38 protein-coding genes (1 of these 38 running past the window's edge) are annotated in these 42,832 nt (G+C 71.7%); 21 read left to right on the forward strand and 17 right to left on the reverse strand.

Annotation, left to right across the window (positions count from 1 at the left end; translation table 11 throughout):
• Nucleotides 1–630, forward strand: partial view of an HAD-IC family P-type ATPase gene (locus MB828_RS04530; RefSeq protein ID WP_301647014.1) — the 3' end only. The gene continues 2,145 nt to the left of window position 1, outside the view; the window shows 630 of its 2,775 coding nt (coding positions 2,146–2,775); its start codon lies off the left edge, out of view; it ends in the stop codon at nucleotides 628–630.
• A 139-nt stretch (nucleotides 631–769) separates the two neighbouring features.
• Complete coding sequence (gene tatA / locus MB828_RS04535; RefSeq protein ID WP_301647015.1) at nucleotides 770–1,036, forward strand: Sec-independent protein translocase subunit TatA; 267 nt, start codon at nucleotides 770–772, stop codon at nucleotides 1,034–1,036.
• 4 nt (nucleotides 1,037–1,040) lie between these two features.
• Here tatA and MB828_RS04540 read toward each other — a convergent pair whose 3' ends face one another.
• From MB828_RS04540 to MB828_RS04550, 3 genes are all read right to left on the reverse strand, one after another.
• Nucleotides 1,041–2,027 (reverse strand): sporulation protein, encoded by a 987-nt coding sequence (locus tag MB828_RS04540; RefSeq protein WP_301647016.1) that lies wholly within the window; start codon nucleotides 2,025–2,027, stop codon nucleotides 1,041–1,043.
• A gap of 183 nt (nucleotides 2,028–2,210) precedes the next feature.
• Nucleotides 2,211–2,666 carry a DUF6114 domain-containing protein gene (locus tag MB828_RS04545; protein WP_301647017.1) on the reverse strand — a complete coding sequence of 152 codons (456 nt, stop codon included), beginning with the start codon at nucleotides 2,664–2,666 and terminating at the stop codon, nucleotides 2,211–2,213.
• Nucleotides 2,666–3,364 (reverse strand): DUF6230 family protein, encoded by a 699-nt coding sequence (locus MB828_RS04550; RefSeq protein WP_301647018.1) that lies wholly within the window; start codon nucleotides 3,362–3,364, stop codon nucleotides 2,666–2,668. Before MB828_RS04550 ends, MB828_RS04545 begins: the two co-directional genes overlap by 1 nt.
• Nucleotides 3,365–3,967: 603 nt before the next feature.
• Between MB828_RS04550 and MB828_RS04555 the strand changes: the two genes are divergently transcribed.
• Nucleotides 3,968–4,612: a Tat pathway signal sequence domain protein gene (locus tag MB828_RS04555; RefSeq protein WP_133027662.1), complete on the forward strand. Its 645-nt coding sequence runs from the start codon at nucleotides 3,968–3,970 to the stop codon at nucleotides 4,610–4,612.
• Nucleotides 4,613–4,629: 17 nt separating this feature from the next.
• Here the strand turns inward: MB828_RS04555 and MB828_RS04560 are convergent, their stop codons facing one another.
• Entirely contained in the window at nucleotides 4,630–5,577 is a 948-nt protein-coding gene (locus tag MB828_RS04560) for a lytic polysaccharide monooxygenase (protein WP_301647019.1), read from the reverse strand.
• Nucleotides 5,578–6,044: 467 nt separating this feature from the next.
• Here MB828_RS04560 and MB828_RS04565 point away from each other — a divergent pair, with 467 nt between their 5' ends.
• The 4 genes from MB828_RS04565 to cyc2 all read left to right on the forward strand — a co-directional run bounded on the left by MB828_RS04565 (nucleotide 6,045) and on the right by cyc2 (nucleotide 10,586).
• The gene (locus tag MB828_RS04565) at nucleotides 6,045–6,692 is read left to right on the forward strand and encodes a ScbR family autoregulator-binding transcription factor (protein ID WP_046732623.1); all 648 of its coding nucleotides are present in this window, start codon (nucleotides 6,045–6,047) and stop codon (nucleotides 6,690–6,692) included.
• Nucleotides 6,693–6,745: 53 nt separating this feature from the next.
• Complete coding sequence (locus tag MB828_RS04570; protein ID WP_301647020.1) at nucleotides 6,746–7,900, forward strand: damage-control phosphatase ARMT1 family protein; 1,155 nt, start codon at nucleotides 6,746–6,748, stop codon at nucleotides 7,898–7,900.
• Nucleotides 7,900–8,064 carry a hypothetical protein gene (locus MB828_RS04575; protein WP_301647049.1) on the forward strand — a complete coding sequence of 55 codons (165 nt, stop codon included), beginning with the start codon at nucleotides 7,900–7,902 and terminating at the stop codon, nucleotides 8,062–8,064. The genes MB828_RS04570 and MB828_RS04575 overlap by 1 nt, the downstream gene beginning before the upstream one ends.
• Before the next feature lie 356 nt (nucleotides 8,065–8,420).
• Nucleotides 8,421–10,586 (forward strand): germacradienol/geosmin synthase Cyc2, encoded by a 2,166-nt coding sequence (cyc2, locus tag MB828_RS04580; RefSeq protein ID WP_301647021.1) that lies wholly within the window; start codon nucleotides 8,421–8,423, stop codon nucleotides 10,584–10,586.
• Between the two features lie 99 nt (nucleotides 10,587–10,685).
• On the opposite strand, the gene MB828_RS04585 is transcribed toward cyc2, so the two are convergent.
• Nucleotides 10,686–11,027, reverse strand: coding sequence for a hypothetical protein (locus tag MB828_RS04585; RefSeq protein ID WP_301647022.1), 342 nt, complete (start codon nucleotides 11,025–11,027; stop codon nucleotides 10,686–10,688).
• A gap of 294 nt (nucleotides 11,028–11,321) precedes the next feature.
• On the opposite strand from MB828_RS04585, the gene MB828_RS04590 reads away from it, so the two are divergent.
• The 3 genes from MB828_RS04590 (at nucleotide 11,322) to MB828_RS04600 (ending at nucleotide 14,145) form a co-directional block, all read left to right on the forward strand.
• On the forward strand, nucleotides 11,322–11,876 hold the full coding sequence (locus MB828_RS04590) for a PDZ domain-containing protein (protein ID WP_133027657.1): 555 nt from the start codon (nucleotides 11,322–11,324) through the stop codon (nucleotides 11,874–11,876).
• Nucleotides 11,877–12,010: 134 nt separating this feature from the next.
• A complete protein-coding gene (locus MB828_RS04595; protein ID WP_301647023.1) occupies nucleotides 12,011–13,138 on the forward strand; it encodes an aminopeptidase P family protein in 1,128 nt (375 codons plus the stop codon).
• 62 nt (nucleotides 13,139–13,200) lie between these two features.
• Entirely contained in the window at nucleotides 13,201–14,145 is a 945-nt protein-coding gene (locus MB828_RS04600; protein ID WP_301647024.1) for a phosphotransferase family protein, read from the forward strand.
• A 79-nt stretch (nucleotides 14,146–14,224) separates the two neighbouring features.
• Here the strand turns inward: MB828_RS04600 and treZ are convergent, their stop codons facing one another.
• Nucleotides 14,225–15,970 carry a malto-oligosyltrehalose trehalohydrolase gene (gene treZ, locus MB828_RS04605; protein ID WP_301647025.1) on the reverse strand — a complete coding sequence of 582 codons (1,746 nt, stop codon included), beginning with the start codon at nucleotides 15,968–15,970 and terminating at the stop codon, nucleotides 14,225–14,227.
• A 175-nt stretch (nucleotides 15,971–16,145) separates the two neighbouring features.
• Here treZ and MB828_RS04610 point away from each other — a divergent pair, with 175 nt between their 5' ends.
• From MB828_RS04610 to MB828_RS04620, 3 genes are all read left to right on the forward strand, one after another.
• Complete coding sequence (locus MB828_RS04610; protein WP_133027653.1) at nucleotides 16,146–16,697, forward strand: DUF1707 and FHA domain-containing protein; 552 nt, start codon at nucleotides 16,146–16,148, stop codon at nucleotides 16,695–16,697.
• A gap of 162 nt (nucleotides 16,698–16,859) precedes the next feature.
• Nucleotides 16,860–18,227: a M14 family zinc carboxypeptidase gene (locus MB828_RS04615; protein WP_301647026.1), complete on the forward strand. Its 1,368-nt coding sequence runs from the start codon at nucleotides 16,860–16,862 to the stop codon at nucleotides 18,225–18,227.
• Nucleotides 18,224–18,655, forward strand: a complete 432-nt coding sequence (locus tag MB828_RS04620) for an SSI family serine proteinase inhibitor (protein WP_301647027.1) — start codon at nucleotides 18,224–18,226, stop codon at nucleotides 18,653–18,655. Before MB828_RS04615 ends, MB828_RS04620 begins: the two co-directional genes overlap by 4 nt.
• A gap of 54 nt (nucleotides 18,656–18,709) precedes the next feature.
• Here the strand turns inward: MB828_RS04620 and MB828_RS04625 are convergent, their stop codons facing one another.
• From MB828_RS04625 to glgX, 3 genes are all read right to left on the reverse strand, one after another.
• Nucleotides 18,710–19,960: a M14 family zinc carboxypeptidase gene (locus tag MB828_RS04625; RefSeq protein WP_301647028.1), complete on the reverse strand. Its 1,251-nt coding sequence runs from the start codon at nucleotides 19,958–19,960 to the stop codon at nucleotides 18,710–18,712.
• Nucleotides 19,961–20,223: 263 nt separating this feature from the next.
• Nucleotides 20,224–22,590 (reverse strand): malto-oligosyltrehalose synthase, encoded by a 2,367-nt coding sequence (gene treY / locus MB828_RS04630; protein WP_301647029.1) that lies wholly within the window; start codon nucleotides 22,588–22,590, stop codon nucleotides 20,224–20,226.
• Nucleotides 22,591–22,683: 93 nt separating this feature from the next.
• The gene (gene glgX, locus MB828_RS04635) at nucleotides 22,684–24,792 is read right to left on the reverse strand and encodes a glycogen debranching protein GlgX (RefSeq protein ID WP_133027648.1); all 2,109 of its coding nucleotides are present in this window, start codon (nucleotides 24,790–24,792) and stop codon (nucleotides 22,684–22,686) included.
• A 195-nt stretch (nucleotides 24,793–24,987) separates the two neighbouring features.
• On the opposite strand from glgX, the gene MB828_RS04640 reads away from it, so the two are divergent.
• The 4 genes from MB828_RS04640 to MB828_RS04655 all read left to right on the forward strand — a co-directional run bounded on the left by MB828_RS04640 (nucleotide 24,988) and on the right by MB828_RS04655 (nucleotide 29,381).
• The gene (locus tag MB828_RS04640) at nucleotides 24,988–25,803 is read left to right on the forward strand and encodes a Tat pathway signal sequence domain protein (RefSeq protein ID WP_301647030.1); all 816 of its coding nucleotides are present in this window, start codon (nucleotides 24,988–24,990) and stop codon (nucleotides 25,801–25,803) included.
• Nucleotides 25,804–25,861: 58 nt separating this feature from the next.
• A complete protein-coding gene (locus tag MB828_RS04645; protein ID WP_301647031.1) occupies nucleotides 25,862–27,202 on the forward strand; it encodes a copper amine oxidase in 1,341 nt (446 codons plus the stop codon).
• Between the two features lie 102 nt (nucleotides 27,203–27,304).
• Nucleotides 27,305–28,546: an SAV2148 family HEPN domain-containing protein gene (locus tag MB828_RS04650; protein WP_301647032.1), complete on the forward strand. Its 1,242-nt coding sequence runs from the start codon at nucleotides 27,305–27,307 to the stop codon at nucleotides 28,544–28,546.
• A gap of 115 nt (nucleotides 28,547–28,661) precedes the next feature.
• Nucleotides 28,662–29,381 (forward strand): 3'-5' exonuclease, encoded by a 720-nt coding sequence (locus MB828_RS04655; protein ID WP_301647033.1) that lies wholly within the window; start codon nucleotides 28,662–28,664, stop codon nucleotides 29,379–29,381.
• 132 nt (nucleotides 29,382–29,513) lie between these two features.
• Here MB828_RS04655 and MB828_RS04660 read toward each other — a convergent pair whose 3' ends face one another.
• The gene (locus tag MB828_RS04660) at nucleotides 29,514–30,377 is read right to left on the reverse strand and encodes an aminoglycoside phosphotransferase family protein (RefSeq protein ID WP_301647034.1); all 864 of its coding nucleotides are present in this window, start codon (nucleotides 30,375–30,377) and stop codon (nucleotides 29,514–29,516) included.
• Between the two features lie 197 nt (nucleotides 30,378–30,574).
• Between MB828_RS04660 and MB828_RS04665 the strand changes: the two genes are divergently transcribed.
• The 3 genes from MB828_RS04665 to MB828_RS04675 are packed head-to-tail and all read left to right on the forward strand — an operon-like array spanning nucleotide 30,575 to nucleotide 33,599.
• Nucleotides 30,575–31,492 carry a carbohydrate ABC transporter permease gene (locus MB828_RS04665; RefSeq protein ID WP_430381327.1) on the forward strand — a complete coding sequence of 306 codons (918 nt, stop codon included), beginning with the start codon at nucleotides 30,575–30,577 and terminating at the stop codon, nucleotides 31,490–31,492.
• On the forward strand, nucleotides 31,489–32,322 hold the full coding sequence (locus tag MB828_RS04670) for a carbohydrate ABC transporter permease (RefSeq protein ID WP_133027642.1): 834 nt from the start codon (nucleotides 31,489–31,491) through the stop codon (nucleotides 32,320–32,322). The genes MB828_RS04665 and MB828_RS04670 overlap by 4 nt, the downstream gene beginning before the upstream one ends.
• Nucleotides 32,322–33,599: an ABC transporter substrate-binding protein gene (locus MB828_RS04675; RefSeq protein ID WP_301647035.1), complete on the forward strand. Its 1,278-nt coding sequence runs from the start codon at nucleotides 32,322–32,324 to the stop codon at nucleotides 33,597–33,599. The genes MB828_RS04670 and MB828_RS04675 overlap by 1 nt, the downstream gene beginning before the upstream one ends.
• Nucleotides 33,600–33,706: 107 nt before the next feature.
• On the opposite strand, the gene MB828_RS04680 is transcribed toward MB828_RS04675, so the two are convergent.
• A complete protein-coding gene (locus MB828_RS04680) occupies nucleotides 33,707–35,968 on the reverse strand; it encodes an MMPL family transporter (RefSeq protein ID WP_301647036.1) in 2,262 nt (753 codons plus the stop codon).
• Between the two features lie 383 nt (nucleotides 35,969–36,351).
• On the opposite strand from MB828_RS04680, the gene MB828_RS04685 reads away from it, so the two are divergent.
• On the forward strand, nucleotides 36,352–36,894 hold the full coding sequence (locus MB828_RS04685; RefSeq protein WP_301647037.1) for a DUF1697 domain-containing protein: 543 nt from the start codon (nucleotides 36,352–36,354) through the stop codon (nucleotides 36,892–36,894).
• A gap of 184 nt (nucleotides 36,895–37,078) precedes the next feature.
• Here MB828_RS04685 and MB828_RS04690 read toward each other — a convergent pair whose 3' ends face one another.
• The 6 genes from MB828_RS04690 to cysD all read right to left on the reverse strand — a co-directional run.
• Nucleotides 37,079–37,819, reverse strand: a complete 741-nt coding sequence (locus MB828_RS04690) for a sirohydrochlorin chelatase (RefSeq protein ID WP_301647038.1) — start codon at nucleotides 37,817–37,819, stop codon at nucleotides 37,079–37,081.
• 5 nt (nucleotides 37,820–37,824) lie between these two features.
• Nucleotides 37,825–38,724, reverse strand: coding sequence for an ABC transporter permease (locus tag MB828_RS04695; protein WP_301647039.1), 900 nt, complete (start codon nucleotides 38,722–38,724; stop codon nucleotides 37,825–37,827).
• Nucleotides 38,711–39,496 carry an ABC transporter ATP-binding protein gene (locus MB828_RS04700; RefSeq protein ID WP_133027636.1) on the reverse strand — a complete coding sequence of 262 codons (786 nt, stop codon included), beginning with the start codon at nucleotides 39,494–39,496 and terminating at the stop codon, nucleotides 38,711–38,713. Before MB828_RS04700 ends, MB828_RS04695 begins: the two co-directional genes overlap by 14 nt.
• 35 nt (nucleotides 39,497–39,531) lie before the next feature.
• Nucleotides 39,532–40,641, reverse strand: coding sequence for an aliphatic sulfonate ABC transporter substrate-binding protein (locus tag MB828_RS04705; protein ID WP_301647040.1), 1,110 nt, complete (start codon nucleotides 40,639–40,641; stop codon nucleotides 39,532–39,534).
• 231 nt (nucleotides 40,642–40,872) lie between these two features.
• Nucleotides 40,873–42,210 carry a sulfate adenylyltransferase subunit 1 gene (locus tag MB828_RS04710; RefSeq protein WP_301647041.1) on the reverse strand — a complete coding sequence of 446 codons (1,338 nt, stop codon included), beginning with the start codon at nucleotides 42,208–42,210 and terminating at the stop codon, nucleotides 40,873–40,875.
• A 2-nt stretch (nucleotides 42,211–42,212) separates the two neighbouring features.
• A partial coding sequence (cysD, locus tag MB828_RS04715) for a sulfate adenylyltransferase subunit CysD (protein WP_301647042.1) occupies nucleotides 42,213–42,832 on the reverse strand: 620 nt, incomplete at its 5' end.

The following is a 42,832-nucleotide window of genomic DNA, read 5'->3' on the forward strand; positions in this document are numbered from 1 at the left end:
GGACACGCCGTCACCGCCGGGCGGCACAGCAGCGCCAACATCGCCACCTATCTCCGGGTCACCCTCTCCTCCAACCTCGGCAACGTCATCGCGATGCTCTCCGCCGGCCTGCTGCTGCCCTTCCTGCCGATGCTCCCGGCCCAGGTGCTCGCCCAGAACCTGTGCTTCGACGCCGCCCAGCTCGCCTTCGCCCACGACCGCCCGGGTGCCACCGCACTGCGCCGCCCGACCGTGCTGCGGCCCCGTGCCTTCCTGCGGTTCATCACCGGCTTCGGGGTGCTGAACGCGATCGCCGACCTCGCCACCTTCGGCGTCCTCGCGATCGCCCTGCACGGTCCCGACGCCCTCGACGACGAGGCCGTCTTCCACTCGGCCTGGTTCACGGAGAACCTGCTCACCCAGGCGCTGGTGATGTTCCTGCTGCGCGGCGGCGGCCGTCGCGGGCCCATCGGCCGGGCCGCCGCCGCCCTCGCCGCCGTCGGTGTGCTGCTCCCGCCCAGCCCGCTCGGCGCGGTCCTGGGCATGACCGGGCTGCCGCCCGCCTGCCTCCTGCTGCTGGCCGTCGTCCTCGGCCTGTACGCCCTGGCGCTGCGGGCGGTGCGGACCCGCCACGACCGCCGCCGGCCCTGACACTCATGGGGCCGGCTTGGGGTTCCGTTTTCCACTCGGGTTGTACAGTTGCGCAATGTAGCAATCATCGCTGCCCGGCCGGGGCGCAGAAGGCACCCTCCGTCGGCACGGACCAACGTGAGAAAGGGAGGGGGCGGTCATGCTCCGCAACGGACTGGAACCCTGGCACCTGCTGATCGTCGCGATCGTCTTCATCGTGCTCTTCGGTTCCCGGAAGCTGCCCGACACCGCCCGGGCCCTGGGCAAGTCGATGCGCATCCTCAAGAGCGAGGCGAAGGCGATGAAGTCGGACGAGGCGTCGGCCCCGGTGGAGCCGACGTCGGTCCAGATGGCGGCGGAGCCGGCCAAGGCGCCCGCTCAGCCGGAGCCCAAGCCGGCCGGCGAGCCCACCGTCACCACGGGCTGACCTGCTAGTCCTCGTCTCCTTCGAAGAAGTCGCCGATCTCGTCGACCACCTCGGCCGCCACCATTCCGCCGACCACGCCCAGCGCGAGGCCCGCCGCACCCGCGGCGACCGCCGTGCCCAGGCCGGCTCCGGAACGGTGGTGGTCGTCTTCGTGTGCGTCGTACCCGCCGTGGCCGTCGTATCCGCTGTGGCCGTAGGCCGCATGGGCGCCGTAGGCCTCGCGGTGGGCGATCAGCCGGCTGATCCAGCTGTCGACCTCGCTGTTCCAGTCCAGGGTGTGGGCGTCCTCGTGGCGCACCGAGAACCGGGTCAGCGCATCGTGCCCGGCGGAGAACGCGCCACCGCGTTTGTCCGCCTCCAGCACCACCTCCAGGCCCGCGGGGGAGGCGAGGAAGGTCAGCTCGATCTCGTTCACCGCGTGCGCGTACCGCGGCGCCGGGGTCAGCTCGATCTCCTGGTAGAACGGCAGCCGCTGGCCGGTGCCGCCGATCCGGCCGTACTCCAGATCCGCCGAGCGGAAGCCGAAGCCGAGCTGCCCGAGGGCCTCCAGGACCGCCTCCTGGACGGCCAGCGGCCGCACGGCGAGCGGGTCCAGGTCGCCCTTGTCCCGGGCGCCGGCCAGACCGACCTCCGTGCGCACCCCGAGCACGATGCCCAGGGGCTGGCCGTACAGCTCGGTGACCGGTGTCTCCCACGGCAGCGATACGGCGAACGGCACCTCCCGCTCCTCCTCGGGCCCGAGCCGGAAGCCGCCGCCCACGGTGAACCGCTCGAAGACGACCTCGCCCTCGCTCTCCCCCTCCTCGTGCTCCGCCTCCACGCGGGCGAGCAGCTCCAGCCCGATGTGCTCGACCTCCGCCGCCGCTGAACCGCCCTTCAGCCACACCCGCCCCGTCAACATTCCGCCGGGCAGCACCGCGCCGCCGTCCAGCACCGTGTCCACCGAGGGCCCGCCGGCACCGATCGCCCCCAGCAGCCGTTTGAACACCATGAAGCCGCCGCTCCTTCGCCGCACTCGTCACTCACACCCGGACCGGCCGTACGCGGCCCGGCTGCCAGATGAACTGGCGGGAACGGCAAAGAAGTTCCCAAGTCACCTGTTCGGGGGAACGAAACGCCCCCGCACATGGAGAAGAGGCGGACCGGGAACATCGGTCCGCCTCTTCTCGTGGATTCAGGCCGGCTCTCCCGCACCGTCTCCGAACCCCTGCGCGGCCGCCCGCGCGGCCTTGCGTCGCTTGCGGCGGCTCACCCGGGGTTCCTGGTCCGGGAGCCAGCCGAACGCCAGGCAGCTGCCGACCACTCCGAGGAGCAGGCCGACCATGAAGCCGCCCAGGTTGGAGGTGACCCAGCTGCCGAGGGAGCACAGCACGCCGAGGATGGAGTAGAAGAGGCGCTGCGAAGGACTGAAGAGGGTCAGCAGGCCGCACAGCACCATGACCACCGGCAGCAGATAGCCCACCAGACCCTGCATACCGATATGGATGACGACCTTCAGTGAGGCCTTCTCCGTGAGCAGGATCCAGACGCCGCCCAGGGTCAGCAGCAGCCCGCCCACGAACGGCCGACGGGCCCGCCAACCGCGGAAGGCGGGCCGCCACCCCTCATGGGGAGTGTCTGTGCCGGACATCAGCAACCCGAGCTGCTGAAGCTGAGTTTCAGGCCGGGAAGCTTGAACACACCGGCGGTGGTGGCGTAGTTGGTCTGCCGCAGGTTGTCGATGTGTACCGTGTCGGCCTGCTGACTGAAGACGCCCAGAGGTCCCTTGACCCCGGCCTTGGTGAGGGTGCTCGCGTCGTTGCCGATCTCGATCTTGTTGAACGACGCGTCGCCCGTCAGCTCGGTCGAGTCGGTGGTCAGGTCGGTCGCCTGCACCTTCGTCGATCCGCTGCCCGCCTTGATGAGCAGGTTGGTGCCGCCGAGGTCGACGCTCTGGCACAGGCTGTCCAGGGTCGCGTTCTTGATCGCGGAGGTGACGACGAGCACCTGTCCGCCGGTGTCACCGGCGTTGGGGCTGTTGTCGGCCATGCTGTCGAGCGCGCCGAACTGCTCGAAGCCGGTGCCGTCGAGCGACTTGGCGGTGACCGTGAAGGGCATGCCGGAGATGGAGAACGACACCCCGAGCGCCCCCTGGGCGGTCAGGATCGCGAGGCCGGCAAGGCCCAGCGTGGCCGGTACGGCCATGACGGCGGCCCGGCGTGCCCGGACGCGTCCCCGTCTCTGCTGCCCCCCGGTGGTCCCGGTGGTCTCTGATGTCTCGGAAAGAGAACCGCTTCCCGGGTTCTCTGGCGTGTTGTCGGCGGACGGGATGTCCGGGGACGAGGCCATGTCTGCTCCCATGCATTAGTCACGCGGGTTGGGCTTCAGTGGCACGTTGTCCTGGCGCGGACAGCGGCTGCCGCGCACGCCTCCTCGCAACTCCCGGCGGGCGCAAGGGCTTTCTCGTTACGCAGCAGTAGCCAAGGCGCAAGTTACCGGCGGTTACTTTTCAGGGTCAAGACAGTTGTGAAAAAAGGGTGTTGAATATGCGTCAGTTGTGTTCCGGCCTCGGCATCCCTTGATCGGTTGCTCAACTCGCTTGATCGGCCTTGACGTTGACGACTGATCAGGTCTACAACTCTCCCTGGTTTCCTTCGGATCCGTGGCGCCGGATCCGCCGAGCGGCATCGACCGCTTCCCGGCCTCCTCGATCTCCGCTCCGCTCAGCGGCGTCGGCACGGTCGCTTCCCCCCAGGGGCCGTGCCCGAACGCCCTTTCACCGGCCCGGCCGGAGGCCTAACCCCCCCAGGTTTCCGGCCGGTCCGGCTCGGCTGCCGTTGTCGGTCCGTCACGTACGGAGAAGGCGTCACGGGCCGGCAACGGCTGGCGCACTCAGGCGCCCCCAAACCCCCACCCTCACGCAAGTCCCCCCAAAGAAAGAGGCAAACCCGCATGCGTACGCGATCCCTCCTGGCCCTCGCCGGTACCGTCGTCGCCCTCTCCGTCGCGGCCACCGTCCCGGCCTCCGCCGACGGCGCGGTGCTGACCACGGGCAGCGCCGGCGGCACCGCCGTCGCCGTCGGCGACACCCTCAGCGCCTCGCTGGCCAGCGGCACCACCGCCACCCTCTACTCCAGCGCCACCAGCACGAGCGGCATCACCTGCGCGGCCTCCACGTTCACCGCGACGGTCTCGGACAACCCGGCCGCCTCCGGTACCGCCACCGAGTCGGTGACCGGACAGACCTTCGGCAGCTGCACCAGCAACGTGACCGGCGTGACCGGCGTCTCCAGCATCACGGTCGACAACCTGCCGTACGCCAACGCGGTGGCCTCGGGCGGTGCGCTCACGGTCACCCCGGCGAGCGGCTCGACCATCCAGACCACGGTCAAGCTCACCACCCTGCTGGGCAGCATCACCTGTGTCTACCAGGCCGCCAGCCTGACCGGCACGACCGACAACAGCGACAACAGCGTGAACTTCAGCAACCAGGCGTTCACGAAGACCTCCGGCTCGATCCTCTGCCCCTCCGCCGGCTACTTCACCGCGAAGTACGCCCCGGTCACCGACAACGGCGCCGCCGTCTTCGTCAACTGACCCTCTTCTGAGAGGCGTCAGCGTCGACGCAGACGCAACGCCAGGGCGGCGCCCCCGGTGAGCACCAGCACCGCGGCGGCGCCGCCCGCCACCAGTGGCGCCGACGGACCCGCACCGGAGTCCGTGTCGGAGGCCACCGGAGTGCTGTCGGCGGCGGTGGTGTCTCCGGTCGTTGGGGCGGTCGGGGTCGCCGTCGCCGTCTGCACCGCGGAGGGCTCGGCGCTCTTCGAGGCGCGCGCGGTCGCGCCCGCACTCGACCGCGTCTTGGTGTCCGTGGCCGCCGTGGCGCCGGCTGCCGCGGTGCCGGATGCCGTGCCCGCGGCCTTCTTCGCCGTGAACACCACGTCGGAGCACGAGTAGTAGGTGTCCGGCGTGCTGCTGTTCTGCCAGACCGTATACAGCAACTGACGTCCCGTCCGGTCGGCCGGGAGCTTCGCGCTGAAGTGGTAGGCCCCGTTCGTCAGTGGCGGGTCCCGGAACTCGGCGAAGGGCTGCGCGGGCAGATCGGACCACTTCAGCGGCTTCCCCGGGTCGTAACCGGGCTTCGTCAGATACAGCTTGAACGTGCCGGCGTGTGCGATCGTCGAGGCGTACGTCATCGTCATCCGGGCGCCCGGGGTCAGCCGGGTCGCGGGCCAGTCCGCGCGCGCCAGGTCGAGCCCCCGGTACGCCGGCAGGTTGCCGCTGCACAGCTTCCCGTCCGGAATCACCTGCCGGTCCCGGCCGTTCACGCCCGCCACCCGCATGTCGTCCCAGGTGACGAAGTTCTGCCCGCTCGCCGCGATCGCGGCCTTGCAGGCGGCCGTCGTGGCGCTGCCGCCGCTCGGGGAGCAGGCGTAGACGCGACTGACGGGATCGGTGGGCGCGCCGTGCGCGCGGGCGGACCCGGCCGCCCACGACAGGAGCAGCAGCGGAGCCGCGACGGCGGCTCCCACGACTCTCAACTGGGTGGTCGTCCGAGTCATCCGGAACGTCTCCTCGGCGGGGGGCGGGTACAAGGTGTGCCGAGTGAGTACGGGAATCGGCGGCGCGCCGTTCAATGCGGCTGGTCACAGGTGCGGGTGATGTGGTGGCCGCCGACCGGCTCATCCCTTTTCGCGGGCTTCCCCGTGCTCCCGGGCGCCATTGAGAACCAACCGTCCGGCTCGTATCGTGGCGATCACCAGGGTGTGCCGAGCCGTCCGCACCACCGAGGGAGACCGGCGCCAGCGCGAGGGAGGGGCGTGTTCTGAACTCGTCCGTTCGTGCAGCATGGACGCCGGTCGGACGGCCGGGCGCGCGACGTGCGCGTGTCCGGCACCGGGTCCGCGCAGTTGCCTCCCACTGCCGCACGGTGAGCTATCGTGTGCACGGGGTAAAAACAAACCGCATGCCCCGTCGGTTTGGAAGCCGCAGAGTCACAAGCCGCAAGCCGTGAAGGAGCGTTGAGTCGATGGCGAGGCAGTTACGCGCGGAGCAGACCCGCGCCACGATCATCACGGCCGCCGCCGACCTGTTCGACCGGCACGGCTATGAATCCACCAGTCTCAGCGAGATCGTCGAACACGCGCGGGTCACCAAGGGCGCCCTCTACTTCCACTTCGCCGCCAAGGAGGACCTGGCGCACGCCATCATGGAGCTCCAGTCCCGTACCTCAAGCCAGTTGGTGCGGGAGATGGACAGCCGTGGCTACTCCTCGCTGGAAGCCCTGATGCGCACCACGTTCGCGATCGCCCGGCTCTCCGTGGACGGCCCGATCCCGCGCGCCGGGCTGCGGCTCGCCACCGCGGACGTCACGGTGAAGCCACCGCTCAGACACCCCTTCACGGAGTGGCTGGAGTTCGCGACGCGCAAACTCATGGGCGCCGTCAAGGAGTCCGACGTGCACCCGGACATAGACGTGGGCGCGGTCGCGCACTCGCTGGTCTGCTTCTTCGTCGGCACCCGGGTGGCCGGCCGCAACCTGGAACCGGTGGCCCGGCTGCCGCGCCGGGTCGCGGAGATGTGGTACCTGATGATCCGCGGCCTGGTCCCGGTGCACCGGCGGGCCCGCTACATGACCCTCGTCACCCACTTGGAGCGCGAGATCAGAACGGCGTGACAGCCACCTCCGGTTCGGCGGAGCCGGGCAGACCGCGCGATAGCGTGGCGCACATGCCCGACTCCGCCGCCGCACCCGTGATCCTCGGCACCACCGGCCCGTTCCCGCACAGCGTGCTGGCCGAACGGCACCCCGCGATCATCCGCCAGGTGCGGGACGCCTTCCCGTACGGCCCCGAGCAGACCCGCGCCCTCGACGAACTGCTGCTCAACTGCACCGAGGGCGCGATCGAACCGCCGCCGGGCGACCCGGACGGATGGCGTGCGTGGGGACTGGACACCTACGCCGGACAGTCCTGGTTCGACGTGCCCTGGCTGTGGTCCGAGAGCTGGTTCTACCGGCGGCTCCTCGACGCCGTCGGCTACTTCGGCCCCGGGCCCTGGCAGGGCATCGACCCGTTCCGCCCGTTCAAGCTCGCCGAACTCGACGCCAAGGAGACCGACGAGGAACTGGCCGCCCTCGACGACCTCGGTGACGATCCCGGTCTCGCCCTGCTGCACGGCTCGCTCTGGGGCAACCGCGCCGACCTCGGCTTCCGGCTCTCCGCCGAGTCGGCAGAGGCCGTCTCCGCCTTGGTCGCCGACGACAGCGCCGCCCTCCGGCCGTTGCTGAGCGGCGGCACCCTGTGCCTGGTCGCCGACAACGCGGGCCGTGAGCTCGTCCCCGACCTGCTGCTGATCGCCCACCTCCTGGACACCGGGGCCGTCGGCCACGCGGTCCTGCACGTCAAGCCGTACCCCTACTACGTCTCCGACGCCACCACCGCCGACGTGCTCGACGCCCTGCGCAGGCTCACCGCGGCACCGGGCGCCGCCGCCGGATACGGCCGTACCCTCTGGTCCGCGATGGCCGACGGCCGCCTCACCGTGCGAGCCCACCCCTTCTCCTGCGCCCCGCTGCCGTACGCCGAGATGCCCGGCGACCTGCGTGCCGAGTTCGCCTCCGCGGCGCTGACCGTCTTCAAGGGCGACCTCAACTACCGTCGACTGGTGGGTGATCGGCTGTGGCCGCCGACGACTCCCTTCACCGATGTGACCGACTGGTTCCCCGGGCCGGTGGCCGCGTTGCGCACCCTCAAGTCCGACGTGATCACCGGCCTGGCCGCGGACACGGTGGCGGCCCTGGACGCGGCCGAGGGGCAGCGCTGGCGCACGGCCGGCACCCATGCCCTGATCCAGGTCAACGCACGTACGCCGGAGGCGACTTGATGCCGTTGACGATGTTCGGGACGAGCCGCCCGGCGGGCCCGACGGGCTCGACGGCGAGCTGGGCGGGCCGGGTCGACCATGTCGTCGACGGCGGCGAGGAACTGGACGTCCCAGCGGTCCCGTCGCGGCCGGACGGCCATGTGGCCCGGGTGGGAGAGGACTAGGCCCTGTCTGACAATTGGCGTCTGCCGCGCGACGCCATGCACGTACTCTCGCCGCACCGGCCCCAGACCCGAGTACGCCCAGTACGAGGGCCTGGGGCCGGCACTCCCCCAGCCTCCGGCCGGGGGACCCCCAGAGCACGCACCTGACGCCGCGCGGCCGCCCTTCGGGCGACGACGCGAATTGTCAGACAGGCCCCAGCGGGAACCGCTCGGCGGACTGCCCGAGTGGTTCGGCGCCGCGCACGGCTGAGCACCGGACCCGGCGAAGTTCCCGGAATCCTCCCCGGTTCACGCGATGGTGTGATCATGTGCCCCGGAGCGGATGGCCGTCTGAGCAGGCGGGTAGTGCCCCGGCCATGACGCAGCCGTTCGAACTCCCGCACTTCTACATGCCGTATCCCGCGCGGCTCAACCCCCACCTGGAGGAGGCGCGGGCCCATTCCACCGGGTGGGCCCGCGAGATGGGCATGCTGGAGGGCTCCGGGATCTGGACCCAGGCGGACCTGGAGGCACACGACTACGGCCTGCTCTGCGGTTACACCCACCCCGACTGCGACGGCCCCGCCCTCTCGCTGATCACCGACTGGTACGTGTGGGTGTTCTTCTTCGACGACCACTTCCTCGACATGTACAAGCGCACCCAGGACCGCGCCGCCGGCAAGGCCCATCTCGACCGGCTCCCGCTGTTCATGCCGCTCGACCCGGCCACGCCCGTGCCGGAACCGCGGAACCCGGTGGAGGCGGGCCTCGCCGACCTGTGGGCGCGCACCGTGCCGTCGATGTCGCTGGACTGGCGCCGCCGGTTCTCGGTCGCCACCGAGCACCTGCTGAACGAGTCGATGTGGGAACTGGCCAACATCAACGAGGGGCGGATCGCCAACCCCGTCGAGTACATCGAGATGCGCCGCAAGGTCGGCGGCGCCCCCTGGTCGGCCGGTCTCGTCGAGTACGCGACGGCCGAGGTGCCCGCGGCCGTCTCCGGCTCGCGGCCGCTGCGGGTGCTGATGGAGACCTTCGCCGACGCCGTCCATCTCCGCAACGACCTGTTCTCCTACCAGCGCGAGGTGGAGGACGAGGGCGAGAACAGCAACGGCGTGCTGGTCCTTGAGACCTTCTTCGACTGCTCCACCCAGGAGGCCGCCGACACGGTCAACGACATCCTGACCTCCCGCCTCCACCAGTTCGAGCACACCGCGCTCACCGAAGTACCCGCCCTGGCCGCGGAGCAGGGACTCACCCCCGACCAGGCCGCCGCGATCGCCGCCTACACCAAGGGGCTGCAGGACTGGCAGTCCGGCGGCCACGAATGGCATCTGCGCTCCAGCCGCTACATGAACCAGGGCGCCACCTCGACCGGCCCCTCCTGGCAGAGCCTGACCGGGCCCGGCACCTCCGCCGCGGACGTCGGCGCCTTACTCGCGACGGCCGCCGCGGAGCGTCTGCGCGCCTACTCCCACGTGCCCTTCCAGCAGGTCGGCCCCTCCCTCCTGCCCGACTTCCACATGCCGTACGAGGTGGAGCTCAGCCCGCACCTTGACGCCGCCCGCCCCCGGCTCGCCGCCTGGATGCACACCACCGGCATGCTCGCCGAGGGCGTCTGGGACGAGGACAAGCTCGCTGCGTCCGACCTCGTGCTCTGTGCCGCCGGCCTCGATCCGGACGCCACCCCGGCCGAACTCGACCTCAGCGCCCAGTGGCTGGCCTGGGGCACCTACGCCGACGACTACTACCCCCTCGTCTTCGGCACCCGCGGGGACCTGGCCGGCGCCAGGCTCGCCACGGCCCGGCTCTCCGCCTGCATGCCCGTCGCCGGCGAGCCCGTCCCGCTGCCGGTCACCGGCATGGAACGCGGCCTGGCCGACCTGTGGGCCCGCACCACCGCCGCGATGGGCCCCGAGGACCGGCTCGCCCTCAAAGGGACCGTAGACGAGATGACCGAGAGCTGGCTCTGGGAGATGTCCAACCACCTCCAGCACCGCATCCCCGACCCCGTCGACTACCTGGAGATGCGCCGGGCCACCTTCGGATCCGAACTCACCCTGAGCCTGGCCCGCCGCGGCCACGCCCCCGCGATCCCCCCGGAGGTCTGCCGCAGCGGCCCGGTCCGCTCCCTGGAGAACGCCGCCATCGACTACGGCATGCTCGTCAACGACGTCTTCTCGTACCAGAAGGAGATCCAGTACGAGGGCGAGCTCCACAACGCGATCCTCGTCGTCCAGAACTTCTTCGGCGTGGACTACCCGACCGCGCTCCGGGTCGTGAGCGATCTGATGACCCAGCGGATGCAGCAGTTCGAGCACGTCGCCGCGAACGAACTCCCGGTCCTGTACGACGACTTCGAACTGCCGGGCGAGGCCCGCGAGGCCATGCGGGCGTATGTCCACGACCTGCAGAACTGGATGGCCGGAATCCTCAACTGGCACCGGCACGTCGACCGCTACAAGCCGGACCACCTCGCCCGGCGGGCGCACGGCTTCCTCCCGGACCGCCCGCCGCTCGCCCCGCGGCTGGGCGTCGGCTGACGGGCCGTCGCCGGCCCCCGGCCCGCCGGAGGAGGGCGGTGCGGGACGGCCTCGACGCGACCGTCCCGCACCCGCCGTCATATCAGCCGGAAAGAGCTGTCAGCATCCTTCGGTGATGCCCGTCACGCCGGCCTCGAAGACCGCACTTGACTTTCCGGTCGGGGTGAGCCAGCACGAGCTGTTCGCGCCGACGTGGACCCTTACGTATATACCGCTGGAACAGTGGTTGTTGTAGTAGATCCGGGTCGACGTGAGCCCGTCGCTGAACGAGTAATTGGCGTAGGAACCCTGTGGCAGGGTGCAGGCGAAGCTGTAGCTGGCCCTGGGGCTCACCACCTGCTCATGAGTAGCGGAACCGGTCTGCGTCGCCGCGCCGCTGACACCCGTTCCGAGTGCGAGCAGGAAACCCGTCGCCGCGACTGTCGCCACTGTTCTGCGCATTTTTTACCTCTCATGGAGAAACGATTTACCTTCGTTGATCCCTTGTGCAGGCGCTAACTATTCATGGCGTTTCCGCGGATTGCCAGGGGATATTTTCGGTCAGGGTGCCGGGGGAATGGCGGAAATTAATGCTCCCTGAATTCATGTAATTGTGGTGCAATCGCGGCGCCGGAATTCTTTCCGTCCGGCCCGGTCGCGTGGCATGTCCGCCGGCCGCCGGGGAACGGCAGTCTCACTCGTTCGTGTCTCGTGGCGCCCGCGTCTGCCGGGTAGGGCTGGGGCTGGAGGCGAACCATGGAACAGACCGTTTTGCGTCCCAAGCCGATTCCCGGTCAGGAACGCGGGGACGAACCCCCACCCGAGGCCGTCCGACGGCCGCACGCCGCGCGCCGCCGCGGCAACCGGATCGGGACCCTGCTGTTCGGCGCGTGCGTCGGCACGGTCCTGCTGCTGTCCGGGGTCGGACTGGGCACGGTCGGCGCGACCGTGATCGGCGCGAGCAGGCTCGCGGAGCTGCGGCACCAGACCCCGCCGCCCACCCCGGGCGCCGCCCCGTCCGCCACCCCGAGCCCGTCCTGGACGGTCGCCGCGACGCTGGGCGTGGAGGTCGTCGACGCCGAGAAGGTGGGAGCCGTGGTGGTGGGCGTCCACGTGCCCGGCCCGGGCTACACGGCGGGCCTGGTGCGGGGCGACGTACTGCTCCAGCTCGGCGGCACGCGGATCGACAGCGCCGCCGACCTGGCCCGCGCGGTGACCGGAGCGAGGCCGGGCAGGGAGGTCAAACTCACGGTGCGGCACGAGAGCGGGGGGTATCAGCAGCTGACCGTGGTGCCGGGGATCGTCACGTGACGGCCTGCGCTCGCCCCCGTGGCCGCGACTCGCCACGGTGTTTCCGCGCGAACCGGCTCGCGCGCCCCCTCCTCTGCGGGCAGGATGCATGCCGAGGCCCGTGAAGCCACCTCACCCGCGCAAGGAGGCCCAGGATGACCGGCAGCAAGCCCGCGCCCTTCACCGCCGACGACTACCGGGCCCGTATGACGCGCGCGGCGCACACCGCGGCGGACGCCGGGCTCGCCGGTCTGCTGATCGCTCCCGGACCCGACATGGTGTGGCTCACCGGCTACACGCCCACCGCCGTCACCGAACGGCTCACCCTCCTCGTCCTCACCCCCGGCCGGGACCCCGTCCTGGTCGTCCCGACCCTGGAGGCACCCGACGCCGCGAAGGCCGACGGCGCGGCCGTCCTCACGCTGCGGGACTGGACGGACGGCAAGGACCCCTACGCCGTCACCGCCGACCTGCTCGGCACCACAGGCCGCTTCGGTGTCAGCGACAACGCCTGGGCCATGCACCTGCTGGGCTTGCAGAGGACACTCCCCGACACCTCGTACGCCTCCCTCACCGACGCGCTGCCCATGCTCCGCGCCGTGAAGGACGCGGCCGAACTCGAACTGCTCGCGGCCGCCGGAGCGGCTGCCGACGCGACGTTCGAGGAGATCCGTAAGGTTCCCTTCGCCGGCCGTCGCGAGTCCGACGTCGGTCACGACCTCGCCGGCCTGCTCCGCCGCTTCGGCCACGAGCAGGTCGACTTCACCATCGTCGGCTCCGGACCCAACGGCGCCAACCCGCACCACGAGGTCGGCGACCGGGTCATCCAGGACGGCGACATGGTCGTGCTCGACTTCGGCGGCCTCAAGGACGGCTACGGCTCCGACACCACCCGCACCGTGCACGTGGGTCCGCCGACCGCCGAGGAGCGCGAGGTCCACGACATCGTGCGGGCCGCGCAGGAGGCCGGCTTCCGGGCCGTCCGTGCCGGGGCCGCCTGCCAGGAGGTCGACCGGGCCGCCCGCGCGGTCATCACCGACGCCGGGTACGGCGAGTTCTTCATCCACCGCACCGGCCACGGCATCGGCGTCACCACCCACGAGCCGCCGTACATGATCGAGGGCGAGGAGCAGCCCCTCGTGCCCGGCATGTGCTTCTCCGTGGAGCCCGGCATCTATCTGCCCGGCCGCTTCGGGGTGCGGATCGAGGACATCGTCACGGTGACCGAGGACGGCGGACGTCGTTTCAACAACACCACCCGCGAGATGGTCGTCGTGGGCTGACCGACCCGGCCCCGGCAGCACCAGCCCGCCCCAACCCACCCCCGACGGCAACGGCGCGATCCATGACCCAGGCACCGACTCCCACCGCGGACACCGTCCGCCGACTGGTCCGTTCGCTGCTCAAGGAGAGCGCGAACGGCACCGCGGGCCCCGAAGTCCGGCCCGTCGCGGAGGGCGGCGAGCACTCCACCTGGTGGGTCGGCGCCCGCCATGTGCTCCGCCTCGCCCCGGACCGCGAGGCCGCCGTGCGCCAGCGCCGCGAACTGCGCCTGCGCGACCTGGTCCGCCCGCACCTGCCCGTCGCCGTCCCGACCAGCGTCGCGCACGGCGAGTGGTCGCCGGGGCTCACCTACACCCTGGACACCGTGATCCCCGGGGGTACGGCCGAGGAGCACGACGTCTCCGCGGTCGGCGAGGCCGACCTGGCCGGGCTGCTCACCGGGCTGCGCGAGGTGCCCGTACGGCAGGCGGAGACGCTCGGCGTGCCGCGCACCGCGCCGCGCTCCCTGGAGGCGCTGCGCCGGATGGCCGTGGCCGCCGCCGAACGGCTCGCGGCCGCCGACGAGTTCGACCCCGCCCGGCTGCACCAGCTCACCCCGCCGGGCGCCGCCCAGCTCGCCGCACAGCCCGGTACAGCTGTGCTGGCCCACCACGACCTCAAGGGCGAGCACCTCGTGGTCAGTGCCGACGGCAGGGTGCGCGGCGTCCTCGACTGGACCGGCACCGCGGTCGGCGACCCCGCCGAGGACATCGCCGGGCTCGCCCTCGCGGTCGGCTCCGGGGCGGGCGTCCGCGCGGCCACCCTGGCCGGCTACGGCGCCCGTCCCTGCCTGCGCGGCCTGTGGCTGGCCCGCTGCGACACCGTCATCCGCCTCACCGACCGCCTCGAAGGCCGCGACGACAGCCCCCTCACGCTGCTGCGCGCCCGCCTCCGGCGCGCCTGGGAGACGATCCTGCTGGAACGCGTCTCGGACCTCCGCGAGGACGACACGGACGAGGCGCCGTAAGGGGCCACCGCGCTGCCGCAGCGGCCCAAGCCGGCACAGGAGTCGCGGGCCGTGCGGCTTTACGTGCGCGGGCGTGCGCCTACGGCTGGGTCAGGACCACGCACGACTCGGCCGGTACCCGGAGCACGCCGTCCGCGTCCGGGGCCGTCACGGTGTCCCACGCGGCCAGGACCTCCGCCCGTCCGGTGCCGAGCGGGATCGCGGCCGGCTCCTTGCCCAGGTTCACCGCCACCCGCACGTCCCCGCGGCGGAACGCCAGCCAGCGGGCCGCCGCGTCGTACGCCACCTTGGTGTCGGCGAGGTCGGGGTCGGTGAGGTCCGGCTGTTCCCGGCGCAGCGCGATCAGCCTGCGGTACCAGGCCAGCACGCGCGCGTGCGGCTCGCGTTCCGGTTCCGACCAGTCCAGGCAGGAGCGCCGCCGGGTCGCCGGGTCCTGCGGATCGGGTACGTCCTCCTCGGCCCAGCCGTGCGCCGCGAACTCCCGGCGCCTGCCCCGTCGTACCGCCTCCGCCAGGTCGGGGTCCGTGTGGTCGGTGAAGAACTGCCAGGGGGTGCCGGCCGCCCACTCCTCGCCCATGAACAGCATCGGCGTGAACGGCGCCGTGAGCGTCAGCGTGGCCGCGCAGGCCAGCAGGCCGGGGGAGAGGGTCGCCGAGAGCCGGTCGCCCTGGGCGCGGTTGCCGACCTGGTCGTGGGTCTGGGTGTAGCCGAGCAGCCGGTGCCCCGCCACCCGCGCACGGTCCAGCGGACGGCCGTGGTGGCGGCCCCGGAAACTGGAGTACGTGCCGTCGTGGAAGAAACCGCTGGTGAGCGTCTTGGCGAGGGCGGCGAACGGGTCGCGCGCGAAGTCTGCGTAGTAGCCCTGGGACTCGCCGGTCAGCGCGGTGTGCAGGGCGTGGTGGAAGTCGTCGTTCCACTGTGCGTCCAGGCCCAGCCCGTGTTCCGCGCGGGCGGTGATGACCCGTGGGTCGTTCAGGTCGGACTCGCCGACCAGGAACAGCGGGCGGCCCGACTCGGCCGCCAGGGCCGCCACCGCCGCCGACAGCTCCTCCAGGAAGTGGCACGCGCGCGTGTCGCACAACGCGTGCACCGCGTCCAGGCGCAGCCCGTCCACGCGGTAGTCGCGCAGCCACGCCAGCGCGCTGCCCAGCAGGTACGCGCGCACCTCGTCCGAGCCGGGCGCGTCCAGGTTGACCGCCGAGCCCCAGGGCGTGTGGTGCGTCTCCGTGAAGTACGGCCCGAACGCCGGCAGGTAGTTCCCGGACGGGCCGAGGTGGTTGTGGACGACGTCCAGGACGACGCCCAGTCCCAGTTCGTGCGCCCGGTCGACGAACCGTTTCAGCGACTCGGGGCCGCCGTACGGCTCGTGCACCGCCCAGAGCGAGACCCCCTCGTAGCCCCAGCCGTGCCGGCCGGGGAACGGGCAGAGCGGCATCAACTCCACGTGTGTGACACCCAGTTCCACCAGGTGGTCCAGGCGCTCGGCGGCCGCGTCCAGGGTGCCCTCCGCGGTGTAGGTGCCGACGTGCAGCTCGTAGAGCACCGCGCCCGGCAGCCCACGGCCCGGCCCTGCGGCCCGCCACGCGTACCTGCCGTGGTCGACGACCGCGCTGAGCCCGTCCGGGCCGTCCGGCTGGCGGCGCGAGCGCGGGTCGGGCAGCACGGGACCGTCGTCCACCGCGAACCCGTACCGGGTGCCGTCCTCGGCGGCCGCCTCCCCGGCCCACCAGCCCGCCCGCCGTGGATCGCGCTCCAGCGCGTGCGTGGCGCCGTCACAATGGAGCGTCACCCGGTCTGCCTGTGGTGCCCACACCTCGAACTGCACGGACGGTCCCCTTCGTCTGGCTCATCGTGAGGTAGTCCTTCCATCGTGCCGCGAAAGGGATCAGTCCGCTTTTGAATCAGCTCTTTCCCGGTGGGTGTCGTCGTACGTACGCGCGCGTGACGGCCGTTTCCCCGTTTTCTGGACACCCGGGGTTCACTGACCCAGAATCAGCAGCGTGACGTCGTCCTTCGAGTTCAACACGTATCCCGCGCGGCTGTCCGACGCGGAGCGCGACAAGGCGCTGAGCGTGCTGCGTGACGGCGTCGCGATGGGACGGCTGTCGCACGACACCTTCGTGCGCCGCATGGAGCTGGCGCTGGCCGCCCGCCGCGCCGACGAACTCGCCGCGCTCACCGCCGACCTGCCGCAGGAGAACCGCTTCGCGCGCGTGCTCTTCGGCGCCGTGGAGGCCGTCTCCGGTTTCACCGTGCGGCTGCGCCGGGCCTGGCAGGCCGAGCGGCTGCCCAAGCTGCTGCTGCCGCACCCGGACAGCAACTATCCACTGCGCATCGGCCGCGACCCCGCCAGCGGGCTGCGGCTCAACCACGAGACGGTCTCCCGGGTGCACGCCGAACTCCGGCGCCAGGGCGGCCTGTGGATCCTCAGGGACCTCGGCTCCACCAACGGCACGACCGTCAACGGCCGCCGGGTGACCGGCGCCGCCGTCGTCCGCGAGGGCGACCAGGTCGCCTTCGGACGGATGTGCTTCCGGCTCGCGAACTCCTGACCATCCGCCGCCCGGCGCCTGGCCCTCGCCCCCGTCCGGCGCTGGAGCTCCCGTGTCCTGGGTTGGCTGAAAAGTGTTTGTCGGCAGCGGTGTTGACGTACCTCCCAAGTCGTGACTGACTGTGCGTACGCCATGCACACCACGTGAACCGACGGCACCGCATTGTGGAGGTGTGTCCTGCCGCCACTGCTCCGCTACCCGTCCGTTGACGAGCTGGCCTCCCGAGCGGCCGCACTGGTCGCCGACCGTCCCCGGGACGCCCGGCTGCGCCGGGTCGGTACCTCCCGCGCGGGCATCCCGATGTGGCTGCTTTCCATCGGTCACGGCACCCGGCACGTCCTCGTCGTCGCCGGACCGCACGCCAACGAACCCGTCGGCGGTGCCACCGTGCTGCGCCTCGCCGACCGGGTCCTCGCGGACCCGCGTTTCACCGAGGACGCCGACGTCACCTGGAACCTGCTGCTGTGCCTCGACCCGGACGGCTCCCGCCGCAACGAGGGCTGGCTCGCCGGTCCGTACACCCTTGGCCACTACTTCCGGCACTTCTTCCGGCCCGGCTTCCTGGAACAACCCGAATGGCTGCCCGACGGCGCGGACACCGTGACACTGCCCGAGACCCGGGCGCTGCTCGACCTCCAGGACGAACTACGGCCCTTCCTCCAGTGCTCGCTGCACGGCGTCGACGTCGGCGGCGGCTTCGTCGAGCTGACCCGCGACCTGCCAGGCCTCGCCCGGCGCCTCGCGCACACCGCGACCCGGCTGGGCATCCCCAGGGAACTCGGCGCCTACGACACCCTGTACTGGCCCACCCTCGGCCCGGCCGTCTACCGCGTGCCGCCGCCCCGCCGGGGCGACCTGGCCGCCGCCATCACCGAGGCCGCCGTCGAGTCCACCTGGTTCCACCCGTACCGGCACGGCACCGTCACCGCCATCGTCGAGGCCCCCATGTGGGGCGTGGCCGCCGTTCAGGACGGCACACCGCCCGCGGACCGGGACGCGGCGCTGCGGGCCGTCAGCCGGACGCTGCGGCACGACACGATCCTCCTGGACGGCGTCCTGGAGCGGGTCCGTGGCCGGCTCTCCGAAGCGCCGGACGCGGCCCGGCTGCTCGCGCCGGTCGACGACTACCTGCTGGTCGGCCCCGGCCTCGCCCGTGCCTGGGACCCCGACACCGACGCCGGCAGCGCCCGTCCGCTGCCCCCGCTCAGCAACGCCCACCTGGTCGCCCTGCGCATCGCCGGGCGCCGGCTGGCCCTGCGCACCGCCGGCCTGCTGCACCGGCTGCTGCGCGGCACCGGACAGGACCCCACCGGCGCCCTGTCCGACCTGGACCGGCTGATCGACACCTGGTGCGCGGACTACCAGGACAGCCTGGGTGCCCGCTGGATCCCGGTCGCACGCCAGGCCGAGTACCAGACACGTGTCGTCCTGAGCGCGTTCGAACTGGCCCGCCGCCACGCGCCCGTGGCCGCCCGTTCGGGTGAGCCGGACTGGGGGACCGAGCCGGCGCTGCCGATGCACGGGGAATGATCCGTCTCAGCACAACGACAGCGGCCCGCGGTGCCCTGCTGGCGGTCGCCGCCCTGCTCGCCGCCGGGCCAGCCCAGGCCGCGCCGCACACCGCCGACACCGGCGACACCGGCGACTACCTGTACCTGACCGTCACCCGAGGGGACGCCACGTCCGCTGACACCGGCAGCACGCACAACGCGCTGCTGCTGTGCGACCCGCCCCAGGGGTACGCCCGCGCGGCCGAGGCGTGTGCCGAACTCGGCACGGTGGGCGGTGACATCGCGCGCCTCGCCCCGGTCAAGGGCGCCGTCTGCCCGATGGTCTACGCCCCGGTGACCGCCCAGGCGCGCGGGCAGTGGAACGGCCGGCCGATCGAGTACCGCGAGACCTACGCGAACGCCTGCGTCCTGGCCGCCCGCACCGGCCCGGTCTTCACCCTCGACTGAGCCGCGGCCCCGCCGGCCGTACTGCCTTGCCTGCCCCTGCCCCTGCCCCCGCCCTCACGCCGCCCGTTCGCGTGCGTGCTGGGCGGCCGCCAGCACCGTCCGGGACTGGTGCTCCACCTGGCGCTCCAACGGCACCCAGCGGGCCTGGAAACGGGCCGCGTAGGCGTCGCACCAGGAGGCCACCAGCTCCTCCAGCCGCGGCGCCGCGCGGTCGTCCGCCTCCCGCAGCACCCGCAGCAGCATCGACGCCGCCCGCAGCGGCAGCCGCCGTCCGAAGGCGTCCACGCTGCCCACGTACGCCCTCGTGGTGTCGATCGGCGGCCGGCGGATCCAGTCCTCGGACAGCCCGGGGATCAGCCCCAGCGCCCAGCGGGCCGCCCGCAGCAGCGGCCCGTCCGGGCCGTCCAGCCTGGGCAGCGCCTCGGTCAGCACCCGCTCCACCTCCCGCGAGTCCCGCAGCAGCCGCCGTGCCAGCCGCCGCATCGCCGCCGCCGGCGCCGGGTGCGGTGCCGGGTCGTCGACGAGGTCGCTCGCCCACATCGGCACCTCCACGACCGCCGTCAGACCGCCGTAGCGGTGCGCGTGGTACCAGGTGCTGTGCCGCGCGTCGTCCGGCATGCTCGGGTACGCCACCCCCGAACCCGGTCCGGGCATCACCCGCACCCCGGGGCCGGAGGCCGGCCAGCCCGCCGCGTCCGAGGCACCCGTCTCCACCGGGATGTGCAGCTCCGCGGCCGACTTGGCGAACGGCTCGGCGAGCCCCGGTACGTCCCTCGTCAACTGCACCCAGCTGCCGCCCAGATCGGTGCCGTGCAGCGTCACCTGGAGGTAGGGGCGCAGTTCGTCGATCACCCCGAGCAGCGCCACGGTCTCGGGTGGCAAACGGTCCGGCGGCAGTACCGACGGCGACCACTCCGGCTGCTCCGGGCCCGCCGGCCGGTAGAAGCCGAGGTGGTAGTCGAGCAGGCTGCGCGGGGCCGGTGTGACGTGCAGGCTCGCGCCGTCCGGGTCCGCGCAGAGCAGGAAGTGCCAGGAGGTCTCCGCCCGCAGGCCGCGCTCGTTCAGCACCCGCTCGGCCAGTGCCTGGAGGGTGCCGCCCCCGGTCGGTTCGTTGGCGTGGGCGCCCGCGACGACCAGCACCGCCCGCCGGGCCTGCCCCATGGACAGCAGGTGCAGCGGTCTGCCCCCGCGGGAGACGCCGATCTGCCGCAACGTGCACAGGCCGGGCCGGAGAGCGGCCAACGCCCGGGCGGTCGAGATCAGTTCGGGAACACTGGGGTAGCGCAGCTCCGGCAGGAGACTCACCCCCGACTTGTCCGCCCGGCTTCGCACTCCCCAGTCCCGCACGGGATAGGTGAACTGTCAAGAACCTCCCGGGGGAGGCTCCAGGGGGCGCCCGGAGGCACGTGCGGTCGGCCCGTCGGACGGTCGGCACCGGCCGGGGTCGCGAAGCCATTACGGGGCGCGGAACGACTCCGCGCGCCCACTACCGACGCGGCCCGGGCCCGACGGGTTTCGTCAGCTCCCGAAAACAGTCACATATTCACTCGTACGGGTGAAGGTGTGGCTCATTGTCCGGTGCCGGTCCGGGCATCCACCCGTTCCAGCAGCACCACCGGCCGTCCCTCGAAGAGCTCGTCCACGCGCGCGTGCCCGGTGAACTCCCGCACCGGCGCCAGGACATCGGCCCACCGGCCCGGCGGCAGCGGCAGGACCGTGTCCCGCCAGCCGCCCGCCGCGGCCAGCCGCAGCGACAGCCGGGTCACCGCCGTGACCACCTCCCCGGAACGCGCGAACGCCAGGCAGTGCGCCGCGGCCGGGCCCTCGGCCGCCAGCGGCGTGTACGTCGCCGTGTCGCCGAAGACGTCCGGCCGCCGCGCCCGCAGCCGCAGCGCCGCCGCCGTCACCACGTCCTTCTCGCCCGGGTCCGCGGGCGGGAAGGCGACCGGACGGCGGTTGTCCGGGTCCACCAGCGCCCGGTACTCGCCCTCGGTGCCCTGGTAGACGTCCGGCACTCCCGGCATCGTCAGCTGGACCAGCGCCGTGCCCAGCACGTTGGCCCGGACGTGCGCCGCCAGCGAGGCGCGGAAGGCCGCCACACGCTCGCCCGGCGCCCCGCACGGCCCCGCCGCGACGAACGAGACCACCGTCTCCTCGTACGGCGGCTCCTGCTCCGTCCAGCTCGTGTACAGGCCGGCCTCCCGCACATGCTTCACCAGCGCCCGGCGCACCCGCTCCGGGTCCGCCGGGCCGAGCCCGAACACCGTCTGCCAGGCGGCCCAGGCCGTCTGCGCGTCCGGCACGACCCCGCCGCCGTCCCGGGTCACCTCGGCCAGCAGGTCCGCCCAGCGGTCCGGGCACTCCGTCAGCACCGCCAGCGCCGCGCGCACGTCGGCGCTGCGCTTGGTGTCGTGTGTCGTCACGACCGTCCCGGTGAGCGGCCAGTCGCGCTGCACGCGCGCGCAGTAGGCGTGGAAGTCGTCGGGGGAGACGCCCGGACTTCCCGGGTCGCCGCCCACCTCGGTCGCCGACAGCAGCGGCACGTACCGGTAGAACGCCGTGTCCTCCACGGACTTGGCCCGCAGCGCCGAGGCGGTCTGCGCGAACCGCGCCCGGAACTCGTCGGCCTCCGGTCCCTGCCCGGCCACCAGCAGCCCGCGCACCACGTCCACCGCCCCGCCCTCCTCGGGCACCAGGAACGCCGGCCGGGCCTCCTCCGCGGCCTGTTCGGTGACCACGGCAGCCGCGTCGTCGATGCCGTAGGGCCGGTACACGCGCAGCCGTACCAGCAGCTCCTCGAGGGCGGTGCGCAGCGCCCAGGGCGCGCGGTCGCGCAGCGCGGGGTCGGGCGAGGCGGCGCACGCCCGCGTGGCCGCCCGCGTCAGCCGGTCCGTCTCGGTGGCCAGCTCGTGGGTGACCACCTTGTACGCCGCCCGCCGGACCGTCGCCTCCCAGTCACCGCCGCGGTCGGTCTCCGGGGCCGCGAACCGCCGGTACTGCCCCAGCAGTTCGCCGGCCCCCACGGGATCGGTGAACAGCCCGTCCACCTGCCGCAGGGCGTCGTACCCGGTGGTCCCGGCGACCGGCCAGCCGGCCGGCAGGTGCTCGCCGTCGGCCAGGATCTTCTCCACGACCGTCCAGCGGCCGCCGGTCGCCCCGTGCAGCCGGGTGAGGTAGCCGGTGGGGTCGGCGAGCCCGTCGGGATGGTCGATCCGCAGCCCGTCCAGCACGCCCTCGTGCAGCAGCTGGAGGATCTTGCCGTGGGTGGCGTCGAACACCTCGGGGTCCTCGACGCGTACCCCGATCAGCTCCGAGATGCTGAAGAACCGCCGGTAGTTCAGCTCGGTCCGGGCCAGCCGCCACCACACCGGGCGGTACCACTGGGCGTCCAGCAGCGCCGGCAGCGGCAGGTCCGCGGTGCCCTCCCGGAGCGGGAAGGCGTGCTCGTGGTAGCGCAGCACGTCCCCGTCGACCGTGAGCTCCCCCAGGACCTCGCCGACCGGCCCGCCGAGCACCGGGACCAGCAGCTGCCCGCCCTGGGCCTCCCAGTCGATGTCGAACCAGCGCGCGTACGGCGACTTCGGGCCCTCCCGCAGCACCTCCCACAGGGCCCGGTTGTGCCGGGGGGACATGGCCATGTGGTTCGGCACGATGTCCACGACCAGACCGAGGCCGTGCGCCCGCGCGGTGCGCGAGAGCGCGCGGAGCCCGTCCTCGCCGCCGAGTTCCGCACGCACGCGCGCGTGGTCGACCACGTCGTACCCGTGCGTGGAGCCGGGGACGGCCTCCAGGACGGGGGAGAGGTGGAGATGCGAGACGCCGAGCGAGGCGAGATAGGGCGCGGCGGCCTCGGCGGCCGAGAAAGGGAAGTCCGGCTGGAGCTGGAGCCGGTAGGTGGAGGTCGGGACGGTGGGCGGGGTTCGCTCGGCTGTCATGCGGATGTGTGTACCCCCACTGTGGGTTCTTCTGTCAGAGCGCGGGTCCGGTGGGGTTGATCGCGCCGTTCTCCGCGCCCCTGCCAGGGCGCCTCACGCCGGCCTCTTCAGGACGGTCAGGCTCCGCTCCACCAGCGTGAGCTTGGCCCCCGCGTCCACCTGCGCCCCCGGCGGCACCCCCTCGGCCCGCGCGGTGTCGACCACCACCTCCCACTGCCGTCCGTGGTTCACCGGAACCAGGAACTCCAGCGGGTCCGGCGACGCGTTGAACATCAGCAGGAAGGAGTCGTCGGCGATGCGCTCCCCGCGTGGGCCCGGTTCCGAGATCGCGTTCCCGTTGAGGAACACCGTCAGGGCCGAGGCCTGCGCCGAGTCCCAGTCCTGCTGGGTCATCTCATGGCCCTCGGGGGTGAACCACGCGATGTCGGAGAGCTCGTCATGGGTGCCCTCCACCGGGCGACCGTGGAAGAAGCGGCGGCGCCTGAAGACCGGGTGTTCCTTGCGCAGGCGCGCCATCGCGCGCGTGAAGGCCAGCAGCCCGCCGGCGTCCTCGGGAGCCGGCCAGTCCACCCAGGACACCTCGTTGTCCTGGCAGTACGCGTTGTTGTTGCCCTGCTGCGTGCGGGCGAACTCGTCGCCGTGACCGATCATCGGCACGCCCTGGGACAGCATCAGCGTGGCGACGAAGTTCCGCATCTGCCGCTCGCGCAGTTCGAGGACGCCGGGGTCGTCGGTGTGCCCCTCGACCCCGCAGTTCCACGACCGGTTGTGGCTCTCGCCGTCCCGGTTGTCCTCGCCGTTGGCCTGGTTGTGCTTGTCGTTGTACGACACCAGGTCGTGCAGGGTGAAGCCGTCGTGGCAGGTCACGAAGTTGATGGAGGCCAGCGGCCGGCGGCCGTCGTCCTGGTAGAGGTCGGAGGAGCCGGTCAGCCGGGAGGCGAACTCCGCGAGCGCGCGCGGCTCGCCACGCCACAGGTCGCGCACGGTGTCGCGGTACTTGCCGTTCCACTCGGTCCACAGCGGCGGGAAGTTGCCCACCTGGTAGCCGCCCTCGCCGACGTCCCAGGGCTCGGCGATCAGCTTCACCTGGGAGACCACCGGGTCCTGCTGCACCAGGTCGAAGAACGACGACAGCCGGTCCACCTCGTGGAACTGCCTCGCCAGGGTCGCCGCGAGGTCGAAGCGGAAGCCGTCGACATGCATCTCGGTGACCCAGTACCGCAGCGAGTCCATGATCATCTGGAGCACGTGCGGGGACCGCATCAGCAGCGAGTTCCCGGTGCCGGTGGTGTCCATGTAGTAGCGCGGATCGTCGGTCAGCCGGTAGTACGACGGGTTGTCCAGGCCCCGGAAGGACAGCGTCGGGCCCAGGTGGTTGCCCTCGGCGGTGTGGTTGTAGACCACGTCCAGGATCACCTCGATCCCGGCCTCGTGCAGCGCCCGGACCGCCGACTTGAACTCCAGGACCTGCTGGCCGCGGTCGCCCCAGGAGGCGTACGCGTTGTGCGGGGCGAAAAAGCCGATCGTGTTGTAGCCCCAGTAGTTGTTCAGACCCATGTCGACCAGCCGATGGTCGTTCACGAACTGGTGGACCGGCATCAGCTCGAGCGCGGTCACCCCGAGCTCCACCAGGTGCTCGATCAGCGCCGGGTGGGCGAGCCCCGCGTAGGTGCCGCGCAACTCCTCCGGCAGGCCCGGGTGGCGCATGGTGAGGCCCTTCACGTGGGCCTCGTAGATCACCGTGTGGTGGTACTCGGTGCGCGGCCGCCGGTCGTCGCCCCAGTCGAAGTACGGGTTGACCACCACCGACGTCATGGTGTGCGGCGCCGAGTCCAGGTCGTTGCGCCGGTCGGGGTCGCCGAAGTGGTAGCCGTACACCTCCTCGCCCCAGCGCACCGACCCGCTGACCGCCTTCGCGTACGGATCGAGCAGCAGCTTCGCCGAGTTGCAGCGCAGTCCGCGCCCGGGGTCGTACGGGCCGTGCACCCGGAAGCCGTAGCGCTGCCCGGGCATCACCCCCGGCAGGTACGCGTGCCGTACGAACGCGTCGCTCTCGCGCAGCTCGACGGCTGTCTCGGAGCCGTCGTCGTGCAGCAGACACAGCTCCACTCGGTCCGCGGTCTCCGTGAACACCGCGAAGTTGGTCCCGGCGCCGTCGTACGTCGCGCCGAGCGGATATGCCTCTCCAGGCCAGACCTGCATGAAGTCGACTCTTCCAGGTGTGCCTTACGCCCGGGGGCGCCTTGGTCATGAGTCTGCCCGAAAGTAATGGAACCCCAGGTGACTTACGTCCCTCTTACCCCGCGACCAGTGCTCACAGCGCCCATGTGGCGAAGTGTGCCGAACCAGTGGGGCAGACACGTACTCCCTGTGACCTGGGGGGAGTAGGGGGAAGATGTGCGCAAGATAGTGCACCGCCATCTGGGCAAGGTGGTGGCCGGTGCGGGACTGGCGGTGGCGGGGACCGCCGTGATGGTCGGGATCACCCTCCCGGGTACGGCGGGGGCCGACGAGTCGGGAGGGAGCGACGGGACCGGCGCGGTCGCCGGGCAGCAGGCCGGGCAGGGCAAGGACGCCGTCAAGGGCGGCGTGGTGGAACAGGCGCCCGCCGAGGGGAAGAAGGGCACGGGCAGCGACCCGCTGACCGACGACGAGACCAAGCGCGTCGAACAACTCGCTCTGACCAAGCAGATGTTCAACGCCGGGGAGAACGTCGAGGGCCGGCGCGGCCCGGAGCGGCTCAGCGTCGACCTCGCCGAGCCGGACGCGAACGAGCTGGACAGCTCGAACGCGCCGCGCCGCGCGGACGTCACGTTCTACGACTACCGCGACGACAGCCTCGTCACCCGGACCGTCAACCTGGACACCGGCAAGGTCGAGCAGACCACCACCCGGCAGGGCGTCCAGCCGCCGCTCAGCCACGACGAGAACGTCGAGGCCCTCCAGCTGCTGATCGCCGACCCGCTCGGCGCCGGCCTGAAGGCGGACTTCAAGGACGCCACGGGTACCGCACTGACCGACCCCGAGCAGCAGCTGCTGCTCAACAGCGCGGTCTACCGCGCCATCCCGGGCGCCCAGCCGGCCGCGCTCGACAAGTGCGGCGAACACCGCTGCGTGCGGCTCTTCCCGAAGGTGAAGAACGGGCCGTGGATCGACGCCAGGTCGCTGATCGTCGACCTGAGCGCGCGCAAGGTCGTGAAGCTCGGCCGCTGAGCCGGCTCCGTTCGCTCGTCCTTCCCATCGCACCTCCCGTACGAGGAGTCATTTCGTCATGCACGTGAACGAACGCGCGGCCACCCGCGTGCCCAGAGTCCGCCGTGCCCGCAGGACGGCCGCCGTGGGCCTGTCGGTCGCCGCTCTGGCGGCCGGCGCCACCACGGCCGCCGGTCCCGCCGTCGCCCAGCCCAAGCAGGCCGCCGCGGCCGCCGCCGACTGCTCCGCCGCCTACCGCATCGAGCAGAAGCTGTCCACCGGCACCACCTGGCGGATGTGCTGGCGCTACGACAGCAAGGCCGGGCTGGTCCTGGAGCACATCTCCTACCAGCCCAAGGGCGAGGCCGCGCCCATCAAGGTCCTCTCCAGCGCCCGGCTCGCCCAGATCGACGTCCCCTACGACGACGGCAGCGTCGAGTACGACGACCTGACCGGCTTCGGCTTCGCCCAGGGGCTGGTGCCGCTCGCCTCGGCCGAGTGCCCCGGCGGCACCATCAAGACCGTCAAGGTCCCCGACGCCTGGGACCCGGCCCACCCGAACGTCAACGGCCTGTGCACCACCACCCGTTCGCGTGGCCACGCGTACCGGATGCAGGCCGACACCGGCAACCGCGTGTACCAGCAGCAGGGCAAGGACCTGCTGGTCTACACCGTCAACAAGGTCGGCTGGTACGAGTACATGACCGAGTGGCGGTTCCAGGACGACGGCACGATCAACATGAACGTCGGCGCCACCGGCAGCCTCTCGCCCAGCGACTACGACGCGGGTGACGGCCGCGGCTGGCCGATCGGCAAGGGCGCCCACGCCTACGCCACCAGCCACAGCCACAACGTGTTCTGGAAGCTGGACTTCGACCTCGACGGCTCCTCCAAGAGCCGCGTCGAGCAGTACGACTCGGTGGTCAGCGCGCCCACGCACGGCCAGGAGGCGCCCACCAACAAGACCACCCGCACCGACGTCACCAAGGAGCTCGCGGGCGACTCCAAGAACATGCGCTGGTGGCGCGTGGTCAGCACGGCCGGCAAGAACAAGGACGGGCACGCCCGTTCGTACGAGATCGTCCAGGGCGCCACCAACAAGTACCCGGGTCACGGTTTCACCAAGCACGACGTCTACTTCACCCAGTACGACAAGTGCGAGCTGTTCGCGAGCAACAACCCGGGCTGCGCGAACGGTCACCCCAAGACCGTCGACCAGTGGGTCAACGGACAGACCCTCACCAACCCCGTGGTCTGGGTGAACGTCGGTTTCCACCACATCGCGCGCGACGAGGACCAGCAGCCGATGCCGGTCCACTGGCAGGGCTTCGCCATCGCCCCGCGTGACGTCACCGCTATGAATCCGCTCACTCCGGCCGCCCTCGCCGATCAGAACGGTCAGCCGGGAGGCGGTAGTTGAGAAACGACCTGTCCATCCGGCTGCACCGCCGACCACTCCCGGAGTACCCTTCCTTGATCGTTGGCATGGGGAGAGCTCGGGGGAGCGGAAGGCGGTGCACGGGTGGGCTCGGGAGGCCTGGAGCTGCCCCCTGGTGACGAGGGTCACGAGGGGAACTCCAAAGACGTCCCGCCCGGCGCGGTGTCCCTGGCCCGGCCGATGGACGCCACGGGCTCCATCGGACCGGAGCTGGAGTGGGACGCCGACGCCTGGCTCGAGGTGCGTACGCGCGCCCAGCGGGCGGGCCGGGCCTACATCTGGCTGAACCTCGTCGAGCAGCGGATGCGCACCGTCGTGGCCGCCGTGCTGCGGCCCATCTACGAACCCGTCCACGGCGACGAGTGGGTGGTCGCCGCGGCCGGTCCGGCCGGCCAGGAGTGGGTGCAGCGGGCGGTCGCGGTCCGCGAGGTCAGCCGCCGCAAGGGCTACCTGCTCGACCCCGCCGACGACAACGTGCTCAGCTTCCTCACGTTGCCGCAGCTGCGCGAGCTGATGGTGCAGCACTGGCCCTGCTTCGAGCCGTACTTCGACGAGCGCCGGGACGTCGAACTCGCCCTGGACGAGCTGGAGGTGACGCGCAACGTCGTCTCCCGCAACCGGGCCCTGTCCGGCGCCGTCCTCGACCAGGCCGAACGCGCCTCCGCCCGGCTCCTGGAGATGCTCGGCGCCGGCGGTGACGTGCCCTCCGCGCGCCGGCTGCCGGTGGACGCGGTCGAGGACCTCGTCGGCGACCGGTACGCGGACGTCGTCGCCGTCCACCCCGACCGGGTCCGCCTGATGCGGCAGTTCCCGGCCGAGGACCTCTTCGGCGCCGCCCGCCGGCTGGACGCCATCGGCATCGGCCTCAACCTGCTGGTGCAGAACTTCTCCGGCCGCCGCCTGATCCGCCTCGCCGAGACCGGCTGCCGGGTCCGCCTGCTCTTCCTGAACCCGGCCTCCAGCGCCGTCAAGCGCCGCGAGCGCGAACTGGGCATGAAGCGGGGCGAACTGGCCCGCTCGGTGGAGATGAACATCCTCCACATGCGCCGGGTCCGCTCCCGGCTGCGCGACCCGGGCGCCTTCGAGATCCAGGTGTACGACGACACGCCCCGCTTCTCGGCCTACCTGGTGGACGGCGACGGCGCCGACGGCGTCGCGATCATCCAGTCCTATCTGCGCGGGGCGCGCGGGATGGAGTCGCCGGTGCTGGTGCTGCGCAACGGCAACAAGGTGGTCAAGTCGGACGACCTGGTGGAAACAGGGCTCTTTCCGACGTATCGCGAGGAGTTCGAGATGACTTGGGCGGATTCGCGCCCGGTGTCCTGACGCGGGTGCGAGGGGGGGCGCGGCCGGCAACCGGAACGCGGTCCTCTGATTGTCAGTGGCGCATGCGAGGGTGGAGACCACTGGGGGAAAGCACCACCAAGAAGGGGGGCCGCCCATGGGCTGGCACCAGGAGCTCCTGATCGGCTTCGACCTGGAGACGACGGGTACCGATCCGCGAGAGGCGCGGATCGTCACGGGGGCCGTGATCGAGGTCAGGGCCGGGCAGGAACTGGGCCGCCGCGAGTGGCTGGCCGATCCGGGCGTGGAGATCCCGGCGGACGCGGTGGCGGTGCACGGCATCAGCAACGAGCGCGCGGCGGCCGAGGGCAGACCGGCCGACCAGGTCGCCGACGCCCTCGCGGACGTCCTCACCGGGTACTGGAAGACGGGCGTCCCCGTCGTCGCCTACAACGCGAACTTCGACCTCACCCTGCTCTCGGCGGAGTTGCGCCGCCACGGACTCCCGTCCCTCTCCGACCGCCTCGGCGGCCTCGACCCCGCACCGGTCGTGGACCCGTACACCATCGACCGCCGGGTGGACCGCTACCGCCGCGGCAAGCGCAACCTGGAAGCGGTCTGCGCCGAGTACGGCATCACTCTCACCGCCGCGCACAACGCCTCCGCCGACGCGCTCGCCGCGGCGCGCCTGGCCGGTGCGATAGCCGAGCGGCACCCGAAGGTCGCGGCGCTGGGCCCGGCGGAGCTGCACCAGCGGCAGGTGGAGTGGTACGCGGAGTGGGCGGCGGATTTCCAGAGCTTTTTGCGGCGCAAGGGGGAGGCCGACGCGGTGGTGGACGGGGCGTGGCCGGTGCGGGAGCTGGCCGAGGTGGTCTGAGGCGCCGGGCGGGTTGCGTGGTCCGTCTGCCGCGGGCCGGTGGGGGTTCGCCGCGCAGTTCCTCCCCCAGCCTTCGGCCGGGGGCACCCCCAGCGCCCCTTCGGGGCGCTCTTCAGTGGCGCTCCGTCAGCATCAGAAGGGGTACCAGCGTACCGACTCGTCGCCCTCCCGTAGTGACGCCACCCGGCGCCTGAACTCCGCCAGCGCCTTCGGGTTGCTCGGGGCGTGCTGGGCGACCCAGGCGCAGCTCGCCGTTTCCCGGGCGCCGCGCAGGACGCCGCATCCCTCCCACTCCCGAACGTCCCATCCGTAGGCCTCGGTGAACGAGTCGTAGGCCTCGGCGGGCAGGCCGTACCGGTCGCGGGACAGGGCCATCACCACCAGGTCGTGCTCGCGCAGGTCGGCGGAGAAGGTCTCCAGGTCGACCAGGACCGGGCCGTCCGGTCCGACGTGCACGTTGCGGGGCAGCGCGTCCCCGTGGATCGGGCCCGGCGTCAGACGCGGCGTCAGCGCGGCCGCGGCCGCCGCGAAACCGTCCCGGCGTTCCCGGAGATACGCGGCGTCGGCGGGGTCGATCGCGTCGCCGGCCAGCCGCAGCCAGCGTTCCACCCCACCCAGCAGCTCACGGGACGGCAGTCCGAAGGGAGGGGCCGGCAGTGCGTGGACGGTCCGCAGCAGTTCGGCCAGATCGCGCGGCTCGGCGGGGCGTACGGGGTCGGGCAGCCGATGCCACACGGTCACCGGATGCCCCTCGACGAGCCGCGCCTCCGGTTCGGCGGCCCGTACGGCCGGCACCCCGGTCTCCGCCAGCCAGCCGGCGATCTCCAGCTCGCGCCGGGCCCGGCCGAGCAGTTCGGCGTCCCGGCCGACCTTCACCACCAGGTCCCCGGCGGCGAACACCGCGTTCTCGCCCAGGGCCAGGAGCGAGGCGCCGGCCGCCGCGCCGGGCAGCACATCCGCCGCGGTCAGTACGTCCCGCGCCCTTGCCTCGTCCATCGTCCGCCTCCGTGTCCGCTCCCGCCGCCCGTTGCCCCGTGACTGTGCGGGTGCACACGGCGGCGTCTTCTCGCCATCCGGCGGTCAGTCTCGCATCCAAGGAGGTCGGCAGTGGTGCGCGGTGCCTTGACGGGACCACCCGCCTTCACGACCATGACCAGGCCCGAGGAGGCCGCGCAAAGGGGGAAGACGTGGCATTGGTCAGCGACGCGGCGACCGTGAAGCGGTCGGCCGCCGCCGCGAGGGTCACCGACCGGGGCGCCTGGTTCCTGGTGCTGCCCGCCCTGATCCCGATCCTCGTGCTGAGCGTGGGCCCGCTGCTCTACGGGATCATGCTGGCGTTCACCGACGCCCAGTCGGGCCGTACCACGGCGACACGGTGGATCGGCGGTCTCAACTTCCGGGACCTGGTGCACGACACGCTCTTCTGGGAGTCGTTCCGGATCGGGCTGGTCTGGGCCGTCGGGGTGACCGTGCCCCAGTTCCTGCTCGCGCTGGGCCTGGCCCTCCTCCTCAACCAGGAGTTACGGCTGCGCGGCCTGGCCCGCGCTCTCGCGATCGTCCCGTGGGCGATGCCCGAGGTGGTCGTCGGCATCATGTGGCGGCTGGTCTACAACCCGGACGCCGGGATCCTCAACGAGACCCTGCACGACCTGGGTCTCGGCGACGGCCGGGACTGGCTCGGCGGCCTCGCCACCGCCCTGCCCGCCGTGATCGTCGTCGGTGTCTGGGCCGGGATGCCGCAGACCACGGTCGCCCTGCTCGCCGGGCTCCAGAACACCCCGCGCGAACTCCACGAGGCCGCCGCCGTGGACGGCGCGGGCGCCTGGCGCCGCTTCCGCACGGTCACCTGGCCCGCCCTCAGACCCGTCGCGCTGGCCGTCACCGCGCTCAACCTGATCTGGAACTTCAACTCCTTCGCGCTGGTCTACGTCCTGACCAGCGGCGGCCCCGGCGGGAAGACCCGGCTGCCGATGCTGTTCGCCTACGAGGAGGCCTTCCGCTACGGCCAGTTCGGGTACGCGGCGGCGATGGGCTGTGTGATGGTCGCGGTGATCGCGGTGCTGCTCGCCGTCTTCCTGGCGGGCCGGCTGCGGGGAGGCGAGGACACGTGAGGACCAGGACCAGCACCCGTGTCGGCCGGTACGCGGCCCTGATCGCCTACCTCGTCTTCCTGGCCTTCCCGCTCCTGTGGCTGCTCTCCACGGCCTTCAAGTCCGCGCAGGAGCTGGGCAGTCTGCACCCCACCTGGATCCCGCGGCACCCCACCCTCGCCAACTTCCGGCAGGCCTTCGACGAACAGCCCCTGCTGCGCGCCGGCCTCAACTCCCTGCTCGCCGCGCTCGGCGCCGCGCTGATCGCCGTACTCCTCGCCACCCCGATGGCCTATGTGACGGCCCGGCGCCGCACCGCGCTCTCCCGGGCGGTCACCGGCTGGGTGGTGGTCGGTCAGGCGTTCCCGTTCGTGCTGGTGATCATCCCGCTGTTCCTGGTGCTGAAGAACCTGCGGCTGATCGACTCCCTGGCCGGCCTGGTGCTGGTGTACGTCGTGTGGGCGCTGCCGTTCGCGCTGTGGATGCTCGTCGGACACGTCAGGGCGGTGCCCGTCGAACTGGAGGAGGCGGCGGCCGTCGACGGGGCCGGGCGGCTGCGGACCCTGGTGTCGGTGACGGCGCCGCTGCTGGCACCCGGGATCGTGGCGACCGCGCTGTTCGCCTTCGTCACCGCCTGGAACGAGTTCTTCTTCGCGCTGGTGCTGCTGAAGACACCGGAGAAACAGACCCTGCCGGTCGTCCTCACCCACTTCATCGGCGCCGAGGGCGTGGCGGACCTGGGCCCGCTGGCGGCGGCCGCCTTCCTCGCCACCCTGCCCTCACTGCTGGTCTTCGCCCTCGTGCAGCGGCGGCTCACGGGCGGACTGCTCGCCGGGGCGGTGAAGAGCTGATGCGGGCCAGGGCGACCACGGCCGTCGTCGTACTCCTCCTGCTGATCGCGGGCTGCTCGGCCGGTCGCGGGACCGGCGGCCCCATCACCCTCCGCTTCCAGTCGCTGGCCTGGCAGGACGAGTCGGTCGCCGCCAACAAGGAACTGGTGAAGGAGTGGAACGCCACCCACGCGGACGTCAAGGTCGAGTACGTGCAGGGCAGTTGGGACAGCGTCCACGACCAGCTGCTGACCTCCTTCGAGGGCGGTGAGGCGCCGGACATCATCCACGACGCCTCCGACGACCTCGCGGACTTCGCCTACGGCGGGTACCTCGCCGACCTGACCGGTCTGCTGCCCGCCCGGCTCAGGTCCGCGATACCCGAACGCAGCTGGCGGACGGCCCGCTTCGGCAAGGGCCTCTACGGCGTGCCCTTCCTCCAGGAGCCGCGCGTCCTGATCGCCAACACGACCTGGCTGGCCAGGTCCGGCGTGCGCATCCCGACCCCCGCGCATCCGTGGACCTGGACCGAGTTCAGGCAGGTCACCCGGCGGCTCAGCGGCGCCGGCCGGTACGGCGTCGCCTGGCCCCTCAAGGAACCCGTCTCCGCCACCCTCAACCTCTCGCTCTCCGCGGGCGGGCGGCTCTTCCACCGGACCGCCGACGGCACGGTGACCGTCCGCTTCGAGGCCGCCGACCAGGTCGTGCCGCGCACGATCCACGACCAGCTCGGCGTCGACCACAGCGCCCCCGGCTCCACCCTGGGCAGCGGCGGCTCGGACACCCTGCCCGGCTTCTTCGGCGGCAAGTACGCGATGGTCCCGCTCGGCTTCTCCTACCGCCAGCAGATCGTCCAGCAGGCGCCCAAGGGCTTCGACTGGGAGGTGCTGCCGGCCCCGGCCGGCGCCGACGGGCTCGCCCAGGGGGTCAGTCCGCAGACGCTGTCGATCGCCGAGGACAGTCCCCACAAGAAGGAAGCGATCGAGTTCGTGGACTTCCTGCTGCGGCCGCGGAACATGGTCCGGCTCGCCCTCGGCGACTGGATGCTGCCCACCGGCGCCGAGGCCCTGAAGGACCCGGCCCTGCACACCGCGGAGTACGGCTGGGCCACCGGCACCGCTCTCGCCGGACAGCTGGGCCCGGCCCCCGCCCAGACGGTCCGCGGCTATCCCGAGTGGAAGGACAAGGTGGCCGGCCCGGCCCTCCAGGAGTACTACAGCGGCGCCATCGGCCTCGGCGAACTCCGCCGCCGGCTGGAGCGGGACGGCAACCTGGTGCTCGCCCGCTACCAGCGCTGACCGGCGAAGAAGGGGACAGGGCCCGCCGGCTCACCGGAGCCGGCGGACCCTGTGCGGCGGGCCGGTGCTCAGACCGGCAGGCGGTCCTGCTCGCCGCGGGCCGGTGCTCAGACCGGCAGGCGGTCCTGCTCGCCGCGTGCCGCCGGCGGCGCCACCGGCTCCGGCGACTCGTCGTGGGTCAGGTCCGGCAGCCACCGCAGCCAGCTCGGCAGGTACCAGTTGCGCTCGCCGAGCAGCGCCATCACCGCCGGGAGCAGCACACCCCGGATGACCGTCGCGTCGATCAGGACGGCCGCCGCCAGGCCCACGCCCATCTGCTTCATGGACTGCATGGACAGCGTGCCGAAGATCGCGAAGACGGCGACCATGATGACGGCGGCGCTGGTGACGACCCCGGCCGTGGTGACCACCCCGTGCTGGATGGCGTCCTTGGTGGACCGGCCGCGCAGCCGGGCCTCGCGGATCCGGGAGACCACGAACACGTGGTAGTCCATCGACAGGCCGAACAGGATCACGAAGAGGAACAGCGGCAGCCAGGTGACGATCGCGCCGACACCCTCCGCGCCCACCAGGGAGGCGCCCCAGCCGTGCTGGAAGACGGCGACGAGGATGCCGTACGCGGCCCCCACCGAGAGCAGGTTGAGGACGATCGAGGTGATCGCCACGGTCAGCGAGCGGAACGACAGCAGCATCAGCAGGAAGGCGAAGACGACCACGAAGGCGAAGACCGGAACGACCGAGCCCATCAGCTGGTCGTTGAAGTCCTCGTTGCCCGCGACCGAGCCGGTGATGGGCGCCTGCACCCCGTCGACCCGGCCCAGGGTGGCCGGCCGCACCTCGTCGCGCAGCGTGCGCAGGCTCTGGCCGGCCTTGTCCATGTCGGAGCCGCCCACCAGCGGCACGGATATCAGGGCGACGTTCTGGGCGTCGTGCAGCTTGATGTCGACCGGGCCGCGCGAGGCGCCCGAACTGATCGCCCGTTCCCGGAAGTCGGTCAGCGCCCGCCGCACCTCGGGGGCGTTGATGTCCTTGGCCCTGACGACCACCTCGGCGGGCTCGGAACCGCCCGGGAAGGCCTCGTTGAGCCGGTCGTAGGTCCCCACGATCGGCAGCGAGTGGCCGAACTCCTGGTCCAGGGTGAGCTGGGAGGTCTTCATCCCGAGCGCGGGCGCGGCGACGGCGAGGAGCGCGCCGACCGCGACGGCCACGGAGACCAGCGGCCTGGCGAGCACGCCCCGCAGGACGGCGGTCCAGAAGCGGCTCTCGGCGCGGCCGCCCCGGCGCTCGCGGCGGCGCAGGAAGGGGATCCGGCCCTTCTCGACCCGCTCGCCCAGCAGGGAGAGCAGCGCCGGCAGCACGGTCACGGAGCCGACCATGGCGACCGCGACGACCATCAGGGAGGCCAGTCCCATCGCCTCGAACTCGGCGAGCCCGGTGAACAGCATGCCCGCCATGGCCACGCACACCGTGACACCGGAGACGATGATCGCCCGGCCGCTGGTGGCGGCGGCGATGCGCAGCGCGGCGCCCGCGTCCCGGCCGGCGTCCCGCTCCTCGCGTTCCCGGCGCAGGTAGAACAGGCAGTAGTCGACGCCGACCGCCATGCCGACCAGCAGCATCACGGAGTTGGCGGTGTCACTCATCGGCTGGAGGTGGCTGACGAGGCCCATCAGGCCCATCGTCGCCATGATCGCGGTGATCGCCAGGCCGACCGGCAGCAGCGCGGCCACCAGCGCGCCGAAGGCGATCAGCAGGATCCCGAAGGCCACCGGGACGGCGGAGTACTCGGCCCGCTGGAAGTCCTTGCCGAAGGCGTCGTCGTACTGCTTGTTCATGCTGGCGCCGCCGATCTCCTCGATCCGCAGCGAGCCGTGTGCCTGCTGGACCCCGGCCACGGCGTCCAGCACCGGCCCGACCCGGTCGCCGGCGGTCTCCGCGTCACCGCGCATGTCGAACTGGACCAGCGCGCTGCGGCCGTCCTTCGAGATGGTCCGGGTGTCGTACGGCGAGGTGACGTCCGTGACCCGGCCGGTGCCCTCGACGGCCTTCACCACGTCGGCGACGGCAGCCCTGAACGCGTCGTCCGTGGCCTTGACCGAGGTGCCCTTCGCCTGGATCAGCACCGTCTCACTGGCCGGCTCCTTGATCCCCGCGTCGTCGATGATCTTCGCGGCGGTGTGGGTCTCGCCCTTGAGCTGGTCGCCCTCGTCGACGTCGACCCGGCCGGCCGCCGAGCCGAGCCCCATCGCCAGGACCACGAACAGCACCCATATGCCGACGGCGGCCCAGCGGTGCCGGGCGCTCCAGCCGCCGGCCCGGGCGGCCAGGCCCCGCACCCGCGTCGCTCCGTGCCCCTTGACGGGATCCATGACGGGATCGCCCCCCTCGTGTGCGGTGACGGCCCCGGCCGCCACGGTCTCTTCACGACTTCCTTCGTTCGTTTCGAAGGTATGGGCCCGGCAAGAGCGACTCCTCGTGCTGCCCGGTGAAGTACGGCGGCCGGTTCTCGTCGCCGAGGAGGATGTCGGGCCCTTACATCTTTCGGTCCGTCTCGGGGGTGATGATCAGGGGTGTCCCTTCCGACGACGTGCATCCTCTTTGTGATTGCGGAACCTTGTTGAACAAGTCACAGGTGCGTGTAGAGGTTGATCCGGGCCGGTCCGATCGGCCAGAGTTTCGGGCAGTCCGGGTTGCCCGGTACGGCCGTCGTGCCGACCCCCACGGGGCACGACGGCCGTTCTAAGGTGTTCGAATGACGACCTATGCGGCGCTGCTGCGCGGGATCAACGTGGGTGGCAGGAAGAAGCTCCCGATGGCGGAGCTGCGCGGGCTGCTGACCGGGCTGGGGTACGAGTCCGTCCAGACCTACCTGCAGAGCGGCCAGGCCGTCTTCGCGTGCGGCCACGGGGACGCGGAGTCGCTCGCCGCCGAATTGACCAAGGCGATCGAGGGGCGGTTCGGCTTCTCGGTCGACGTGCTCGTCCGCGACCACGCCTATCTGAAGGCGGTCGCCGAGGCCTGCCCGTTCCCGGCCGCCGAACTGGAGGCCAGGCAACTGCACGTCACCTACTTCTCCGGGCCCCTCGCCCCGGAGCGCTTCGCGGACCTGGATCCGGCCGCCCACCACCCCGAGGAGTTCCGCCTCGGCGACCGCGCGCTGTACCTGTACGCCCCGGACGGCCTCGGCCGCTCCAAGCTGGCGGAGGCACTGTCCCGGCCCCGCATCAACAAGGGGCTGATCGCGACGACCCGGAACTGGAACACGGTACTGAAGCTGGTCGAGCTGACCGGCTGACAACCACCCAATACGGGCAAGTCGTTGGCAAGCGAACCGGTAAAGCCCCAGGTGTGACACGTTCGCCGCGAACGGCGCAGAGAGAAGAGCCGGCCACGGCAGCGAGCGCTCCCAGGAGCCCGCCGCCGGCCGGCTGTTCGCGGTCCGACGGACAGGGGAGCGCCGGACCGCGAACACGGACCCGTCAGGCCCCGACGGCCGCCAGCGCCGGCAGGCATGCCGCGTCGTACCGTTCGAGCAGCACCCGCGCCACCTCCGGGGCCGGTCCGAGTACCTCGGCCAGTACGTCCGCCGTCGCGGCGCCCCGGGCGATCCGGTCCGGCAGGAAGCCGGGGGCGAGGACGTACGGGGCCACCGCCACCCGGGCGCAACCCAGTTCCCGGAGTTCGCGTACCGCGTCCTCGGTGCGGGGGAGGGCAGCGGAGGCGAACGCGGGCCGTACGGCACGCCAGCCGGTGCGCCGCCACCGTCGCGCGAGGTCGGCGATCACCGCGATCGCCTCCGGGTCACTGGACCCCGCCGAGGCCAGCACCACCCCGGTCGAGGACTTGTCGGCGGGGGTCAGCCCCGCCTCGTACAGCCGCCGTTCCAGGGCCGACACCAGCAGCGGGGACGGGCCCAGCACCTCCGCCTGCCGGATCCGCAGCTGCGGCGGCGCGCCCCTCAGGACGGCCGGGATGTCGGCCTTCGCGTGGAACGCACGCGTCAGCAGCAGCGGCAGGGCCACGACGTCACGGACGCCCTCCGCCGCCAGTGACTCCAGCACCCCGTGCACGGACGGGAGGTTGAAGTCCAGGAAGCCCGTCTCCACGCGCACCCCGGGCCGCAGCGACCGCACCCGGCGCACCAGGGCGTGGACGGTCGCGGCGTGCCGCGGATCGCGGCTGCCGTGGGCGATGACGAGGAGAACGGGCTTCGTGCGCATGGGTATCAGCTCTTCACCAGCAGGCCGCGGCTGCGCAGCACCCAGCGCTCCAGCGGGCTGAAGATCAGCAGGTCGATCGCGATGCCGACGAACAGGATCAGGATGATGGCCTCGAAGACCATGGCCATGTCGCTGGCGGTGCGCGCGTTCTCCAGGAGCTGGCCGAGGCCCACCCCGAGGTCGGGGAAGCTCGCGATGATCTCCGCCGCCATCAGCGAGCGCCAGGAGAACGCCCAGCCCTGCTTCAGGCCCGCCACATAGCCGGGCAGCGCCGCGGGCAGGACGACGTGCCAGATGCCCTTCACGCCCGTCGCGCCCATGGTGCGGCCGGCCCGCAGGAACAGCGGCGGCACCTGGTCGACGCCGGACACCAGGCCGTTGGCGATGGAGGGGACCGCGCCGAGCAGGATCACCGCGTACATCATCGAGTTGTTCAGGCCCAGCCAGATCACGGCCGGCGGCACCCAGGCCACCGACGGCAGCGACTGGAGGCCGGAGAGGATCGGGCCGATCGCCGCCCGCACGAACTTCACCCGCGCCACCAGCAGCCCGAGCGGGGTGCCGATGACCAGCGCGAAGAGGAAGCCGAGCAGGCCGCGGCTGACGCTGGTCCAGATGTAGCCGAGCAGGTCGCCCTTGAGCCAGGCGTCCTTGAACGTGTCGCCCACCGCGGCCGGCGACGGCAGCTTGGACGGGTCGTCGACGACCGGGACGAGGAGCGTCCAGGCCACGAGCACCACGGCGAGCGCGATGATCGGCGGCAGGATCTTGCTGGTGAAGGTCTGGCGGAAGGGCGCACGGCCGGTGACGGCGATCTCCAGCGCGTCCAGGCCCGCCTCGATGCCGGCCAGCTCGGCGCCGACCGTGGCCGCCGTCCCCGGCGTCTTCGTCTCACTGCTGGCCATGGCGGCGGATCTCCCCTCGCAGGACTTCGGTGATCTCAAGGGACAGCTCGGCCACGGGCGCGTCCTCGATGCGGCGCGGCTGCGGTATGCCGACCTCCCACTCGCGGGCGATCCGGCCCGGGCGGGAGGACAGCAGGACCACCCGCTGCGCGAGCCGTACCGCCTCGCGCACGTTGTGCGTGACGAACAGGACGGAGAGGCCGGTCTCCTCCCAGATCCGGGTCAGCTCGTCGTGCAGCACGTCCCGGGTGATGGCGTCCAGGGCCGAGAACGGCTCGTCCATCAGCAGTAGCCGGCTCTCCTGGGCGAGCGCGCGGGCCAGTGCCGCCCGCTGGCGCATACCGCCGGACAGCTCGTGGACGCGCTTGTCGTAGGCGCCGTTCAGCCGGACCAGTGCGAGCAGCTCCTCGGCCTTGGCACGGCGGTCGTTCTTGGGAACCCCCCTGAGCCGCAGGGCGAGTTCGATGTTCTTGCCCGCGGTCAGCCACGGGAAGAGCGCGTGCTCCTGGAACATCAGGGCGGGCCGCCCGTCCGTCGCGATGGAGCCCGCGGTGGGCCGGTCGAGCCCCGCCACCAGGTTCAGCAGCGTGGACTTGCCGCAGCCCGAGGCCCCCAGGAGGGTGACGAACTCACCCGGCGCGACATCGAGACTGATGTCGTCCAGGACGAGCTGCTGCCCGCCCGGAGTCGCGAAGGACTTCGAGACATGCTCAAGGCGTGCCGAGTACTCGACCGACTCGTCGGCCTTGGCGAGTGTCGTGGTCGTGGCCATGGTCGTCACCTCCTGGGATCTCGTCGGGACCGGCGTCAGCTGCTGCCGAGCCCGGCGGCGCTGACCGTGCTCGCGCCCTCGGCCTTCAGCACCTTGTTGAGGATCGTCAGGTCGTAGATGTTCTTGAGCAGCGGGTCGGTGAGCAGACCGGCCTTGACGGCGTGCTGGGCCTCGGTGTTGAGGGTGGAGGCCAGCGGGTCGTCGGTGAACTTGATGGACGACCAGGCCGAGTCGAGGACGTTGGCGGGCAGTGCCTTGCCGGAGTCGATCTCCAGCTGCTTGTTCGCCGCGGTCTTCGCCTCGTCCGAGTTGGCGTTGATCCACTTGTTGGTCTCGACCGAGCCCTTCAGCACGGCCTCGACGACCTTCGGGTGCGCCTTGAGGAACTTCTGCGAGACGATGATGTTCGTGATCACGAACTTCTTGTCGGGCCACAGCGACGACTCGTCCAGCAGGACCTTCGCGCCCTCGGCGACCAGCTTCGACGCGGTCGGCTCCGGCACCCAGGCGCCGTCGACGGAGCCCGCCTTGTAGGCGTCCGGGGTGATCTTGTTGTCGGTGCGGACGACCGTGACGTCACCCTTGCCGCTCTGCGCGTCGACCTTCCAGCCCTGGTCGGCGATCCAGTTGAGGAACGCCACGTCCTGCGTGTTGCCCAGCTGGGGCGTCGCGATCTTCTTGCCCTTGACGTCCGCCAGGGACTTGATCTTCTTGGGGTTGACGACCAGCTTCACGCCACCCGACGCCGAACCGCCGATGATCTTCAGATCGGTGCCGTTGGACTTGGTGTAGCCGTTGATCGCCGGGGAGGGGCCGATCCAGCCGATGTCGATGGAGCCGGAGTTGAGGGCCTCGATCTCGGACGGGCCGGCGTTGAAGATCGCGGGCTTGACCGTGGTGGCTCCCAGCTGCTTCTGGAAGAAGCCCTTCTGAATGCCGACCAGAGCGGTCGCGTGGGTCAGGTTGCCGAAGTAGCCGATCTTGACGGAGTCCAGACCGTCGATCTTCTTGGCCCCGGTGGCGACCTTGGCGGTGCCGCTCTTGTCGGAGTCGGACCCGTAGCCGCAAGCGGCGAGCGTGAGAAGCGGGAGCGCGGCTACCACGGCTATGCCGCGGCGAAGGAACTGTGAGCGGTTGGCAGGCACGGGAGGCTTTCCTCTCGTTGGCCCGGCGGTCACGGTCTTTCAGGTCGTGGCCGGGAGGTCGGCAGGTCTTCGTCGCATCCGGGACGTCGGGTGGGGGGCCAGGGCGCGCAGGCAGTGCGCGTACGTCAGCACACACATCGCGCCACCCCGCCCTGCCCGCTCCCGAGGTCACCGCTGCCGACGCGGCCGCCCTCCTTCGCGAACGTCGAGTAGACGTCGGTCGTCGTCATGTCAGAAGTCCCAGCCGTCGTCTTCGGTCTCGTCCTTGACCGGCTCGGGGGACGCGAACGACTCGCCGACCATGCCCGCGGTGAGCGTGGTGCCGTCGGCGGGGTCGATCAGGATGAACGAGCCGGTGCGGCGCGAGTCGGAGTAGGAGTCGACCGGCAGCGGCTCGGCGGTACGGATCTTCACCCGGCCGATGTCGTTGGCGACGAGCTGCCCCGGGTGCGGGTGCAGGGACAGGTCGTCGAGGGTGAGCCGGGACGGGATGTCCTTGACGATCGCCTTGACCGTGCGCGTGCCGTGCTTCAGCAGCACCCGGTGGCCGACGGTCAGCGGTTGGTCGGCCACGTGGCAGACGGTCGCCTCGACGTCCTGGGTGGTCGCCGGGGCGTCCTTCGTCGGCACGATCAGGTCGCCGCGCGACACGTCGATGTCGTCGGTGAGCAGCAGCGTCACCGACTGGGTCGTCCACGCCGTGTCGACCGGCCGGCCGAGCAGGTCGATGCCGGAGATCGTCGTCGTACGGCCGGACGGCAGCACCGTGACCGGGTCGCCGACCCGGAACGTGCCGGCCGCGATCTGACCGGCGTAGCCCCGGTAGTCGGGGTGCTCCGCGGTCCCCGGGCGGATCACGTACTGCACGGGCAGCCGGGCGTGGCAGTGCGCCAGGTCATGGCTGACCGGGACGGTCTCCAGGTGCTCCAGGACGGTCGGGCCGCCGTACCAGTCCATGTTCGCGGACGGCTCCACGACGTTGTCGCCGACCAGCGCCGAGATCGGGATGGCGGTGACCTCCGGGACGCCCAGCTCGGTCGCGTACGCCGTGAACTCCTCGGCGATCCCCGCGAAGACCGGCTCCTGGTAGCCGACCAGGTCCATCTTGTTGACGGCGAGCACCACGTGCGGGACGCGCAGCAGCGCGGCGATCGCGGCGTGCCGGCGGGTCTGCTCGACCACGCCGTTGCGGGCGTCGACCAGGATCACGGTCAGTTCGGCGGTGGAGGCGCCGGTGACCATGTTGCGGGTGTACTGCACGTGGCCGGGGGTGTCGGCGAGGATGAACCGGCGCTTCGGGGTGGCGAAGTAGCGGTAGGCCACGTCGATGGTGATGCCCTGCTCGCGCTCGGCCCGCAGCCCGTCGGTGAGCAGCGCGAGGTCCGGGGTGTCCTGGCCGCGGCTGGCGGAGGCCCGTTCGACGGCCTCCAGCTGGTCGGTGAGGACCGACTTGGAGTCGTGCAGCAGCCGTCCCACGAGGGTGGACTTGCCGTCGTCGACCGAACCGGCGGTCGCGAACCGCAACAGGGTGGTCTCCTCGAGACCGAGTTCCGTGGTGGTCGTGCTCATCTCTAGAAGTACCCCTCGCGCTTGCGGTCTTCCATCGCGGCCTCGGAGAGCTTGTCGTCGGCACGCGTGGCGCCGCGCTCGGTCAGCCGGGACGCGGCGATCTCCGTGATCACGGCGTCCAGCGTGGTCGCGTCGGAGTCGACAGCGCCGGTGCAGGACATGTCGCCGACGGTCCGGTAGCGGACCTGGCGCTTCTCGACGGTCTCGCCGTCCTTCGGGCCGCCCCACTCGCCGGCCGTCAGCCACATCCCGGCCCGCTGGAACACCTCACGCTCGTGCGCGAAGTAGATCTCCGGCAGCTCGATGCCCTCGCGGGCGATGTACTGCCAGACGTCCAGCTCGGTCCAGTTGGACAGCGGGAAGACGCGGACGTGTTCGCCGGGGGCGTGCCGGCCGTTGTAGAGGTTCCACAGCTCGGGGCGCTGGCGGCGCGGGTCCCACTGGGAGAACTCGTCGCGCAGTGAGAACACCCGTTCCTTGGCGCGGGCCTTCTCCTCGTCGCGGCGGCCGCCGCCGAACACGGCGTCGAAGCGCTCGCTCTGGATCTTCTCGGTGAGCGGCAGTGTCTGGAGGGGGTTGCGGGTGCCGTCGGGGCGCTCGCGCAGCACTCCCCGGTCGATGT

Origin of the sequence: Streptomyces arenae, assembly GCF_022343545.1 — a bacterium.
GTDB lineage: Bacteria > Actinomycetota > Actinomycetes > Streptomycetales > Streptomycetaceae > Streptomyces > Streptomyces humi.

What these genes read in the sequence shown, in the direction of transcription:
- tatA (WP_301647015.1), top strand. Translation starts at nt 770, where the DNA reads ATGCTCCGCAACGGACTGGAACCCTGGCACCTGCTGATCGTCGCGATC.
- MB828_RS04540 (WP_301647016.1), bottom strand. Translation starts at nt 2,027, where the DNA reads ATGGTGTTCAAACGGCTGCTGGGGGCGATCGGTGCCGGCGGGCCCTCG.
- MB828_RS04545 (WP_301647017.1), bottom strand. Translation starts at nt 2,666, where the DNA reads ATGTCCGGCACAGACACTCCCCATGAGGGGTGGCGGCCCGCCTTCCGC.
- MB828_RS04550 (WP_301647018.1), bottom strand. Translation starts at nt 3,364, where the DNA reads ATGGCCTCGTCCCCGGACATCCCGTCCGCCGACAACACGCCAGAGAAC.
- MB828_RS04555 (WP_133027662.1), top strand. Translation starts at nt 3,968, where the DNA reads ATGCGTACGCGATCCCTCCTGGCCCTCGCCGGTACCGTCGTCGCCCTC.
- MB828_RS04560 (WP_301647019.1), bottom strand. Translation starts at nt 5,577, where the DNA reads ATGACTCGGACGACCACCCAGTTGAGAGTCGTGGGAGCCGCCGTCGCG.
- MB828_RS04565 (WP_046732623.1), top strand. Translation starts at nt 6,045, where the DNA reads ATGGCGAGGCAGTTACGCGCGGAGCAGACCCGCGCCACGATCATCACG.
- MB828_RS04570 (WP_301647020.1), top strand. Translation starts at nt 6,746, where the DNA reads ATGCCCGACTCCGCCGCCGCACCCGTGATCCTCGGCACCACCGGCCCG.
- MB828_RS04575 (WP_301647049.1), top strand. Translation starts at nt 7,900, where the DNA reads ATGCCGTTGACGATGTTCGGGACGAGCCGCCCGGCGGGCCCGACGGGC.
- cyc2 (WP_301647021.1), top strand. Translation starts at nt 8,421, where the DNA reads ATGACGCAGCCGTTCGAACTCCCGCACTTCTACATGCCGTATCCCGCG.
- MB828_RS04585 (WP_301647022.1), bottom strand. Translation starts at nt 11,027, where the DNA reads ATGCGCAGAACAGTGGCGACAGTCGCGGCGACGGGTTTCCTGCTCGCA.
- MB828_RS04590 (WP_133027657.1), top strand. Translation starts at nt 11,322, where the DNA reads ATGGAACAGACCGTTTTGCGTCCCAAGCCGATTCCCGGTCAGGAACGC.
- MB828_RS04595 (WP_301647023.1), top strand. Translation starts at nt 12,011, where the DNA reads ATGACCGGCAGCAAGCCCGCGCCCTTCACCGCCGACGACTACCGGGCC.
- MB828_RS04600 (WP_301647024.1), top strand. Translation starts at nt 13,201, where the DNA reads ATGACCCAGGCACCGACTCCCACCGCGGACACCGTCCGCCGACTGGTC.
- MB828_RS04620 (WP_301647027.1), top strand. Translation starts at nt 18,224, where the DNA reads ATGATCCGTCTCAGCACAACGACAGCGGCCCGCGGTGCCCTGCTGGCG.
- treY (WP_301647029.1), bottom strand. Translation starts at nt 22,590, where the DNA reads ATGACAGCCGAGCGAACCCCGCCCACCGTCCCGACCTCCACCTACCGG.
- glgX (WP_133027648.1), bottom strand. Translation starts at nt 24,792, where the DNA reads ATGCAGGTCTGGCCTGGAGAGGCATATCCGCTCGGCGCGACGTACGAC.
- MB828_RS04645 (WP_301647031.1), top strand. Translation starts at nt 25,862, where the DNA reads ATGCACGTGAACGAACGCGCGGCCACCCGCGTGCCCAGAGTCCGCCGT.
- MB828_RS04655 (WP_301647033.1), top strand. Translation starts at nt 28,662, where the DNA reads ATGGGCTGGCACCAGGAGCTCCTGATCGGCTTCGACCTGGAGACGACG.
- MB828_RS04660 (WP_301647034.1), bottom strand. Translation starts at nt 30,377, where the DNA reads ATGGACGAGGCAAGGGCGCGGGACGTACTGACCGCGGCGGATGTGCTG.
- MB828_RS04675 (WP_301647035.1), top strand. Translation starts at nt 32,322, where the DNA reads ATGCGGGCCAGGGCGACCACGGCCGTCGTCGTACTCCTCCTGCTGATC.
- MB828_RS04680 (WP_301647036.1), bottom strand. Translation starts at nt 35,968, where the DNA reads ATGGATCCCGTCAAGGGGCACGGAGCGACGCGGGTGCGGGGCCTGGCC.
- MB828_RS04685 (WP_301647037.1), top strand. Translation starts at nt 36,352, where the DNA reads ATGACGACCTATGCGGCGCTGCTGCGCGGGATCAACGTGGGTGGCAGG.
- MB828_RS04690 (WP_301647038.1), bottom strand. Translation starts at nt 37,819, where the DNA reads ATGCGCACGAAGCCCGTTCTCCTCGTCATCGCCCACGGCAGCCGCGAT.
- MB828_RS04695 (WP_301647039.1), bottom strand. Translation starts at nt 38,724, where the DNA reads ATGGCCAGCAGTGAGACGAAGACGCCGGGGACGGCGGCCACGGTCGGC.
- MB828_RS04700 (WP_133027636.1), bottom strand. Translation starts at nt 39,496, where the DNA reads ATGGCCACGACCACGACACTCGCCAAGGCCGACGAGTCGGTCGAGTAC.
- MB828_RS04710 (WP_301647041.1), bottom strand. Translation starts at nt 42,210, where the DNA reads ATGAGCACGACCACCACGGAACTCGGTCTCGAGGAGACCACCCTGTTG.